Source organism: Tritonibacter litoralis, assembly GCF_009496005.1.
In the GTDB taxonomy this organism is placed as follows: domain Bacteria; phylum Pseudomonadota; class Alphaproteobacteria; order Rhodobacterales; family Rhodobacteraceae; genus Epibacterium; species Epibacterium litoralis.
The window spans coordinates 341,422-398,724 of record NZ_WIBF01000001.1; the positions used below are offsets into that span (position 1 = coordinate 341,422).

The 57,303-nt window shown below is 55.5% G+C and carries 54 protein-coding genes (2 of these 54 cut by a window edge); 31 read left to right on the forward strand and 23 right to left on the reverse strand.

The window, feature by feature from the left end; all coding sequences use genetic code 11:
* Positions 1-885, forward strand: the 3' portion of a protein-coding gene (locus tag GFB49_RS01625) for a glutamate-5-semialdehyde dehydrogenase (protein WP_153214054.1). The gene continues 381 nt to the left of window position 1, outside the view; only the last 885 of its 1,266 coding nucleotides appear in the window; its start codon lies off the left edge, out of view; its stop codon occupies positions 883-885.
* Positions 886-935: 50 nt separating this feature from the next.
* On the opposite strand, the gene GFB49_RS01630 is transcribed toward GFB49_RS01625, so the two are convergent.
* Positions 936-1,532 carry a histidine phosphotransferase family protein gene (locus GFB49_RS01630; RefSeq protein WP_153214055.1) on the reverse strand — a complete coding sequence of 199 codons (597 nt, stop codon included), beginning with the start codon at positions 1,530-1,532 and terminating at the stop codon, positions 936-938.
* Between the two features lie 27 nt (positions 1,533-1,559).
* On the opposite strand from GFB49_RS01630, the gene GFB49_RS01635 reads away from it, so the two are divergent.
* The 5 genes from GFB49_RS01635 to tsf all read left to right on the forward strand — a co-directional run bounded on the left by GFB49_RS01635 (position 1,560) and on the right by tsf (position 5,341).
* Positions 1,560-1,742 (forward strand): DUF3553 domain-containing protein, encoded by a 183-nt coding sequence (locus tag GFB49_RS01635; protein ID WP_153214056.1) that lies wholly within the window; start codon positions 1,560-1,562, stop codon positions 1,740-1,742.
* A gap of 107 nt (positions 1,743-1,849) precedes the next feature.
* A complete protein-coding gene (gene olsB / locus GFB49_RS01640) occupies positions 1,850-2,602 on the forward strand; it encodes an L-ornithine N(alpha)-acyltransferase (protein ID WP_153214057.1) in 753 nt (250 codons plus the stop codon).
* A 3-nt stretch (positions 2,603-2,605) separates the two neighbouring features.
* Complete coding sequence (gene olsA, locus GFB49_RS01645) at positions 2,606-3,430, forward strand: lyso-ornithine lipid O-acyltransferase (RefSeq protein ID WP_153214058.1); 825 nt, start codon at positions 2,606-2,608, stop codon at positions 3,428-3,430.
* Positions 3,431-3,613: 183 nt separating this feature from the next.
* On the forward strand, positions 3,614-4,381 hold the full coding sequence (gene rpsB / locus GFB49_RS01650; RefSeq protein WP_153214059.1) for a 30S ribosomal protein S2: 768 nt from the start codon (positions 3,614-3,616) through the stop codon (positions 4,379-4,381).
* 81 nt (positions 4,382-4,462) lie between these two features.
* Positions 4,463-5,341, forward strand: coding sequence for a translation elongation factor Ts (gene tsf, locus GFB49_RS01655; RefSeq protein WP_153214060.1), 879 nt, complete (start codon positions 4,463-4,465; stop codon positions 5,339-5,341).
* A 431-nt stretch (positions 5,342-5,772) separates the two neighbouring features.
* Here tsf and GFB49_RS01660 read toward each other — a convergent pair whose 3' ends face one another.
* A complete protein-coding gene (locus tag GFB49_RS01660; RefSeq protein WP_343032434.1) occupies positions 5,773-6,522 on the reverse strand; it encodes an autoinducer binding domain-containing protein in 750 nt (249 codons plus the stop codon).
* Positions 6,523-6,531: 9 nt separating this feature from the next.
* Positions 6,532-6,972: a type II 3-dehydroquinate dehydratase gene (gene aroQ, locus GFB49_RS01665; RefSeq protein ID WP_153214061.1), complete on the reverse strand. Its 441-nt coding sequence runs from the start codon at positions 6,970-6,972 to the stop codon at positions 6,532-6,534.
* 334 nt (positions 6,973-7,306) lie between these two features.
* Between aroQ and GFB49_RS01670 the strand changes: the two genes are divergently transcribed.
* Both GFB49_RS01670 and GFB49_RS01675 read left to right on the forward strand, forming a co-directional pair.
* On the forward strand, positions 7,307-7,969 hold the full coding sequence (locus GFB49_RS01670; RefSeq protein WP_194269241.1) for an enoyl-CoA hydratase/isomerase family protein: 663 nt from the start codon (positions 7,307-7,309) through the stop codon (positions 7,967-7,969).
* Positions 7,970-7,997: 28 nt separating this feature from the next.
* Entirely contained in the window at positions 7,998-9,209 is a 1,212-nt protein-coding gene (locus tag GFB49_RS01675; RefSeq protein ID WP_153214063.1) for a serine hydrolase domain-containing protein, read from the forward strand.
* 118 nt (positions 9,210-9,327) lie between these two features.
* On the opposite strand, the gene GFB49_RS01680 is transcribed toward GFB49_RS01675, so the two are convergent.
* Genes GFB49_RS01680 through GFB49_RS01690 form a run of 3 tightly spaced genes read right to left on the reverse strand, consistent with a single transcriptional unit; the run spans position 9,328 to position 11,658 of the window.
* Positions 9,328-10,401, reverse strand: coding sequence for a methyltetrahydrofolate cobalamin methyltransferase (locus GFB49_RS01680; RefSeq protein WP_153214064.1), 1,074 nt, complete (start codon positions 10,399-10,401; stop codon positions 9,328-9,330).
* A 10-nt stretch (positions 10,402-10,411) separates the two neighbouring features.
* Complete coding sequence (locus GFB49_RS01685) at positions 10,412-11,335, reverse strand: methylenetetrahydrofolate reductase (protein WP_153214065.1); 924 nt, start codon at positions 11,333-11,335, stop codon at positions 10,412-10,414.
* 26 nt (positions 11,336-11,361) lie between these two features.
* Positions 11,362-11,658 (reverse strand): virulence factor, encoded by a 297-nt coding sequence (locus GFB49_RS01690; protein ID WP_153214066.1) that lies wholly within the window; start codon positions 11,656-11,658, stop codon positions 11,362-11,364.
* 292 nt (positions 11,659-11,950) lie between these two features.
* On the opposite strand from GFB49_RS01690, the gene GFB49_RS01695 reads away from it, so the two are divergent.
* Both GFB49_RS01695 and GFB49_RS01700 read left to right on the forward strand, forming a co-directional pair.
* On the forward strand, positions 11,951-13,063 hold the full coding sequence (locus GFB49_RS01695; protein ID WP_153214067.1) for a Ppx/GppA phosphatase family protein: 1,113 nt from the start codon (positions 11,951-11,953) through the stop codon (positions 13,061-13,063).
* Between the two features lie 66 nt (positions 13,064-13,129).
* Positions 13,130-13,852 carry an RlmE family RNA methyltransferase gene (locus GFB49_RS01700; protein ID WP_153214068.1) on the forward strand — a complete coding sequence of 241 codons (723 nt, stop codon included), beginning with the start codon at positions 13,130-13,132 and terminating at the stop codon, positions 13,850-13,852.
* A gap of 28 nt (positions 13,853-13,880) precedes the next feature.
* On the opposite strand, the gene GFB49_RS01705 is transcribed toward GFB49_RS01700, so the two are convergent.
* Positions 13,881-14,048: a hypothetical protein gene (locus GFB49_RS01705; protein ID WP_153214069.1), complete on the reverse strand. Its 168-nt coding sequence runs from the start codon at positions 14,046-14,048 to the stop codon at positions 13,881-13,883.
* 117 nt (positions 14,049-14,165) lie between these two features.
* Complete coding sequence (locus GFB49_RS01710; protein WP_246149569.1) at positions 14,166-15,020, reverse strand: YihY/virulence factor BrkB family protein; 855 nt, start codon at positions 15,018-15,020, stop codon at positions 14,166-14,168.
* Between the two features lie 144 nt (positions 15,021-15,164).
* On the opposite strand from GFB49_RS01710, the gene GFB49_RS01715 reads away from it, so the two are divergent.
* The 4 genes from GFB49_RS01715 to GFB49_RS01730 all read left to right on the forward strand — a co-directional run bounded on the left by GFB49_RS01715 (position 15,165) and on the right by GFB49_RS01730 (position 19,676).
* Entirely contained in the window at positions 15,165-15,830 is a 666-nt protein-coding gene (locus GFB49_RS01715) for an ABC transporter ATP-binding protein (RefSeq protein ID WP_153214070.1), read from the forward strand.
* A complete protein-coding gene (locus GFB49_RS01720; RefSeq protein ID WP_153214071.1) occupies positions 15,827-18,211 on the forward strand; it encodes an FtsX-like permease family protein in 2,385 nt (794 codons plus the stop codon). The genes GFB49_RS01715 and GFB49_RS01720 overlap by 4 nt, the downstream gene beginning before the upstream one ends.
* Positions 18,201-19,256, forward strand: a complete 1,056-nt coding sequence (locus GFB49_RS01725) for a lipocalin-like domain-containing protein (protein WP_153214072.1) — start codon at positions 18,201-18,203, stop codon at positions 19,254-19,256. Before GFB49_RS01720 ends, GFB49_RS01725 begins: the two co-directional genes overlap by 11 nt.
* Positions 19,257-19,325: 69 nt before the next feature.
* Positions 19,326-19,676, forward strand: coding sequence for a DUF6614 family protein (locus GFB49_RS01730; protein ID WP_153214073.1), 351 nt, complete (start codon positions 19,326-19,328; stop codon positions 19,674-19,676).
* A gap of 39 nt (positions 19,677-19,715) precedes the next feature.
* Here the strand turns inward: GFB49_RS01730 and GFB49_RS01735 are convergent, their stop codons facing one another.
* The 3 genes from GFB49_RS01735 to GFB49_RS01745 are packed head-to-tail and all read right to left on the reverse strand — an operon-like array spanning position 19,716 to position 23,146.
* Positions 19,716-21,185: a carboxypeptidase M32 gene (locus tag GFB49_RS01735; RefSeq protein ID WP_153214074.1), complete on the reverse strand. Its 1,470-nt coding sequence runs from the start codon at positions 21,183-21,185 to the stop codon at positions 19,716-19,718.
* Positions 21,186-21,201: 16 nt separating this feature from the next.
* Entirely contained in the window at positions 21,202-22,347 is a 1,146-nt protein-coding gene (gene ctaA, locus GFB49_RS01740; protein ID WP_153214075.1) for a heme A synthase, read from the reverse strand.
* A gap of 52 nt (positions 22,348-22,399) precedes the next feature.
* Complete coding sequence (locus GFB49_RS01745; protein ID WP_153214076.1) at positions 22,400-23,146, reverse strand: RNA methyltransferase; 747 nt, start codon at positions 23,144-23,146, stop codon at positions 22,400-22,402.
* A 166-nt stretch (positions 23,147-23,312) separates the two neighbouring features.
* Between GFB49_RS01745 and GFB49_RS01750 the strand changes: the two genes are divergently transcribed.
* Entirely contained in the window at positions 23,313-23,945 is a 633-nt protein-coding gene (locus GFB49_RS01750; RefSeq protein ID WP_153214077.1) for a thiamine phosphate synthase, read from the forward strand.
* A 21-nt stretch (positions 23,946-23,966) separates the two neighbouring features.
* On the opposite strand, the gene GFB49_RS01755 is transcribed toward GFB49_RS01750, so the two are convergent.
* Positions 23,967-24,956 (reverse strand): hypothetical protein, encoded by a 990-nt coding sequence (locus GFB49_RS01755; RefSeq protein ID WP_153214078.1) that lies wholly within the window; start codon positions 24,954-24,956, stop codon positions 23,967-23,969.
* Between the two features lie 256 nt (positions 24,957-25,212).
* On the opposite strand from GFB49_RS01755, the gene GFB49_RS01760 reads away from it, so the two are divergent.
* The 3 genes from GFB49_RS01760 (at position 25,213) to GFB49_RS01770 (ending at position 27,774) form a co-directional block, all read left to right on the forward strand.
* Positions 25,213-26,103 (forward strand): PfkB family carbohydrate kinase, encoded by an 891-nt coding sequence (locus GFB49_RS01760; RefSeq protein WP_153214079.1) that lies wholly within the window; start codon positions 25,213-25,215, stop codon positions 26,101-26,103.
* Positions 26,100-27,005 carry a pseudouridine-5'-phosphate glycosidase gene (locus GFB49_RS01765; RefSeq protein WP_153214080.1) on the forward strand — a complete coding sequence of 302 codons (906 nt, stop codon included), beginning with the start codon at positions 26,100-26,102 and terminating at the stop codon, positions 27,003-27,005. Before GFB49_RS01760 ends, GFB49_RS01765 begins: the two co-directional genes overlap by 4 nt.
* A gap of 85 nt (positions 27,006-27,090) precedes the next feature.
* Positions 27,091-27,774: a DUF502 domain-containing protein gene (locus tag GFB49_RS01770; RefSeq protein ID WP_153214081.1), complete on the forward strand. Its 684-nt coding sequence runs from the start codon at positions 27,091-27,093 to the stop codon at positions 27,772-27,774.
* Between the two features lie 52 nt (positions 27,775-27,826).
* Here GFB49_RS01770 and GFB49_RS01775 read toward each other — a convergent pair whose 3' ends face one another.
* On the reverse strand, positions 27,827-28,600 hold the full coding sequence (locus GFB49_RS01775) for a 3-hydroxybutyrate dehydrogenase (protein WP_153214082.1): 774 nt from the start codon (positions 28,598-28,600) through the stop codon (positions 27,827-27,829).
* Positions 28,601-29,030: 430 nt separating this feature from the next.
* On the opposite strand from GFB49_RS01775, the gene GFB49_RS01780 reads away from it, so the two are divergent.
* From GFB49_RS01780 to GFB49_RS01795, 4 genes are all read left to right on the forward strand, one after another.
* On the forward strand, positions 29,031-30,746 hold the full coding sequence (locus GFB49_RS01780) for an ABC transporter substrate-binding protein (protein WP_153214083.1): 1,716 nt from the start codon (positions 29,031-29,033) through the stop codon (positions 30,744-30,746).
* Between the two features lie 95 nt (positions 30,747-30,841).
* Positions 30,842-31,675: an arsenate reductase/protein-tyrosine-phosphatase family protein gene (locus GFB49_RS01785; RefSeq protein WP_153214084.1), complete on the forward strand. Its 834-nt coding sequence runs from the start codon at positions 30,842-30,844 to the stop codon at positions 31,673-31,675.
* Positions 31,676-31,692: 17 nt separating this feature from the next.
* On the forward strand, positions 31,693-32,169 hold the full coding sequence (locus GFB49_RS01790; protein WP_153214085.1) for an arsenate reductase ArsC: 477 nt from the start codon (positions 31,693-31,695) through the stop codon (positions 32,167-32,169).
* On the forward strand, positions 32,166-32,822 hold the full coding sequence (locus GFB49_RS01795; RefSeq protein WP_153214086.1) for an aquaporin: 657 nt from the start codon (positions 32,166-32,168) through the stop codon (positions 32,820-32,822). The genes GFB49_RS01790 and GFB49_RS01795 overlap by 4 nt, the downstream gene beginning before the upstream one ends.
* Positions 32,823-32,837: 15 nt before the next feature.
* Here the strand turns inward: GFB49_RS01795 and GFB49_RS01800 are convergent, their stop codons facing one another.
* Entirely contained in the window at positions 32,838-33,461 is a 624-nt protein-coding gene (locus tag GFB49_RS01800) for a helix-turn-helix domain-containing protein (RefSeq protein ID WP_153214087.1), read from the reverse strand.
* Positions 33,462-33,525: 64 nt separating this feature from the next.
* Between GFB49_RS01800 and GFB49_RS01805 the strand changes: the two genes are divergently transcribed.
* The 3 genes from GFB49_RS01805 to GFB49_RS01815 all read left to right on the forward strand — a co-directional run bounded on the left by GFB49_RS01805 (position 33,526) and on the right by GFB49_RS01815 (position 37,044).
* A complete protein-coding gene (locus tag GFB49_RS01805; RefSeq protein WP_153214088.1) occupies positions 33,526-35,034 on the forward strand; it encodes a class I adenylate-forming enzyme family protein in 1,509 nt (502 codons plus the stop codon).
* Positions 35,035-35,040: 6 nt separating this feature from the next.
* Positions 35,041-35,697 (forward strand): DsbA family oxidoreductase, encoded by a 657-nt coding sequence (locus GFB49_RS01810; protein ID WP_153214089.1) that lies wholly within the window; start codon positions 35,041-35,043, stop codon positions 35,695-35,697.
* 123 nt (positions 35,698-35,820) lie between these two features.
* Positions 35,821-37,044 (forward strand): multidrug effflux MFS transporter, encoded by a 1,224-nt coding sequence (locus GFB49_RS01815; RefSeq protein ID WP_343032435.1) that lies wholly within the window; start codon positions 35,821-35,823, stop codon positions 37,042-37,044.
* 8 nt (positions 37,045-37,052) lie between these two features.
* On the opposite strand, the gene mfd is transcribed toward GFB49_RS01815, so the two are convergent.
* Complete coding sequence (mfd, locus tag GFB49_RS01820; protein ID WP_153214090.1) at positions 37,053-40,505, reverse strand: transcription-repair coupling factor; 3,453 nt, start codon at positions 40,503-40,505, stop codon at positions 37,053-37,055.
* A gap of 16 nt (positions 40,506-40,521) precedes the next feature.
* Complete coding sequence (locus tag GFB49_RS01825) at positions 40,522-41,043, reverse strand: component of SufBCD complex (protein ID WP_343032436.1); 522 nt, start codon at positions 41,041-41,043, stop codon at positions 40,522-40,524.
* Positions 41,044-41,208: 165 nt separating this feature from the next.
* Here GFB49_RS01825 and hemB point away from each other — a divergent pair, with 165 nt between their 5' ends.
* Positions 41,209-42,207 carry a porphobilinogen synthase gene (gene hemB / locus GFB49_RS01830; RefSeq protein WP_153214091.1) on the forward strand — a complete coding sequence of 333 codons (999 nt, stop codon included), beginning with the start codon at positions 41,209-41,211 and terminating at the stop codon, positions 42,205-42,207.
* Positions 42,208-42,332: 125 nt separating this feature from the next.
* Positions 42,333-42,908 carry a lipid-binding SYLF domain-containing protein gene (locus GFB49_RS01835; RefSeq protein ID WP_153214092.1) on the forward strand — a complete coding sequence of 192 codons (576 nt, stop codon included), beginning with the start codon at positions 42,333-42,335 and terminating at the stop codon, positions 42,906-42,908.
* A 49-nt stretch (positions 42,909-42,957) separates the two neighbouring features.
* Here GFB49_RS01835 and GFB49_RS01840 read toward each other — a convergent pair whose 3' ends face one another.
* Entirely contained in the window at positions 42,958-43,830 is an 873-nt protein-coding gene (locus GFB49_RS01840; RefSeq protein ID WP_153214093.1) for an NAD(P)-dependent oxidoreductase, read from the reverse strand.
* A gap of 112 nt (positions 43,831-43,942) precedes the next feature.
* On the opposite strand from GFB49_RS01840, the gene GFB49_RS01845 reads away from it, so the two are divergent.
* Positions 43,943-46,411 carry a penicillin acylase family protein gene (locus tag GFB49_RS01845; RefSeq protein ID WP_153214094.1) on the forward strand — a complete coding sequence of 823 codons (2,469 nt, stop codon included), beginning with the start codon at positions 43,943-43,945 and terminating at the stop codon, positions 46,409-46,411.
* Between the two features lie 66 nt (positions 46,412-46,477).
* Here GFB49_RS01845 and hflX read toward each other — a convergent pair whose 3' ends face one another.
* The 4 genes from hflX to trkA all read right to left on the reverse strand — a co-directional run bounded on the left by hflX (position 46,478) and on the right by trkA (position 51,031).
* Positions 46,478-47,749 (reverse strand): GTPase HflX, encoded by a 1,272-nt coding sequence (gene hflX, locus GFB49_RS01850; RefSeq protein WP_153214095.1) that lies wholly within the window; start codon positions 47,747-47,749, stop codon positions 46,478-46,480.
* On the reverse strand, positions 47,749-47,988 hold the full coding sequence (gene hfq / locus GFB49_RS01855) for an RNA chaperone Hfq (protein WP_008204623.1): 240 nt from the start codon (positions 47,986-47,988) through the stop codon (positions 47,749-47,751). Before hfq ends, hflX begins: the two co-directional genes overlap by 1 nt.
* 132 nt (positions 47,989-48,120) lie before the next feature.
* The gene (locus GFB49_RS01860; RefSeq protein WP_153214096.1) at positions 48,121-49,653 is read right to left on the reverse strand and encodes a TrkH family potassium uptake protein; all 1,533 of its coding nucleotides are present in this window, start codon (positions 49,651-49,653) and stop codon (positions 48,121-48,123) included.
* Position 49,654: 1 nt separating this feature from the next.
* Complete coding sequence (gene trkA, locus GFB49_RS01865) at positions 49,655-51,031, reverse strand: Trk system potassium transporter TrkA (RefSeq protein WP_153214097.1); 1,377 nt, start codon at positions 51,029-51,031, stop codon at positions 49,655-49,657.
* A gap of 109 nt (positions 51,032-51,140) precedes the next feature.
* Between trkA and GFB49_RS01870 the strand changes: the two genes are divergently transcribed.
* From GFB49_RS01870 to GFB49_RS01880, 3 genes are all read left to right on the forward strand, one after another.
* Entirely contained in the window at positions 51,141-51,611 is a 471-nt protein-coding gene (locus GFB49_RS01870; RefSeq protein ID WP_153214535.1) for a hypothetical protein, read from the forward strand.
* Between the two features lie 96 nt (positions 51,612-51,707).
* On the forward strand, positions 51,708-52,049 hold the full coding sequence (locus GFB49_RS20970) for a hypothetical protein (protein WP_194269242.1): 342 nt from the start codon (positions 51,708-51,710) through the stop codon (positions 52,047-52,049).
* The gene (locus GFB49_RS01880) at positions 52,049-54,367 is read left to right on the forward strand and encodes a caspase family protein (RefSeq protein ID WP_153214099.1); all 2,319 of its coding nucleotides are present in this window, start codon (positions 52,049-52,051) and stop codon (positions 54,365-54,367) included. The genes GFB49_RS20970 and GFB49_RS01880 overlap by 1 nt, the downstream gene beginning before the upstream one ends.
* Positions 54,368-54,369: 2 nt before the next feature.
* On the opposite strand, the gene ntrX is transcribed toward GFB49_RS01880, so the two are convergent.
* Complete coding sequence (ntrX, locus tag GFB49_RS01885) at positions 54,370-55,782, reverse strand: nitrogen assimilation response regulator NtrX (protein WP_153214100.1); 1,413 nt, start codon at positions 55,780-55,782, stop codon at positions 54,370-54,372.
* Positions 55,779-57,303: the 3' portion of a sensor histidine kinase NtrY-like gene (locus tag GFB49_RS01890; protein WP_343032437.1), read on the reverse strand. 755 nt of this gene lie beyond the right edge of the window; 1,525 of the gene's 2,280 nt are visible here — the last part of the coding sequence; its start codon lies beyond the right edge, outside the window; its stop codon occupies positions 55,779-55,781. The genes ntrX and GFB49_RS01890 overlap by 4 nt, the downstream gene beginning before the upstream one ends.

A 57,303-nucleotide genomic window follows, 5' to 3' on the forward strand; every position in this document is an offset into this window, starting at 1 on the left:
TATGAAAGCCGTCCGAATGTGACCGCAGATGCCGGCGCATTGTGCCTGAAATCCGGCAACGCGGTGATCCTGCGCGGCGGCTCGGAAAGCTTTCATTCGTCCCAGGCGATCCACGCCTGTCTCGTGGCGGGGCTGAAAGCCGCTGACCTGCCCGAAGATGCCATTCAGCTGATCCCCACCCGCGATCGTGCGGCGGTGCAGACCTTGCTGACCATGACAGATTACGTGGACGTAATTGTTCCCCGTGGCGGCAAAGGTCTGGTGGGTCTGGTCCAGCGCGAAGCGCGGGTGCCGGTTTTTGCTCATCTCGAAGGCGTGGTGCACATCTATGTCGACAAAGCCGCCGATCCGCAAAAGGCTTTGGACGTGGTGCTGAACGCCAAAACCCGGCGTACCGGCATTTGTGGCGCGGCGGAATGTCTTTTGATCCACCAGGACATCGCCGAGACCCTCGGTGCGGATATCCTGAACGCGCTGTCGGCGGCGGGTGTTGAAATCCACGCAGCCCCGGGTCTGGCAGGTCCTGCAGACATGGTTGCTGCCAATGATGAGGATTGGGGTAAAGAGTATCTGGATTCCATCATCGCGGCACGATCAGTGGCAAGCATCGATGAGGCGATTGCCTTTATTCGTGCCCATCACTCGCAGCACACCGATTGTATCCTGACCGAAGATGATGCCGCAGTTGCGCAGTTCTTCTCGGAGCTGGACAGCGCGATCCTGATGCACAATGCCTCAACCCAATTTGCCGATGGCGGTGAATTTGGCATGGGAGCCGAAATTGGCATTGCCACAGGCAAGATGCACGCCCGTGGACCTGTGGGAGCGGCGCAGTTGACCAGCTTCAAATATCTGGTGCGCGGCAACGGCACAACACGGACATAACAAAACGGACATATCAAAAAAGCGCCGGGACACCGGCGCTTTTCCTTTTGTCAGAAGCGGATGCTGACCCCGGTTTCACTTTGCGTATATGTCACCTTGCGGCTGACTTCGGACGCCAATGATGGCAAAAGTGCAAACTGAACCTGTGCGGGCGTGATACTGCTCACACCAGCGCCATCCGCCAGCCAAGCCCACAGCCCCTCATCCACGTTGACCTTGCGACCGGTTCCAGACACGCTCCAGCTGTCCCCGGTCTTTTGAATTTCAACGGTTCCGCCATAGGGCAGGGCGCTTTCCAGGCACAAGGCCGCCAGAAACACCAGTCGAACCTCTGCGCGGCTGACAGCGTCATTTGGCTGCCATTGATACTTCAGCCGGCCGCCTTTGCTCAGATCCTCCAGGACCGATACAATCTCGGCCCGGCCCAGGCCCTGGTCACCGGCCGCTCCAAAGGCAACCCGGAAGAAACGGATCCGGGCATTGGCATTGTTCACACTGTCTGCAATCAGCTCAAGCTCGGGACCATCCACAGCCCCGGCCATTCCCAACAGCTCCAACCCGTTGTTAATCGCTCCAACCGGGCTAATCAGGTCGTGACAAATGCGAGACCCTATCAAAGTGGCGAGATTGACGTTATCTACGGCCATGTTTTCCTCCGATGCGGGCCACCCCTTATGAATGACCTCAACTCTGTTCTTGCTCCCGGCATGTTTGTAAAACATCCAGACCACCCCGAATGGGGCATGGGACAAGTGCAATCCAACGCAGGTGGCAAAATCACCGTCAACTTCCCGGATCAGGGAAAATTGGTTTTTGACAGCGCGCGGATCGCGTTAATCCCTGTTTTTGATCTGTGAAAACGGTTGACGAACCGTTAACTCACTCCAGAAGATTTGACATAAACTTGCCCAATCTGTGCCTCATGAGGTAGGGAGGCGCAAGTCAGAACCGCCCCGGAAGATATATGCCTGAACCGAAACAAGACTTTACGGTGAAACTCGCAGAAACCGAAGAGGAACTGTGCGCGGCGCAGGCTCTGCGGTATGAGGTTTTTGTACAAGAGCTGGGCGGCGACGGCGCATTGGTTGATCATGACGCCGGGTTAGAGCGGGACCGGTTTGACCCTTACTTTGACCATATGTTGGCGATTGATAATTCCAACGGACAAGTTGTTGGTGTGTACCGACTGTTGCGTGGCGAGCAGGCGGAAAAAATCGGACAATTCTACTCTGACGATGAATATGATCTGACGGTTCTGCAGAACTCGGGTCGGCGCATTCTGGAGTTGGGCCGTTCCTGCCTGCACAAGGACTATCGCGGTGGCACGGCCATGTATCATCTGTGGAACGGATTGTCGCAATATGTGCTGTCCCACAAGATTGAGGTGTTGTTTGGCACGGCCAGTTTTCATGGAACAAACATCGATGCCCTGGCCGCACCTTTGTCGTTGTTGCACCACAATCACCTTGCCCCCGAAGATCTGCGGGTACGTGCCAAGGCTTATCAGTCAATGGATCTGATCCCAGCAGAGGATCTGGACCGCCGCGCGGCGATGTTGCAAATTCCGGCGCTAATCAAAGCCTATCTGCGTCTGGGTGGCTTTATCGGCGATGGGGCATTTGTCGATCATGCGTTTAACACCACCGACGTCTGTCTGATCCTGGACACGGCCCGGATGAATGAACGTCAACGCAAAATCTATGTCGGTGGGCGCTGATCCATGTCCATGAGCTGGCAAAGCGATACAGCACCCGACCCGGTGAAGATTTCTGCCCTGGGTTGGTTATTGATCGGGCTGCGCACCCCGGTGATTGGCCTTTTGGTCATTGGCTGCTTGTTGGTGTTGATCCTGTTTCGGGCCGTGGAACGGCCTATGTTTGGCTCCCGGCGGCCGGTCACCTCATATGTGCCGAAATACGTCAGCCGCGTGGTTCTTTGGGTCATGGGATTTCGCTATAAAGTGACTGGAGAGGGCATGCGCGCGCCCGGCGCAGTGGTGGCCAATCACGCAAGTTGGCTGGATATCTTCACGCTGAACGCCGCCAAACGTATTGTTTTTGTGTCCAAAGCCGAGGTTGCCAGCTGGCCTGGCATCGGATGGCTGGCCCGTGCCACCGGAACCGTGTTTATCGAGCGCAACCGCGCCAAGGCACGTGACCAGGCGCTGTTGTTTGAAGCAAAGTTGAAAGCGGGCCAGAAGCTTTTGTTCTTCCCGGAAGGGACATCCACAGACGGCTGCAGAGTTCTGCCTTTTAAAACCACGCTGTTTGCGCCTTTTGTCAGTGACGCGTTGCGCGATCATCTGGCCATTCAACCGGTCTCTGTCATCTATCATGCGCCAAAAGGGGCGCCCGCACGGTATTATGGCTGGTGGGCTGACATGGATTTTGGCGCAAATCTCCTCAAAATTCTGGCAACCCCGCGGCAGGGTGTGATTGAGGTGGTATTCCACACCCCGCTCCATGCGGCGGATTTCAAGGATCGCAAAACCCTTGCAGCGGCCTGTCAAACCGCCGTGCATGATGGGTTTTATACGCGAAAATGACATTTCTGCGCTGGCCCATTCAAGGGTGCTTGTCAAAGCCCGGGAACTGGATTATACGCGCGCCATTCGAACCCGCAGGCGGGGTTTGGTCTGTTCAGGGGAGACATCCCTGAAGGACCGCCGGTTGGACGCAGCAGCGTCTAAGACCCCCGCCGAGGACTGAAACCGGAAAAGGAAAATAGCATGGCTCTTCCCGAGTTCTCCATGCGTCAGCTGCTGGAAGCTGGCGTTCACTTTGGTCACCAGACACAGCGCTGGAACCCGCGCATGGCGCCTTATATCTATGGCGCGCGTAACGGCATCCACATCATGGACCTGACCCAGACTGTTCCAATGCTGGACCAGGCTCTGCAGGCCGTACGTGACACCGTTGCAAAAGGTGGCCGCGTTCTTTTTGTAGGCACCAAGCGTCAGGCGGCTGCACCGATTGCAGAAGCTGCTGAGAAATCCGCTCAGTACTACATGAACCACCGCTGGCTGGGTGGCACGCTGACCAACTGGAAAACCGTTTCCCAGTCGATCCAGCGCATGAAAGACATCGACGAGCGCATGGAGACCGGTGCCGAAGGCCTGACCAAGAAAGAGCGTCTGGGCATGGAGCGTGACCAAGAGAAGCTAACCGCGTCTTTGGGTGGTATCCGTGAAATGGGCGGCGTTCCTGACCTGCTGTTCGTTATCGACGTGAAAAAAGAAGCGCTGGCAATTGCCGAAGCCAACAAGCTGGGCATCCCAGTTGTGGCTGTTGTGGACACCAACTGCTCCCCTGATGGCGTTGACTATGTGATCCCAGGCAACGATGACGCATCGCGCGCAATCTCGCTGTACTGTGATCTGGCTGCACGCGCTGCGCTGGACGGTATGACCGCACAGCTGGGCGCAGCAGGCGTTGACCTCGGCGAATTCGAAGAGGCACCGGCAGAAGAAGCAGTGACTGAGGAAGTCGAAGCCTGATCTTCCGACATGTCACATGATTGACATATGGGGCAGGGTATGACCTGCCCCAAATCCCTTTTGAATTGAGGAGAGCCTAAGATGGCAATCACTGCAGCACTCGTGAAAGAACTGCGCGACAGCACCGGCGCCGGCATGATGGACGCCAAAAAAGCGCTGACCGAAAATGATGGCGACATGGAAGCGGCAATTGACTGGCTGCGCACCAAAGGTCTGGCCAAAGCGGCGAAGAAATCCGGCCGTACCGCAGCAGAGGGTCTGGTTGCTGTTGTTGTCGACGGCGGCAAAGGTGTTGCGGTTGAAGTGAACGCTGAAACCGACTTTGTTGCGAAAAACGCTGAATTCCAGGAAATGGTATCCAGCATCGCAACTGCGGCTCTGGGCGTTGCAGATGTTGACGCGCTGAACGCAGCAGAAATCGCTGGCAAGCCGGTTTCCGAGCTGATCACCGACAAAATCGCCACCATCGGCGAGAACATGAACCTGCGTCGCATGGCATCTGTCGAAGGCGAAACCGTTGTTGCATATGTCCACAACGCAGCCACCGCAGGCATGGGTAAAATCGGTGTACTGGTTGCCATGAACGGTGGTGATGAAACCATCGGCAAGCAGGTTGCAATGCACATCGCAGCTGTAAACCCTGCGGCTCTGTCCGAAGCTGAGCTGGACGCTTCCATCGTTGAGAAGGAAAAGCAAGTTCAGATGGACATCGCCCGTGAATCCGGCAAGCCGGAGCAGGTGATCGAGAAGATGATCATGGGCCGCATGAAGAAATTCGTCGCGGAATCCACACTGCTGAACCAAGCCTTTGTTGTGAACCCGGATCTGACCGTGGAAGCCGCAGCCAAAGAAGCAGGCGCAACCATCACTGGTTTTGTTCGTCTGGAAGTTGGCGAAGGCATCGAAGTCGAAAAAGAAGACTTCGCAGCAGAAGTTGCAAAGGCCGCTCAGGGCGCATAAACGCCCCGATACGTCCTAAACCAAAACGAGCGGAGCGCATTTTGCGCTCCGTTTTTTGTTTGTGATTCACGCCGTTGAAAAGTCATAGAACAGATCATCTGAGCCCGCACCCAATGGGCGCCTTCAGCTAACTGTGATGCTTTCTTAGGATAAAAAGAGGGGTCCCAATGATGGGGATATCTGGGACCCCTCATAAATTCTGGATAGGATACAGACCAATAAGCACCCACGACCAGACAAGCCATAGTGCCCTGATATCGCAGGGGTATAGCTCGAAGTTCCTTGGCCAAAGCCACCACTCACGGAACACGCATAGTATGTTACTATATCTCGTATTTCAGTAGTAGTGTTTTCCATACCATTAGCCGAAACATGCCAGTTATTTCCGCTTCTGAAATAAGTCATTAACTTCAGAAGCTTAGAAGTGACGGTCAAGCTTCAATCTGATAAATTTGATTGCTCAATGCGGCCTTCAGAACAGCCTGCGCTGTGGTGTCCACAGCCAAAGCCTCACGGGCGAGTCGGAGGTGCTTTTCAATTGTCGCGGTAGTAAGGCCCATAATTGTGGCAATATCCTGCGTTGTTTTCCCATCGCCAACCCATTGCAGAGCTTCCCTCTGGCGGTTCGTTAGACCGCGATTGGGGGGCACATAGGGCAGGGTGAGAATCTTGAGATGCACCACGTTGCTCATCAGCTCGATGTCTGCGCCGTCTTTCTCCCACATCTTGTCGATCTGATCTTGATCCAAACCGGGACCCGCAGCCAGCGATACAGCCCCTTTGAACCGCGGAGAAGGTGAGAAGAAACTGACCGTATATCCGGCCCTCATCTCCATCGTACGGTTAAATTCAAGCACTTCTGCCGCTTTGGGGCTGAGCGTACCTTCTGTGAGTTGCTTATGTGCCAGCCTCCAACTGCAGGATCCTTCGTTTTCCAGCGCCCAACGAACCATCGGCGCATGAAAGTACAACCCACTGTCGAGAAAACCTTTCATATAGGCCTGACCGTGATTGGACAGGATCAGAAAGTCATTCGGATCGCCAAGAGAATTTGCCACCTTGTGCCGGGTATAGCCGTAGATCACACGGTCAAACCCATAGTCAGCCATCTTTTCCTGATAGCCTTTCCAAAGCTGCTCCAGACTGCGGCATCCTGACACGAATTTTAAGAACTCAATCACGGTTGGGCCTCACTTCGATCCCAGATGTGCCACCATGGCATCCATTGCCATCACATAGCCAAATGACCCAAATCCACAGATCTGCCCAACAACGGCGCGGGAAATATAGGATTGGTGCCGAAAGGATTCGCGGGCATGGATATTGGACAGGTGGACTTCAATCGCGGGCAGTTCGACGGAAAACAGCGCGTCCATCAATGCCACAGAGGTATGTGTATAGGCCCCCGCATTCAGGATAATTCCATCCTGCGCCGTTTTTGCATTGTGGATCTGATCAATCAGATCGCCTTCGTGATTGGACTGATAGCAGTAAACCTCACATCCCTTAGACCGGCCATGATCCCTGCATTTTTCCTCAACCATTTGAAGAGTTTCACTGCCATAAACCTCCGGTTGACGGGTACCCAGAAGGTTGAGATTAGGACCGTTCAGGATCAGGAGTTTCGGCATCGATCTTTCCATTCTTTTTGTTTTACCTGCAGCTAAGTATCGCGGATAAACAATGTCCTGCGCCACCCGCTGCACGATCCATTCAACTTTACGCAGTTTGGGCAGCTTAGAAAAGCTCTAGGCTTAACGCAGTTGGACGGTTTATCTAACTTTGTTGTCTAACTGCCCCTTGGTTTTTTGAATGGGCTTGTTTTTGGCTTCACAAGAGCCAGCCGTAAGAGTTTACACATCTTCGGCTGTCATAACGCAACTACAGCGTGGTTTTACGTATCGCAAAAGCCTCGACCAGATGGCTTGGACCGCGCTACATGAAACACAGAGCGGAGCACAGGCGATGACGCAAGACTGGTTAAATCGCAGAGAGCATGGGGCAGGGATCGTCGAGCTACAGCTGGGCAACGGTCCATCAAACGCACTGTCGCCGGGTTTGTTACAGGACTTTGCACAGCAAATTGCAGAGCTTGACGCCTCAGAAGCGGTTGAGGTCATCCTGATCGGCAGCCCCTTCAAAGCCTTCTCAGTTGGCACAGACAGTTCCCAGAATTCTGACGCCTTCAAGACGGCCCTCGACACTGCACTGATTACACTGTTTTCCTGTCAGACACCCACAATTGCTGTTGTGAACGGCGACATACACGGACCCGGGCTCAGCTTGATTTTGACCTGTGATGACCGCATTGGGGTCACCAAATCGGGGTACAGTTATGACGGCGTCCATTCCGGACTTGAGATGAGCGCGGTTGAAACCGTGCTGGTCAATCAGATGCTGGACCAAAATGTTCTGCGTCGCCTCGCACTGACCGGCCAAACAATTGGTCCTGTGGCGGCGCGCAACTATGGGATCATCGATATTGTTGCTGAAGACCAGGAAGACCTGTGGATGTATGCGCTGCGCGAAGCAAAGGCGTATGCAGCTCTGGCGCCGGATCGGTTTTCCAAGACCAAGACCTGCATTCGCGCCCATACATTGAATTTGATGCGATCTGCTGCTGGCTGATCGCTGCTTCACCCAAGGGAAAAGTCATTTGGATCATTCCGCGCTTGAACAGATCGCGCATTGGCAAACAGCCTATGTTCAGGCGGGGAAATACGCGGGCAGCTCCGTGTTGATCCATCAAAACGGGCAAGAGCGTTTCTTCTCGGCCGTAGGGCAACGTGATCTCCAGCGCGCAACCGCCTTTGACCGCGACACGGTTGTGCGGCTCTATTCGATGACCAAACCGGTGACATCGCTTGCTGTTCTGATCTTGATTGAACGCGGCGCGCTTCGGCTTGATACACCGCTTGATGCAATCTTACCGGAGTTCCGGGATTTGCAGGCTTTGGTCGTGGATGCGACCTCTGCGGAGCAAACGGCGGCGGCCCAGATCCCAACCATATTGCAGCTTTTGACCCATCAGTCCGGGTTTTCATATGCGTTCAACACAGGGCTGGTGCCAGAGTTGATGGCTGCAAACGACATTTCCTTTGGGCCAGACCAAGGCAGCCTGGAACAACAGGTCAGCGCGCTGGCGCGGCTTCCCTTGGCCTTTCAGCCTGGAGAGAAATGGGAATACTCCGTTTCAATTGATGTACTGGGCCGCGTGATCGAAGTGGTCAGCGGTCAAAGCCTGGACACATTTTTGCGCGCAGAAATTTTGGATCCAATGTCCATGCTGGACACAGGCTTTTGCGTGCGCCCCGATCAAATCGACCAGTTTGCGGTTCTGTATTCACAGACCACGGGCGGGCAGTTTGACGTCAATACGGTCACCGCACCGTCAGGGCCGCTCCAGGATGTGGATGATGCCGGTCGGTCACCGTTTTTGGACACCACATTGTTTTCCGGCGGCGGTGGCCTGGTGGGAACCATTGATGATTATGCGAAGTTTGCCAACATGTTGCTGCACAACGGGAATGTCGGCGGTCATCAGCTGGTGTCGCCGAAAACGGCGCAGATTATGCGTCGCAATCATTTGCCATCGGAAATTGCAGACATGGGACCAACCAGCTTTGCGGAACAGCCAATGCGTGGCATGGGCTTTGGCCTCGGCGGGTCTGTTTTGTTGGATCAAAAACGCGCGCAAACCTCTGGATCTGTTGGGGATTTCAGCTGGGGTGGGATTGCCTCCACTTATTTCTGGATCGACCCCAAGCGGCAATTGTCCATCGTGTTTTTCACGCAGCTGTTGCCGTCCAGCGCATATCCATCGCGGGGCGAGCTTAAAACGCTGGTAGATCAGGCTGTGTCACCGTAAATGGCAAGTCTGGCATCCATTTATTTAACATAATTCTCATTACACAACATTTGCAGATCGAAAAAAAGGCCGGACCCGTGTTGGATCCAGCCCCGCCATACGTCAACAATTACCCAGGTTAACCACGGCGACGACGACCGCCGCCGCGACGTCCACGCGCGCCTTCGGCACCATCGTCTTTCTTATTGAACTTGATCCACTCAGCGCCGCCTTCGTCGTTATTGGTCAGGAAGTTCGCCGCACGGATTGCTTCCATCTCTTTTCCAGCGCGCGGCTTGGTGGACCCCATGCCAAACAGTTTGACAAAGGCTTCATCCTCCATGCCCTCAGGCAGAATGATACCAGCGGCTTCGACCTCCGCCTTCTTCTCGGCAATCTTTTTGGGACCAATGGGCAGCGCCACCGGGTTCATGATTGCAGAGGTCATGCCTGTGGCCATTGCCATCGGCAAAAATGCGTTGTTGATGCCATGGCGGTTTGGCAAACCAAACGAGATGTTGGAAGCGCCACAGGTGGTGTTCACACCCAGCTCGTTGCGCAAACGGCGATTAAGCTCAAAGACTTGCAAGCCAGCGGTTCCCATTGCGCCAATGGGCATCACCAGCGGGTCCACAACAATATCATGTGCCGGAATGCCAAAATCTGCGGCACGTTCGACGATCTTTTTCGCAACGGCGAAACGCACCTCGGGATCTTCGGAAATCCCGGTGTCATCATTGGAAATCGCAACAACCGGCACGTTGTATTTTTTGACCAGCGGCAGAACGATTTCCAGCCGCTCTTCCTCACCGGTGACCGAGTTCAGCAACGGACGCCCTTCGGCGGCCTCCAGACCGGCCTCCAACGCGCCAGGAACCGAGGAGTCGATACACAGCGGTGTATCTGTAACCGCTTGGACCGTTTTGACCAATTGGCGCATCAGGTCCGGCTCAACAAAGTTATTGTCGGCATACCGCGGATCTTCGGCCATTTTGTTTGAGAACACCGCGCCCGAGTTAATGTCGAGCACAGTTGCCCCCGCGGCCACCTGCGCCAGAGCATCAGATTCCACACGTGAGAAATCACCGCGTTCCAACTCTTCGTTCAGGATTTTCCGACCGGTCGGGTTGATGCGTTCGCCAATGACTGTGAACGGCTGATCGAAACCCATGATTGTGGTTTTCGATTTAGATTCAATAATAGTACGGGTCATACTTGATCCTTCAGGAGTTCACAGGTTTTGCGGCATCACCGCCATTATCAATGGCCCACGTTGCATTTGTTTTGATCCCACCAAGCGGGAAGAAATGCACATTGGTGATGTTGAAGTCCGGGTTTGCGGCCTTGTGCGCAGCAAGCTCAGTCAGCACATCTGTCGGCTCATAGGGCAACAACAGCTTACTGACATCCATCGCACGTTTCTGCAGCACCTTCAGCGATGGCCCTACCCCACATGCAATGGCGAATTTGATCAGGGTCTGCAGTTTGGCCGGGCCTGCGATACCGATATGGACAGGAATATCAACGCCCGCTTCTTTGATAGCGTCGGCCCATTCAATAATGGGTTTTGCATCAAAGCAGAACTGGGTCGCCAGAGCCATTTGAGCATCTGTCGTTTCAGAGAATTTCTGTTTCCATTGAAGCGCTTCGTCAACATTCTTCATGCTGCCATCGGGATCAATATCTTTGTTCCCTTCAGGATGTCCGGCCACATGGAGATTGGTAAACCCGGCCTTGTCAAACAAGCCGGTCTCCAACAGCTGCATCGAGCAATGAAATTCACCCTGCGGCTGGTTCACACCACCGGCCAAAAGCAGCGCCTGTTTGACATCTGCTTCGCCCTGATAACGCGCGATCCAATCGGCGAGTGTGGCCGCGTCCTTGATAATGCGCGCCGGGAAATGCGGCATGACCGGAAAGCCCTCGGCATTGATGCGTTTGGCGGTCTCAACCATCTCTTCGACCGGCGTGCCATCGATATGGGCAATGTAAACCCGAGTGCCCGCTGGCAGAAGATCGCGAAAGCTTTCAACCTTGGCCGCTGTGCGCGGCATCACTTCGATCGAATATCCGTTCAGGAAGGCTTCGACTTCAGGATTTACAGGCCGCGCGCCGCTGTCACGTTTCTTAAAGTTCAACAAAGCCATCGCGGCCTCCCATAAAGCTTCCAGGCTTACGCCCATCCGTCATTGGCGATCAAGGCCTTCAGGCGTTCTTGATCGTATTCCTGTTCCAGACGTTGAACTTCGGCGTCCGCGATCTCGGCCGCTTCGCCTTCGATAGAGATGGGATCCGCCTTGCGCCATTCTGCCAGATAAGCATCTGCATCCTTGGCACCAACCTTCATGGCTGCGCGGTCGATCGCTTGCTCGAACCGTTCATCCAAAATCTTTTTGGTCCCACGGCGGCCTTTGCCAACGATAACTTGGGCTGGAATATCCCGCCAGTATACGATTGTGACCTCAGCCATGGACCTGATCCCCCTCATTCGTCTGGGTATTCTTGGAAACCTACGATCAGCACCGCAGCAGTGTTCGTCGGTTTTCGACAACACATGCGTTTAGAGCGACGTTTTGTGTGAGGATGAGATACGCTGGTGGCGCCCAAAAATCCACATCAAACGAAACTCATATTCTTCACACTCATTATGAATCACACCACAGTTTTTTCCAGCAAATGCTCAAGAAATGGACTGCGCTGCTTGCGCCGTCGGAATGCCCGACATATTCTGTTGTTAACACGATAATCGGAGGGCGTGAATCATGGCGCCCAGGCGTTCCAAAGGTGCGCGTGCGTTTCCCCGCGCGGTTGAGACCACGGCACCTGCCCGCCCAGACCCAGATGCGCTTTATGCGGCTTTGGATTTGGGAACAAACAGTTGCAGGATGCTCATTGCCCAACCCAAGGGCAGCGGGTTTCATGTGGTCGACAGTTTTTCAAAGTCTGTGCAATTGGGCGCAGGCTTGGAGAAATCCGAGCGCCTGTCGCGTGGATCGATGGCGCGCACCATTCAAGCCCTGCGAATCTGCCAGAAAAAGCTGAAACGGCACCGCGTGCGCAATATGCGACTGGTGGCCACCGAAGCCTGCAGACGCGCCAAAAACGCGCGGGATTTCATTCACCAGGTGCGTCGGGAAACCGGGCTGAAGCTTGAGATTATCAAACCCGAAGAGGAAGCCCGGCTGGCGGTTATTTCATGCGCCCCTCTGGTGTCGACCAAGACGGATCAGCTGTTGGTAGTCGACATTGGCGGTGGCTCGACCGAGCTGGTGTGGATTGACCTATCGTCTGTTCCCCGCCGCGACCGACCCACGGCAATTATGCGGCTGCAATCGGGGTTCCATTCCGGCGACTCACCCTTCCCTGCAGCCAAGGTTGTGGATTGGATCAGTGTTCCTTTGGGTGTTGCCACGCTCAGGGATCAGTTCAACGACGTGGAAGATGATTCCGGTCGCTTTGCGTTGATGAGCTGGTTTTTTGAAGAAAGCCTGGCGGATTTTGCCCCCTATAAGGATGAGCAAGCCCGCGAAGGCTTTCAAATCGTTGGAACTTCTGGAACCGTGACGACGGTTGCCGCCTCTCATCTGGGGCTGAAACGATATGACCGGACCAAGGTCGACGGATTGCGGATGACGTCAGATCAGATTGACAAGGTCATACGCGGCTATCTAGACCTCGGCCCCAACGGACGCCGCCATGACCCGCGCATTGGCGATGACCGTCAGGCATTGATCATGTCCGGCTCAGCCATTTTGCAGACATTGCTGCGGTGCTGGCCAACAGATCGGCTGACGGTTGCGGATCGGGGCCTGCGCGAGGGGCTCTTGTATGCCCAGATGAGCGCGGATGGTGTTTTGGAAGATGGGCCATTCTGACCCAAATCCGGCAAAGACAAAGATGTGGTAAAGTGGCCCGAGCGCCGCTTTCGATATGGTGATGATATGGCGAAGACGCCGACAGGAAAAAACACGTCCGGTCGTGGACAACGCGATCTGAAGGTCAAGGTGAAATCCGCCCGTGGCCGCAAGCTCAGCTCGACCCGATGGCTGCAGCGGCAATTGAACGACCCTTATGTGCGGCGTGCACAACAAGAAGGCTATCGCGGGCGTGCCGCCTATAAGATCATGGAGCTGGACGATAAATACCGGTTTCTGGTGCCGGGTGCACGTGTGGTGGACCTGGGCTGTGCGCCGGGCGGGTGGAGCCAAGTTGCGGTCAAACGGATCAATGCGCTGGGTGAAAAATCCGGAAAATCCATCGGCCGCATTGTTGGCGTCGACCTCCAAGAAGTGGAACCTTTGGCAGGCGCTGAATTCCACCAGCTGGATTTTATGGACGACGGAGCCGATGACAAGGTCAAGGACTGGCTTGGCGGCACAGCAGATGTGGTGATGTCAGATATGGCTGCAGCCAGCTCAGGCCACAAACAGACGGATCACCTGCGTATCATTTCGCTGTGCGAGACGGCGGCCTATTTCGCCTTTGACGTTTTGGAAGACGGCGGGACATTTGTAGCCAAAGTTCTGGCAGGCGGCGCCGAAGGTGAACTGCAGAAGCTGCTGAAGCTGAAGTTCGACAAGGTCATGAATGTGAAACCGCCCTCCTCCCGGTCCGACAGTTCCGAGAAGTTCGTGGTGGCAATGGGCTTTCGCGGCAGGGATTGACGTCACCTGCCCCAAAGACCCGTATCCATTACAGATGCGATGGCGCTTGTAGGGATTTCTTGGCAATTTCGCGCTGAAGCTTTTGCAGTTCTGCGTCATCCTCGGTCAGCTGCCACAGGCGGACGGGCGCTGTTTTTCCCTTTTCAAGACCGTTCGAAAAGGTGATGGCCTTCAAGGTTTTTGACAGAAGAGACATGGAACCGCTCCAAATTGATGTGATCGCTTTGGATTATGGTTAATCACCGACTGTGGGCCCAAAATGGCGCAATTGTGTCACGGCTGCCTTATTGTTTCACTTTCGGCAACAATGTGGTCAATCCGCCGTAGATTTGATGTTTCGATCCATCAAAGCACCATTCAATTCCGCACCCAAAATCAAAATCGCTGCGTTCAGATACAGGAAAACAAGCGCCACCATCGCACCGGCCAGCCCCGCATAGGTCGCCGAATACTGGGCAAAGCTAGCGATATAATAGGCAAAGCCAATCCCAGCGCCCCACCACAGGATAACCGTGAACAAAGCCCCTGCCCCAATTTCGCGCAGACTGTGCAACCGGTCCGGCAAGGCAAAATGGCAGACAAAGACCGAAATCACAGGCACGCAAAGGACAAGCATCCCGTTTGAGCCATTTGCCCATGTGGACACAAATTCGGCGCTCATACCTGGGAGGTGATCCGCGAGGTAGTAGATCACCAACGGTAAGACAACCTCAAACACGGCGGCGATCAACAGCCCTGCCGCACCTATGATCACCAGCGCGACGCAGATGGCGCGCGCTATCCAAAAGGGTCGCGTGTCATCCTCATGATAGGCAGACACCATCGCCAAACGCACCGCGTCCACGCCATTTGACGCAAAATAAATGGTCAAAACCCCGCTAAAGGTCACCAGCTTCAGCCCGGATGTCTCAAGAACGGCCATGACCTCATGCTTGATCGGCGACGCCACCGCATCTGGCCAACTGCCAAACAACAGCTCCATAACGTGTTCAATATCAATAGACTGCGCGGAAACCTCTGCAATAGCCCCAGCCAAGGAGACCGTGAACAACGCAAAAGGAAACAAAGCCAACATCATGGACATCGCGATATGGCTGCTGAGCACCCAACCGTTTTTGTGATTGAACTGCACAGCCGCAGCAAGCAAAGCGGTAACAAAACGTCGCAAACCTGTGGTCCCTATGATACTGAAACATCTGCACAATACCAAGTGAACACGGAATTGGCGCTTTTATTTTTTGATCTTTGAACTATCCCTTAAACAGTGGGTTCAACGAGAGCCTGCGACGCATATCAATCTCAATTTAAAAGGATGCCCATTTTGACCCTGAAGTTTGACAATGTGCACAAATCCTTTGTGTCACAAGGTCAGCGGCGCAGCATCCTGAATGGGGTATCCCTTTCGCTGGCAGCCGGTGAGACCATGGCGCTGACGGGTGAAAGCGGATCTGGAAAAAGCACTTTGTTGCATCTGGCCGCAGGCTTGGATCAGGGCGACGGAGGTAATATTTCCGTTTGTGGTCAAAATATTACGGGACTGTCCGAAACTGGACTTGCAGAGCTGCGCAAGAACAAAATTGCCGTTGTTTTTCAACAATTCAACCTGATCCCGTCCCTCACAGCGTGGCAGAACATTGGGTTTCACGCCCGGCTGGCAGGTCGGTTTGATCAGGAGTGGTCAGATGCTCTGTGCGAAGTCCTGGGACTTGACGATCTGCGCAATCACACGCCGGACCAGCTGTCCGGTGGTCAACAACAGCGGGTGGCGATCGCTCGCGCGATGGCGGTGCGGCCTGCGCTGCTGTTGGCGGATGAACCCACTGGCAGTCTGGACGAAACTTCAGGCCACAAGGTTCTGGATTTGCTATTAAATCTTGTTTCCCAAGAACAAACAGCGCTTTTATTGGTGACGCATTCCACTGCGATTGCGGAACGGCTGGCACGTCGTGTTCACCTAAGCCACGGGCAGCTCACATGATCCGCTGGGGCATGCTGGCCCTGCTGTCGCATTGGCGTCGGGCACCGGTACAGTTTCTGGCAATTGTTCTTGGGCTCGCACTGTCGACCGCCTTGTGGTCAGCGGTACAGGCCATTAATGCAACCGCGCGCGCAAGCTATGGTGAGGCGCAAACGCGATTGGCGCTTTTTGGCGCCGATCGGTTGATGGCGACCGATCGACCGTTGCTGGTAGACGATTATGCCACGCTGCGGCGTGCGGGATGGCTGGTTTCCCCTGTTTGGGAGGGCACAGTCGATCTGGGCAATGGACCTATTCAGCTGATGGCGATTGACCTCTTGTCCCATCCGATGGTGCCCCAACTGCAAGGCGCCGACCAGCCTGTCTCCAACGGCACTGCGCCTTTGCTCGTGGAAACCCCGATCTTTGCCCATCCGGATACCTTGGCTGATTTGGGCCCTATCACCTACCCACAGCAGAGCGCGCCCATTTTGCCGCGGGGATTGGTGATTGCAGATCTTGCGGTTGCTGAGGTCTTGACAGAAGGCGTAAGAAACCTGTCGCATCTTGTTGTTTTAGAAGCAAACAATCAGACCGCCTTCCCCCAAGACTTGCCCTTGGAATGGGTTAAAGGGCCAAACACATCCCCGGGTGAGCTGACGGAGAGTTTCCACCTGAACCTCACAGCATTTGGCCTTCTGGCCTTTGTCGTGGGGCTGTTCATTGTCCAAAGCACGATCAAACTGGCCGTGGAACAGCGGCGCGGCATGATGCGGACCTTGCGGTGTTTGGGCATGCCTTTATCGACGCTGGTGACACTCTGCGCGGCGGAATTGCTCACCCTGGCGGTATTGGCCGGAGCGATTGGTCTGTGCCTTGGCTATTTTATCGCTGGTTTCCTGTTGCCGGGCGTGAACGCAACGCTTTCAGGGCTTTATGGCGCAAAGGTGCCGGGACAATTGAACATGGATCCGTCCTGGGCGGCGACCGGATTGGCGATGACGCTTGTTGGCACCACAATTGCAGGAAGCAGTTCGATGATACAAGTCTATCGCTTACCAATCCTTCAAAGCACAGCCGCCTCTGCGCGCAGCCTTGTGACGCATAGAGTCAATCGCCGTAACCTGTTCATAAGCCTGTTGTTGCTCGCAATTGCGCTGATCCTGTTGTTTATTCCCCACCTTTTGGCGGGTTTCGCGCTGATGGGCGCGTTGATGTTGGGCTTTGTCTTGCTGCTCCCTATTGGCGCAGCGCTTGTAATGCGCTTTTTCGAAACCCGTGTACGGCCAGGTATGGCCCAATGGATCTGGGCGGACATGCGCGCGCAGCTTGGGGTGATGAGCGTCCCGCTGATGGCACTGGCCTTGGCCGTCGCCACCAATATTGGTGTTGAAACAATGACATCCAGCTTTCGCCTCACCTTTGTCAACTGGATCAATCAACGGTTCTCCGCTGACCTTTATGTGTCCGTTGGGACGGCGGATCAGGCACAGCCGCTGCTGGCTTATCTGGATCAAAACAGCGCGGAAACACGGCCCCTGTGGGTCAGCGATTTGGAAAGCGCCGCGCATCCCACGCGGTTATGGGGCGTGGTTGACACACCCTATTACGCAGAACGCTGGCCAATGTTGTCTGAAACTCCTGACGGTTGGGCGAAACTTCACCAGGGTGAGGGCGTGATGGTCAACGAACAGCTGTCGCGTGCCAGAAACCTTTGGGCGGGGGACAGCATCTCCCTTCCCAAACTGGGCGACGCTATGATCTTGGGGACCTACCCGGATTATGGCAACCCTAACCACCAGATCATTATGTCACGTGATGCCCTGTTCCAAATCGTTCCTGACGCGGTTTTGCGCAATGTCGCTGTTGTTATGGGGGCGAACCAAGAACTTCAAACGGAGCTCAGGCAGGTGTTTGATTTGCCGGGAACGGCAATTCTGGATCAAAATCAGCTGCGTGCGCAGTCGTTGCAGGTTTTCGACCAGACTTTTACCGTTACAGCCACGTTAAATGTTCTGACTCTTGGGGTATCGGGCTTCGCCTTGCTGACAAGTTTCACCGCCTTGTGGGGGCAGCGCTTGCCGCAATTGGCTCCGGTTTGGGCTATGGGTCTTGCGACCCGGCAGCTTGCTGTGTTGGAGGTGCTGCGCAGCCTTGGCCTGGCGCTTTTGACCGCGCTTTTGGCGGTTCCCTTGGGACTGCTGCTTGCCTGGGTGCTTTTATCGGTGACAAATACCCTGGCCTTTGGCTGGAAACTGCCGATGTTTCTCTTTCCGGACAGCTGGTTACGCACCGTTCTTCTTGCATCCCTGGCGGCTGTGATTGCCTGCGCGCCGACAGCCTGGCGCCTTTATCGGATCTCGCCCGCGGCGCTTTTGAAGGTTTTTTCCAATGAGCGTTAGACTGTTGTTTGCAATGTTGCTGGCACTCCTGCCCGGTTCTGGTTTTGCGCAAGGTTACGCGGGGCTTGGACAAAAGGCCGGCGATGGGTTTCAAAACCCAGATCCAACCCTAGCCCCAGCATTCCCACAAGATCACGGTCCCCATCCCGATTTTCGCATCGAATGGTGGTATGTAACGGCCAACTTGCAGGACGCAGATGGTCAGGACTATGGGATACAATGGACCCTGTTCCGCTCGGCCGTGCGACCATATGAGACCGACGGATGGGACAGCCCGCAATATTGGCTGGCGCATGCAGCCTTGACGACGCCCGAAACACACCAGGTGGCAGAGAAGCTCTCCCGTGGGGGAATTGGGCAGGCGGGCGTCTCGGTTGATCCATTTGCCGCGTGGATAGACGACTGGCACATGCACGGCGCGGACGCCTCCTTGGACGCGCTGCAATTGTCTGCAAATGGCGATGATTTCTCTTATGATCTGCAGCTCACAGCGACGGGGCCTTTGGTCCTGCAAGGGGAAAACGGGTATTCCGTAAAATCCCAAAGCGGTCAGGCCAGTTACTACTATTCCCAACCGCATTTTGAGGTCACGGGCGTTGTCTCCCCTGACGGCTCTGCCATTCCGGTCACCGGGCAGGCCTGGCTGGATCGGGAATGGTCTAGCCAACCCTTGGACGAGGGGCAAAGCGGATGGGACTGGTTTTCCTTGCGTTTTGAGGATGGCACCAAGCTGATGGGCTTCCTGCTGCGCGGCACATCGGGGGTGTATTCTTCGGGCACCTGGATCGACCAAACCGGCCAAGCCTTTCCCCTGCCCGTCGGTGCCTTTGCCGCCAAGCCCTTGCGGTTTGAAAGCGCCGTATCTGATGACATCCCAACGACTTGGCACGTAAAACTGCCCGATCGAGGTGTCGATATCCAAGTCACGGCGATCAATCCAAACGCCTGGATGGCAACCTCCTTTTCCTATTGGGAAGGCCCGGTGCAGGTAACCGGCAGCCATTCCGGCAAAGGGTATCTGGAAATGACAGGCTATGGCCCGTGATGCGGTTAACCTGACGCTAAGCCAGGCCCGCTATGATTGATCAGTTTCATTCAAGGGGAGGAGAACCCGATGAACCTGTATCACTGTTCCATCGATCTGGTGCATGAGGCCAAGGCGCTGGCCTTTGCCAATGCGGTTGATCAATGGATGGCTTATTTGCAAGAGCGTGGCACTGTACGTGATTGGCGGTTGCTGCGGCGCAAACTGCATCTGGCCAATGATGCCTGCCGTGACTTCCTGCTGGAAGTCGAGTTTGACGATATGATCCAGCTGGACAGCGCGTTCCGGGTTCTTGGTGAAAAGGACGAGGAGGTCGAGCGTTTGTATGAAGGCGTTTCAAACCTGATCGCGCATGTGGATGTTGGCCTGTACCGGCCCTTCCCTGACCCCGAACGCGCGGAGCGTATGGCCCTGATCTAACAAAAAGCCGGGCTGATTGCCCGGCTTTTTCAGTCCGTGTTACAGATCATAAAGATCTGCGAATTTGGTCTTGAGATAGCTAATCAGCGCCGAATGGTTGGGCGCATGGCCGCAGGCATGTTCAATGGTCGCAAGCGGCGTGCGCAACGCTCCGTGTTGCTGAAGATTGTCACCCAACCACGTGGTGGCCGCGGATGTATCACCCTGGGCCAGTTGCGTATCCAGATCCGGAACGGCAGCGCGCAGCGCCTCATAAAGGCAGCCCGCATAGACATTGCCCAGCGAATAGGTTGGAAAATAGCCAAACAACCCCACGGACCAGTGTACGTCCTGCAAACAGCCGTTTGACGGCTTGTCCACCGCATATCCAAAATCGCTGGCAAAGCGTGCGTTCCAGGCCTCTTCCAGGTCCCGAACATCCAGCGCACCGCTCATGAGGTCGCGTTCCAGATCAAAGCGCAGCATGACATGCAGGTTGTACTGTAACTCATCCGCTTCGGTCCGTATGTAGCCATTGTGGACGCTGTTGACGGCCGCATAAAACGCCTCTGCATCTGGGACACCAAAATCCCCAAACACATCCCGCATTTGACCATAAAGCCATCCGGTAAATGCACGGCTGCGGCCCAGCTGGTTTTCATAAATCCGGCTTTGACTTTCATGAACGCCCATCGAGACGCCATTACCCAATGGAGTCAACAGATAGTCGCGAGCAATATTCTGCTCGTAACAGGCGTGGCCAACCTCATGAATTGTTGAATAAAAACAGTTGAACGGGTCGGTTTCACTGGTGCGCGTGGTGATCCGCACATCCAACCCGCTGCCGGATGAGAAGGGATGTACCGCTTTGTCCAGACGTCCGTGGGCCATGGTATAGCCAAAAGCCTCGGCCAAAGTCTGTGCCAGCTGCATCTGCTTTCCGGCATCAAAACGCCCGTCCAAGCCTTTTGGGGCTGGCTGGTCCAACACGGCGGCGCGCAGATCAACCAGCTCGGGGCGCATCGCATCAAAAATCGCGCTGATCTCAGCCGCGGTTGTGCCCGGCTCATAATCCTGGATCATCGCATCATAGACATCGCCGCCTTCGGCCAGTGCCTGGCCTTCCTGGCGCTTCAGAGCGACAACTTCTTCGAGGACGGGTACAAAGGCCGCCACGTCTTCATTGGCACGCGCATCGGCCCATTTTCCCTGCGCTTCGGATGTGACACGGGCCAATGTCTTGGCTAGATCCGCTGGAACTTTTACCGCGCGATCATAGCCGCGTTTGATTTCCCGCAGCTGCGCCTGGCCAACCTCATCGGCGGGCGCTGCCGCAGCCAGCCACTCGGCCACACGCGGGTCGGACCGGCGCGCATGCAAGACGGCTTCCATTGCTGCCATCTCTTCACCGCGCTGTGGAGCCGCACCGCGCGGCATCATGGTTTCCTGATCCCACCCCAAACGGCCTGCTACCTGTGCCAGCGCTTGTGTTTCACGCTGGAACGTCATCAGTTCATCAAATGCCGTCATGTCTTCGAAATCCTTATCAATGATCTTTGATCGAAATGCTTATAGGATAGGCCGACAGGAACCGCGCCCGAAGGATCAAAACCCAGACCAACACGGCCACCAACTGGTGTGCAATTGCTGTTTGCCACGGAGCGGCCTGCACAACGGTCACAATGCCCAAAAGGATTTGGAATGTCACGGCCACCATCACCGCGTTAAAGGCAAAACGGGTGTTTGCATGGGCACTTGCCCGTCCTTTGAGCCAGACAACAACAGTAAAGACCAACAACAGATACCCGCTGACGCGGTGAATAAACTGAACCAGCCCGGGGTTTTCATAAAAGTTCCGCCACATTGGTTCCAAGCCAAAGGCTTCGGGTGGGAAGACCTGCCCCCCCATCAACGGCCAATCGGTATAGGAGCGACCCGCATCAATGCCCGCCACCAATGCGCCCAGCAGGATCTGCAGCATGGCAAAATGCATCAAACCAGTGGCAAGGCTGAATGGTTTTGCCTCTTTTGCGCGACGCGCTTGCATTAAATCCTGTTCGCTGCGTCCCAGCCCCATCATCGCCCAGGCCAGAAGGCCCAGAATAGCAAACGCCAGACCAAGGTGGATCGCAAGCCGGTAAGAGGCGACCGTGGTCACACCTTCACCCTGGGTCACGCCGGAATGTACCATCCACCAGCCAACGCCCCCTTGGACCGCGCCCAGAAGGCCTGGGAGCACCAGACGACCGGCCCAACCGGTTGGGATCTTACGTGCCACGGCAAAGCCCAGAAACCCAACCGCCCAAACCAGACCAATCACGCGTCCCAGCTGGCGATGGCCCCACTCCCACCAATAGATCTGTTTAAAATCAGAGAGTTCCATCCATTTATTCTGGATGGCCCATTGATCGATCTGCTTGTATTTGTCGAATTCCGCTTGCCAGTCCGCCGCATTCATTGGCGGGATGGCCCCCGTGATGGGCCGCCATTCGGTGATGGACAGACCGCTGTCTGTCAGCCGCGTGAGCCCTCCAACCGTGATCATTGCCACGACCAGAACAAACAACATGCCCAACCACATGCGGATCCATTTGCGGGCACCGTCGTGACCGCGATCCAACAATCCGGGCGTGGGCGCGGCTTGTTTTTCCTTGGCGCCACCTACGTCTTCGAAAATACTGCGATTGCTCATCTTTGCCTCTGTGTCCTTCAGCTGATCCAGGCGATGTATGATATAGCCTTTATCAGTCGCGATTGTCCCGCCAACGGACCATCTGTCGCATGATGCCGTGCAGCATCTGCACATCCGCCCGGGTCAGGCGCATCCGGCTCCAGAGATTGCGGAATACAACTTTCATCCCCGGCGCTTTTTCCGGCGGATAGAAATAGCCCGCCTCCTCCAGCCGGTCCTCATAGTGTTTGACCAATGCCTCAACCTCAACACCGGTGGCCCAATCGGATTTGCCGATATCAAACACTTCATGCTCGATCGTTTCGGCTTGGCGGCGCCATTCATAGGCCGCCAGCAACACACATTGCCCCAGGTTCAGCGACGCAAACTCTGGGTTCACGGGCACGGTAATGATCGCATTGGCCTTGGCGATGTCCTCGTTTTCCAGCCCGGCGCGTTCGGGGCCGAACATCACGGCGACTTTCTCACCGGCTTTGATCTTATCCGCGGCCAGTTTCATCGCCGCTTCGGGGCTGTAAACCGGTTTGGTCAGCTCCCGTGGACGGGCGGTTGTGGCAAAGACATAGGTGCAATCTTCAAGCGCACCGGCCAGATCGCCCGCCAGCTGCGCCTCATCCAACAGTCTCCCTGCGCCCGACGCCATCGCAACAGCCTTTTGGTTTGGCCAGCCATCGCGCGGGGCAACAATCCGCATCCGATCCAGCCCAAAGTTCCACATCGCCCGCGCGGCTGCGCCAATGTTTTCGCCCATCTGAGGGCGTACCAAGACAAATGAAGGCTGAGGGGTCGGGCCGGGCATCGCATTCTCCGTTAAATCCGCCTTGCTCTAATGGGCATCTGACATGGGGGCAAGGTGTGTGTTGGCCCTGCCGCTGCATCAAACCTATCTTTTCCATAGGACAAATCCTTGCGTCCGTCAGCATTTCCGGTAAATACCTGTCAATCGTCAAACAGGAGCCCGCGGAATGGAAAACCAGGCCCAAGCCCCCGAGCAGCCGCAGATCTATCTCATTACCCCTCCCACGTTCGAGCTTGCCCGCTTTAGCGAACAGCTAGCACGTGTGTTGGACGCCCAAGACATCGCCTGCGTGCGTTTGGATCTGGCCAGCCGTGATGAGGATACGCTGAGCCGGGCCAGCGACGCCCTGCGCGAGGTCACCATTGCGCGCGACGTGGCCTTGGTGATTTCCGACCACATCGTTCTGGCCGAACGTCTGGGTCTGGACGGTGTGCATCTGACCGATGCCACGAAATCGGTTCGCAATGCCCGCAAAACTCTGGGCACGGACGCCATTGTGGGCAGCTTTTGTGGCACGTCCCGCCATGATGGGATGACTGCTGGCGAAGCAGGCGTGGATTATGTGTCTTTTGGCCCCATCGGCGCGTCGGGCCTTGGCGACGGCGAACAGGCCACACCGGACTTGTTTGAGTGGTGGTCCCAGATGATCGAGGTGCCGGTTGTGGCCGAAGGCGGGTTGACCGAGGACGCGATCCAAAAGGTCGCGCCATTTACAGATTTCTTTGGCGTCGGTGATGAGATCTGGCGCACCGAGGACCCGCTGGCGACGCTACATCGGTTCCAAGCCGTGATGAGCTGAGCACCGGCGGCCAGTCTGCAATCACAAAAAGATCTGATACATCAGAAAACCGATCACCGTCAGGCTCGTGGGCATTATAACCCGCCCGCGGTACTTTGAGCTGCGACCAAGCCACAGACCGATCACCGCGTAAGCCACGCAAACCCATGTCAACAAGGCAATAAAGTTCCCCGCCCCGAACCCTGCTGAAGCGGGCAAGAGATGCGTGATAGGCAGGCCCGCGTTCTCTATCGATGTGGCAAACACAGATATTTGCAAAGCGCCGAACCCAAATAACAACACCCCCCGCCAAATCTGCAAATTACGGAACAGAATATTATCTAAAGCCAGGACCGCAGTCAGCACAGGCAGCGCCCAATCGACAAGCCTCTGATCTGGGGACCAGTGAACATAAGGCAAAGCAACCGCCGCGAGGCTGAAGCCAAGTCCCAAACACGCCAATTGTGCCGCCATTGGACCAATACTGCCGCGCTTTAGGAAGATCACCAAAGCCAAAAGGATCATGCCGACGTCTCGCGGCCAGGCTTTCATGAACCCAAGTTGCAGGTTTTGAAACGCAATCTCTTCGACACTTCTGGCGCTACCACCTCTGATCAGGATCGGCTCGCTGTGACGTCCGCGCAGAAAAATCCCGCTAAAAGGTTCAGAAACGTCAAGCTGCTGCAGCACAACCGGACCCAGCATTTGTGGCCAATAAAATTGTACCGTCAACGCATCCGGTGGGATCTCCACCTCCAGCGCAATATGTGTCGCAGAGTCCGTTTGGCGGATGCCACGGATATCAGTCTGCGCGAAGGTTCCGCCAAACGAGACAATTCCATCCGTAATCTGTGCAAACACCTGGGTCGCACCTGCAGTGTCAGCCCAGCTAGCCGTATCATGATCGTTGAAGACAATGTCCAGAAACAAACGTGTTTCATCCGCTCGAAAGCGCACCTGAGTTGGCTTTTCCGTCTGCGCAAAAGCGGTCACACCGCACAGCAGCCAGCAAACCATCGCACCGGCAATCACATAAACACTTTTGCGCAACAGGACCCGCAGCACGCTCTCCCACGGTTAATTGCTTGAAGTTTTCTATTGATTTCAGTCTAACCACCTCTGTCACGCTGTGGCTAGCGTCAAATAAGCGAGAATGGTCGCCCGACGGGAAACAAAAGCAAACCTGCGGAAACCGGACCCTTCGCCCCTTTGCGCGCCATCCCCAAGCCGCTTGCGATGCGACAAAAAGATTGCCATAGCAACACGAACAGCAAAGGAAGTTTCGCATATGCCAGCTCAGGTCATCTGTATTGGATCAGTGCTGTGGGACATCGTTGGGCGCACACCACGCAATATGGCCTTATCCAATGACGTCCCTGGTCGCATTTTACGGCTGCCGGGCGGTGTTGCCCTCAACATCGCGCAAGCGCTCGCCAAATATGACCTGTCTCCTGTCGCGCTGACGGCAATCGGTCAAGACACCGAAGGTGATGACCTTATGAAGGCCAGCGCCGATCTGGGTCTCGACATGCAATTTGTTCACCGCCCAGACGATTTACCCACAGACTGCTATATGGCCATCGAAGGTGCCAATGGTTTGATTGCCGCAATCGCCGACGCGCATTCCCTCGAGGCGGCCGGCGACGCAATCCTTGCTCCTTTAACGGATGGGCGATTGGGCAGCGAAACATCTCCATTTTCCGGAGTTATTGCGTTGGATGGCAATCTGACCCTGGCATTGCTGCAAGAGATTGCCCAAAATCCGCTGTTCTCCAATGCAGATTTGCGGATCGCGCCGGCTTCACCTGGCAAAGCAGAGCGCTTGCGGCCATTTCTGACCCACAGCCGTGGGACGCTTTATGTTAACCTCGAAGAAGCAGGCATTCTGGTGGATCGTTTGTTTGACAGCAGTCAGGACGCTGTGCGTGCCCTGTTGGACGCAGGAGCGGCGCGGGTGATGGTCACCCACGGCGGGCGCGATGCAACATTTGGCACCCCAGATCTCATCACTTCTCAAACCCCGCCAAAAGTGAATGTCACACGTATCACCGGCGCGGGAGATACGTTTATGGCGGCCCATATCGCTGCTGAAATTCAGGGCGCATCCCCGTCGGATGCCCTTAATGCGGCTCTTGCTGCCGCGGCCTCTTATGTTTCCGGAGACACTATACTATCATGAATATCCAATTTTCCTCCGAAGTTGCAGCCGCCCAGGCCCAAGCACGCCCCATTGTTGCACTGGAAAGCACCATTATCACGCATGGCATGCCCTACCCGCGCAATGTTGAAACCGCCAAATTGGTGGAGCAAGACATCCGCGACGCAGGTGCAACGCCCGCGACGATCGCAGTATTGGAAGGTCAGCTGCATATCGGCCTTGAGCCCGAACAGCTTGAGGCACTGGGACAGGCCAAAGATGTCGCCAAGGTGTCGCGCGCAGATATCGCGGCCTGCATGGCCACCGGCGGAACCGGCGCAACCACGGTTGCGGCCACAATGATCGCAGCCCATCTGGCGGGCCTGTCCGTATTTGCAACTGGCGGCATTGGCGGCGTGCACAAGGGCGCAGAAACAAGCTTTGACATCTCAGCTGATCTGCCCGAGCTGGCCAGCACCCCTGTCAATGTGGTCGCCGCCGGAGCCAAGGCGATCCTGGACATCCCGAAAACCCTGGAATTCCTGGAAACAAATGGTGTTCCGGTGATTGCCTTTGGTCAGGATGCCTTCCCGGCTTTCTGGTCGGCGCAATCCGATCTCCCTGCCCCGCTGCGCATGGACACCGCCGCTGACATTGCCCGTGCCTTTGTCACACGTCGGTCGATGGGGCTGCCGGGTGGGCAGCTGATTGCCAATCCGATCCCAAAAGACGCGGAAATCCCAGCCGAGGTTCTGGCGCCAATTATCGCACAGGCCCAAAGCGAAGCGGATGCGCAAGGCATCACGGCCAAAGCGGTCACGCCCTTTCTGTTGCAGCGGATCTTTGAGTTGACCGAAGGACGCTCATTGGAGGCAAACATTGCCTTGGTCCGAAACAACGCAAAGCTCGCGGCGCAAATCGCCCAAGAACTGATCGCTCAGTGAGCTTTGTGGAAATTGCTTCAATCAACCCATTGTCGGATCACCGGTCGCCCCCTAAGTTGCAGGCATCTAACGGAATTGACGAATAATGACGACGCCATTTGACGAAGAGCCGCACCGGCAACCGGGCCTGTTCTCGAAACTACGATCCTCGTTCCTGACTGGGATCGTTGTGATTGCGCCAGTTGGTCTGACCATCTGGCTTTTGTGGACGGCAATGGGATGGATCGACGGCGTCGTGCTGCCGCTGGTTCCTGATACTTTCCTGCCAGAGCAATATATTGGCATCAACCTGCGTGGCGTCGGGTTGATCATCTTCTTGCTATTCACAATTGTGGTCGGCTGGATTGCAAAAGGCATTCTGGGCCGGTCGCTGATCAGCTTTGCCGAGGGTCTCGTGGACCGCATGCCGGTTGTGCGCTCGATTTATTCTGGGATCAAACAGATCTCGGAAACGGTTTTTGCCCAATCCGAACGGAGCTTTGAGCGCGCCTGTTTAATCCAATACCCGCGCAAAGGTATTTGGGCCATTGGCTTTATCTCAACACCGGCCAAAGGCGAAGTGTCCGAGAAGGCCGAAACGGGTGGTAAATTGCTGAGCGTTTTTGTCCCGACGACGCCAAACCCAACATCGGGCTTCTTGCTGTATTTCCCGGAAGAAGACGTCATTGAGCTCGACATGAATGTTGAAGACGCTGCGAAACTGGTGATCTCGGCCGGGTTGGTCTACCCTAATTCCAAGGACGATCCGGACATTAAAAAAGACAAGTAACCGATTAAAAAGGCGCCGTAATTGGCGCCTTTCGTTTTCCAAGTTAACGCCATTAAAGCGCCGTCCAGCCGCCATCGACGCTGATGGTTGTGCCCGTGATCTGCGCGGCAGCATCGGACGCCAAAAACACCGTTGTGCCACCCAGCTGCTCGACAGTTGCGAACTCACGCGAGGGCTGGCGTTCCAGCATCACCTTTTTGATCACCTCTTCCCGACCCATATTGTATTTCTCCATGGTGTCTGGGATCTGCGCCTCAACCAGGGGGGTCAAAACATATCCTGGGCAAATTGCGTTACAGGTGATCGGCTCCTCAGCTGTTTCAAGCGCAACCGTTTTTGTCATCCCCACCACGCCGTGTTTGGCGGCGACATAGGCTGATTTAAACGGCGATGCTGTAAGCCCATGGGCAGAGGCGATATTAATGACGCGCCCCCAGCCGGCAGTGCGCATTTTTGGCAGTGCCGCTGCCGTTGTGTGGAACACGGAATTTAGGTTAATCGCAATGATGGCATTCCACTTGTCCATTGGGAATTCATCAATAGGCGCCACATGCTGGATACCAGCATTGTTGACCAAAACATCGCAATCGCCCGCTTTTTCAATCAGGGCGCGACATTGTTCCCCGTCTGACATATCGGCCTGAATATACCGGGCCTCTACGCCAAACTCCTTGGCGATCTCGGCTGCCAGCGCGTGATCTTCCTCGCGGTCCGTAAAGGAGTTCAACACCACATTCGCCCCGGCCCGCGCAATCTCTCGTGCGACTCCCAAACCAATGCCTGAATTTGATCCGGTCACAACCGCAGTTTTGCCGTTTAATACCATGGCCTCTTCCCTCCAAATGAGCTATCTCGACGGTCCGCGCACTTTGGCATGCTGCAGATGCAAAAGAAACGGTGTTGGCACAGATTTGAAGTCCGAAAAATACGGATAAGCCCCAAGACAGATGCAATGATTTTGCACAAAAAAACGCCCGCGCGAAGCGGGCGTTGAGTTATTGAGGCAGGTTTCATACAGGCAAGAAACCTATCGAGCAGTGATCCCTTTATAAGCAATTTCCGGCCTTGGTCCAAGCTAAAAGTTTGATTTGAACCACATGAGCCGATAGCGTCCCCACCTATGAAAATAAGGCCTCATCAGGATTGTTGCGAAATTGGCACCGAAATTTTTCTCTCGCCCTTTCGGCCATTGGGCCGGAATCATCACACTGTTCTGCGCGATTCAGGCACAAGCAGAATCGACTCACGCCATTTCTATGTATGGAGACCCTGCACTACCACCGGATTTTGTGTCCCTCCCCTATGTGAACCCAGACGCACCAAAGGGCGGCAAAATCACGTTTGGCGCCACTGGCGGCTTTGACACACTGAACCCATTTGTGCGCAAGGGCAGCACCCCGTGGCACTACAGATTTTGGGCTGCCGAAAGCCTGATGACCCGCAGCCTGGATGAACCCTTCACACTCTATGGTGTTTTGGCCGAATCGATAGAGGTCCCTGACGACAGATCATGGGTCGAGTTTACCCTGAACCCCGCCGCCAAATTCTCGGACGGTAGTCCGGTCACAGTTGAGGATGTGATCTGGTCTTATGAGACGCTGGGCACATCCGGACATTCCCGCTACAGGAGTTTTTGGAACAGTGTTTCCAAAATTGAAACAACCGGTCCGGGAAAAGTCCGACTCAGTTTTTCGTCAGACAACCGTGAACTGGCCCTGATCGCAGGCCTGCGTCCCATTCTGAAAAAAGCGCAGTGGGACGGGAAGTCCTTTGCCGACTCTGGCCTGAGCGAAGCGCCGATTTCTTCGTCTGCCTACGTGGTAAGCGATTTTGAGCCCAATCGCTTCCTGGAAATGAAACGGAACCCGGATTACTGGGGCCAGGATCTGCCCATCCGAAAAGGAACGCAAAACGCGGACACCTTGAGGGTTGAACTGTTTGGTGATGGCACCGTTATGTTTGAAGCCTTCAAGGCGGGCGAGCTGAGCACCTATCGCGAATACAACGCGAACCTGTGGCACAGCGCCTACAACTTCCCGCGTGTTCAAAATGGCAAGGTAATTCAGTCCGAGATCGTGCATCAAAAACCGACGGGCATGACCGGTCTGGCACTCAACACACGCCGCGCGCCGTTGAATGACTGGCGCGTGCGCGATGCGCTGACGCTGGCCTTCAATTTTGAATACATCAATGAGACGATTACCGGTGGGCAGCAGAAACGCATCCAATCCTATTTTTCGGGCTCCACATTGGGGCATTTGCCTGGTCCGGCCTCTGGCGAAACCGCCACTCTGTTGGAGCCTTTTGCGGATCACCTCATCCCAGGCACGCTGGAAGGTTACGCTCAGCCCATTTCGGACGGCAGCCTGCGCAATCGCAAGAACCTGCGCAAGGCTGTCAAACAGCTGAACGCGGCGGGCTGTTCGGTCAGCGATGGCGCATTGCGATGCCAAAACAGCGATCCCGTGACGCTCACCATGTTGATCCGGCAATCGGATCAGGACAACAAATCCATCGCTGATATCTATGGCCAAGCTCTTGAACGCCTTGGCATCCAATTGCAGATCGATGTGGTCGACAACGCGCAATATGTTGAGCGGGAAAGCAACTTTGATTTTGATATCATTCCAATCCGGCGATCAGCGTCTTTGAGCCCCGGGAATGAGCAATATCTGTACTGGGGACAGTCTGGCGCAACCCAACCCGGGTCGCGCAACTTGGCTGGCATCACCGATCCGGCGGTGGATAAAATGATTGACGCGATGCTTGCTGCACGCAGCAGCGAAGCGTTCCAGGCGGCAGCCCGCGCCCTGGATCGCCTTCTGGCCGCTGGGCGCTATGTGATCCCGATCTGGCAATATGACGCGGCATTTATCGCCCATGTCCAAGAGCTGAAGTACCCTGACCACATTCCGATTTACGGCGATCGCGCCACGTATTTTCTGCCTGAAGTATGGTGGATTGAACCGTAACCAACGGAACACGCATACACAGCGTTAAAAACCGCACCGCTCAAACGGTGCGGTTTTTTCTTGCATTTACAGCATATTTCTATATTTCATGAATTATGGAAATAAACGTCATAGATAAGCTCTCTGCCCTGGCGCATGAAAACCGGCTCGCCCTGTTTCGGCTGTTGGTCCGGCGTTACCCAGATGCGGTGCCCGCAGGTGAGGTGGCGCAGGCGTTGGGGTTCAAGGCCAACACCACATCCACCTATTTATCGGCATTACGTAACGCCGGTTTGATCGATCAACGCCGCATGGGCACATCCTTGTGCTACGTTGCGCGGCTGGATGGATTGCAGGGCATGTTTGATACATTGCTCTCAGAGTGCTGCCAAAACCGACCGGATGTTTGCAGTATTCCCGCGCATAGGCCGATCCCCCAACCCAGCTTGGACCGACCGCTCAAGGTTCTGTTTGTCTGCTCCGGAAACTCGGCCCGTTCCCTGTTGGCAGAGGCCCTGTTGAACGGCGAAGGTCAGGGCAAATTCATCGCCTATTCCGCGGGCACCACTCCGTCCGAAGCGCCAAACGCTGAGGCGCTCTCAACCCTTGCGGCGCGGGGATATGATGTCTCGCGCCTCTCCTCCAAAGGGCTTTCACCGTTTCAGGCCGACGATGCGCCGACCATGGATCTGGTTGTGACCGTCTGTAATCAAGCCGCAAACGGAGAGCTACCGCACCTGCCCGGCCGCCCGCTTCATGCCCACTGGGGCGTCGCAAACCCGCTGCATGACGGCACACAAACCAAGGTGGCAATGCGGTCGGCTTTTGAAATTCTGAAACACCGCATCCAGGCTTTTACCTGGCTGCCGTTTGACCGGCTCGATCCCTACGCCCTGCAGCATCGGATCGATGAAATCGGACATCTCACCCCAACACACAGCACGTCTTAACAAGGGACATACAAGCAATGAACATTCTGGTTTTGTGTACAGGAAACTCAGCCCGATCGATCCTGCTGGAGTCGATCTTCAACACATTGGGCAAAGATCGCGTCACGGCGTTTTCGGCCGGATCGCAGCCCGCAGGGAAAGTGCACCCGCAGTCGATCAAGCTGCTGACCGAGCTTGGACACGACGTATCCGGCGCACGATCCAAATCCTGGGATGAGTTCGGCGGCCCGGACGCGCCACGGATGGATATTGTCATCACCGTTTGCGCATCGGCTGCCGGCGAAACATGCCCCGTTTGGGCAGGCGCGCCGGTGCGGTGCCATTGGGGTGTCGAAGACCCTGCTGCAGCGGAAGAACCAGAATGGGATGAAGCCTTCAAAACCGCTTATACTATCTTGAAAAAACGGGCAGAAGCTCTGTTGGAGGTCAAATTCGAAAACCTGGAACTGCCCGCCCTGACAGCTGAGCTCAAGCGTATTGGAGAGCTGGTATGAACGCGCAGAAACTTCTGGCAGAAGGGCTGGGGACAGCCTTTCTTCTGATCAGCGTCATCGGGTCCGGCATCATGGCGGAAACACTGGCGCAGGGGAACGTGGCCTTGGCCCTTTTGGCAAACGCCATTGCCACAGGCTGTATGCTGTTTGCCATTATCACCACATTGGGCCCGATTTCCGGCGCGCATTTCAATCCAGCTGTGTCTCTGGCCTTTGCGCTGCGCGGCGACCTGCCGTGGAAAGATTTTGGCCCTTATGTTCTGATCCAGATCATCGGCGGGATCCTCGGCGTTTGGGCCTGTCATTGGATGTTTGACCAATCGATCCTGCAGACCTCTGCCACAATGCACAGAACCGGCGTATCGCAATGGTTCTCGGAAATCGTGGCGACCTTTGGTCTGTTGTTTGTGATCTTTGGCGGATTGCGCAGCAAGCCCGAAGCGATCCCAACTCTGGTCGCGCTCTATATCACGGGTGCCTACTGGTACACATCGTCAACCAGCTTTGCGAACCCGGCTGTCACCATTGCACGTGGCTTTTCGGATACTTTCGCCGGTATCTACCCCGGCCACATCGTGATGTTCATCGTTATGCAGTTGATCGCTGTTGGCATCGGACATGTGGTTCTGCGCATTCTGTTTGCAGAAGAATAACGCAAATCCAATGCGTTACGCCAAGGACGTCACCCACAAAATGGTGGCGTCCTCATCACTGACAGAGACAACGTTATGCCCCATCGTCGCGTCATAATAGGCACTGTCGCCGCGGCGCATTTCGATGGGTTCATAGAACTCGGTGAACAGCTTGATCACGCCTGTGAGGACATACAGAAACTCCTCTCCGTCGTGACGCACCCAGCCATCAAATTCATCCATGGACCGCGCCCGCACTCGCGCCCGATAAGGCAGCATCTGCTTGCGCGACAGACCATCCGCCAGTAGCTCATGCTCATAGGTGGCGGTGGCGTGCGCCGCGCCCTGTCCTGACTTGGTCACCGTAAAGCGGCCATTGACCTGTTCCCGCTTCGGCGGTGTAAACAACTGAGGAATCGAAATCTCCAACCCTTCGGCCAGTTTCTTCAACGCCTCATAGGTCGGTGACATCTGCCCGTTTTCAATTTTGGACAAGGTGGATCGCGCCAAACCGGCCTGGTTTGCGGCGTGTTCCAACGTCCAATCGCGTGCCTTGCGCAGCTCCCGCACCCGCGCCCCAAGGTCAAGCGCCTCGGGTTCGGTTGTGTTGCCACTCTCACGAGCAATTGAAATCAGGGATTTGGGATCTTTATCGGTCATGGGCCTTCTATAAGATGCACGCACAAGCCTTGCAACGTGTCCTAACGCAGGTTAGCCCAAAGTTATGTTGTCCATTTTCGACCAAGGTCGCCCACACCCCTGCCCGCCTGACTTTAACCTCAGCGCATATGTTCTGCGCATGGCTCAGGATTTCCCAACGAAGACGGCGTTGGAAATCGTATCCGCGTCAGATCACCAGCACATGGATTATGCGACGTTAGAGCAGCGCGTTCGGGCTGTTGGCACTGGTCTTTTGGAAACAGGGCTGCAACCGGGCGACATTGTGCTGCTGCGGCTGGGCAATACAATTGATTTTCCCATCGCCTTTCTGGGCGCGATCGCGGCTGGACTTGTCCCTGTCCCGACCTCATCGCAATTGACGAAGCGTGAGGTTGCCTCCATCATCGCGACCCTTTCCCCGCGCGCGGTCTTGCATGACCCAAGCGTGTCCACTGCACCGCATGCCAGAACGATTGATCGGAACACGCTACGTGCCATGTGGGAACTACCGGCCTGTGTTTACGATCTGGGTGATCCGGACCGGTTAGCCTATGTGGTTTACACCTCTGGCACAAGCGGTCAGGCGCGGCCCGTGGCGCATGCGCACCGTGCGATCTGGGCGCGCAAAATGATGATCCGGGATTGGTATGGGCTGTCCTCACAGGATCGTTTGATGCATGCCGGTGCGTTTAACTGGACCTTTACATTGGGTACAGGGCTTATGGATCCATGGTCCATGGGGGCCACTGCAGTGATCCCAGATGCGGATGTCAGCCATGATCAGCTGCCCACCCTTCTTGAACAGAACGACGTTACAATTTTTGCAGCAGTGCCAGGCGTGTACCGAAAGATTTTGAAGCACTCTGACGCACTGTCTTTCCCAAATCTCCGGCACTGTCTCAGTGCTGGAGAGAAACTGTCACCTACGATACGAACCAAATGGCAGACAGCAACCCAAACCCAGATTTACGAGGCTTTTGGGATGTCGGAATGCTCTACCTTTATCTCACACGGGCCTGGTCGAACTGCCGCCCCAGACAGCCTTGGGCGGCCGCAATCCGGGCGGCGGATTGCGATCCTGAACGATGCTGGGCCTGTTCCTTTGGGAGACACCGGCGTCATCGCCGTCCATGCCTCTGATCCAGGTCTGATGAAAGGTTATATCGGCGCCCCGGATGAGACCCGTGCAAGATTTCAGGGCGAGTGGTTTTTGACCGGTGACCACGGCAGAATGACCGAGGACGGCAGCATTTTCTATGACGGCCGCCACGACGACATGATGAACGCCGGTGGGTTTCGGGTTTCCCCGATTGAAGTTGAGCAAGCGCTTGGCCGCTGCCCCGGGCTGACGCAGATCGCGGTCACCGCCGTATCGCCCAAACCAGATGTCGAGATCATCGCAGCTTTCTATGTAGCTTCACCGGAACTTGATCCAGAAACTCTTTCACAGTTTGCTGAGACATGTTTGGCTGAGTATAAGCGCCCGAAAACATATCAGCGCATGGATGCGCTGCCGACCAACCCGAATGGAAAGCTGAACCGCCGCGCCCTTCGGAACAGCTTTGAAGGATAAACCATTATGGTTACAGTGAAACTTGACGTTCTGTCCGATCCGATCTGCCCCTGGTGCTATATTGGCAAGGCAAATCTGGACAAGGCTTTGGCAGAGCTGGGTGAGCATCCGTTTGTCATTGAATGGCATCCTTTCCAGCTGAACCCGGACATGCCGATCGACGGGATGGATCGACGCGCCTATTTAGAAGGCAAGTTCGGCGGTAAAGACGGGGCTGTGCGTGCCTATGCACCGGTTGTCGACCACGCGGAAAAGGCTGGGTTGACCATCAACCTGGACAAGATCGCGCGCACGCCCAATACGCTGAACGCGCATCGGATGATCCACTGGGCCGGTGTAGAAGGCAAGCAGACAGGTGTAGTCGACGCCCTGTTCCAAGCCTATTTTGTGGACGGCAAAGACATTGGATCCATCGACACGCTGGTTGAAATTGGCACATCCGTGGGCCTTGAGGCGGACGTCATTCGCAAGCTGCTAGAAGGTGAAAATGATCTGGAGGATATCCGCCAGCGCGACGCGCATTCGCGTAAAATGGGGGTGAGCTCGGTTCCGACCTTCATCATTGCCAATCAGCATGCGGTTCCCGGCGCACAACCGCCCGAGTTGTGGAAGCAGGTCATCGCCGACATCACCGAACAGCTGCAACAGGCCGAATCTGAATAGTCTGCCTGAACTAAGCGCTTGAAATTTAACACAGGAATTTTCTGGCCGCATTAGTTAACATGTTGTACAAGTAAACAAGCAAGCGGCGGTCATTGCCGTTTGCTTTGTTCAAAGAGACCCCCTGTGCCCCAATCAAAACACTCCATCGGCAAGACCGAGCTGACCGCTATGGTCGCTTTGAGTTTTGCGCTCATCGCCTTCTCTATCGACGCGATGCTTCCCGCTTTGCCTCAGATCGCGACCGAGCTGTCGTCGCAAGATCCAAACAAAGCCCAGCTGGTATTGTCGACATTCCTTTTAGGCATGGGGATCGGATTCTTCTTTGTCGGTCCGATTTCCGACGCGGTTGGCCGACGCCCAGTCTTAATCGGCGGCGCTCTTCTCTACGCAGTGGCGGCCTTGTTGGCCGCGTTAAGCAACTCTCTGGAAGTCCTTCTGTTGTCACGATTTTTCATGGGTGTCTGCGCTGCTGGTCCGCGGATTGTGGGTCTGGCTGTGGTTCGTGACCTGTTCAAAGGGCGCGATATGGCTCAGGTTGTCTCCTATGCCGTAATGATATTCACTCTTGCCCCAGCCGTTGCGCCGGCCGTAGGCGCCGCAATTTTGTTGTTTTCTGGATGGCGAAGCATCTTTGTGGCGTTTTTCATATTTGCAGTTGTCCTGTTGGCCTGGGTTGGCGGTCGCCTGCCAGAAACACTAACACGGGAAAAGCGGGCGCCAATGCGACTGTCCTCGCTCATTTCAGCCTCACAAGAGGTATTCTCTAATCCAGTTGCGCGCACGTCGATGGTTCTCCAATCGCTGATAATCGGCATGCTCTTTGCCATGCTGACCTCCGTGCAGCAGATCTACGGTGAGATTTTTGGCCGTGCTGAGAGCTTTCCATATTGGTTTGCGATAGTCGCTTTGGTCAGCGGCGTGGGCAGTATGGCCAACGCTAAGTTAGTGACACGCCTAGGGATGCGGGTGATTATTTCCTTTGGGCTTGCCGTACAAACCTGTGTCAGCCTGTTGGTTCTGACCCTCAGCTTGGCAGTGGCGCCTGAACAGATGCCATTTGCACTGTTTGTTATCTGGCAATGTACCGTCTTTTTGATGATAGCAACATCAATGGGCAATCTAAATGCAATGGCAATGGAACCTTTGGGTCATATCGCGGGTCTTGCCGCCTCATTGATGTCTGCGATTTCAACGGTTTGCGGAGTGGTCATTGCGACACCGATTGGACAAATGTTCGACGGCACCCTGCGACCAATTTCCGGCGCGCTGTTTGTCATGGCTTTGGTGTCATGGCTGGTTATGCGCGGGCTCAACCGAAACGAAGCAACCACAGCCGCGGCGGAGTAATCCGCCGCTCAGGCTTTGGCTTTCTTCTTCTCGGCAATCAGCTTTTCCGCCAAATCACGGGCAATAGCAAAGGCGCCTTTGATCTTGTCCGCATCTGATCTCCAGTCGCGGCGCACCACAATCTTGTTGTCTTTGACTTTTGCCAGACCATTTTGCCCCTGGATAAAGTCAACCAACCCTTGCGGAGAGGCAAATTTGTCATTGTGGAACTGAATGGTCGCCCCTTTGGGCCCGCCATCAAGCTTGGCGATGCCTGCCCGTTTGCACATGGCTTTGATGCGAACAACCAGCATCAAGGTGTTGACCTCTTTGGGTAATTTTCCAAACCGGTCAATCAGCTCTGCAGCAAACCCTTCCAGCTCGACCTTGGTCGACAGCGATGACAGTCGACGATAGAGCCCCAAGCGCACATCCAGATCCGGCACATAATCGTCCGGGATCAGAACCGGAACGCCCAGATTGATCTGCGGCGCCCATTGTTCGTCGTGATCACTCAACCCTTCGGCCTCGCCCGACTTGATCTTGGAAATCGCCTCTTCCAGCATGGATTGATAGAGCTCATAGCCCACGTCGCGCATCTGCCCGGACTGCTCTTCGCCAAGGAGGTTGCCGGCCCCACGGATATCAAGGTCTTGCGAGGCAAGCGTAAACCCAGCCCCAAGCGTATCAAGGGAACCCAGAACCCGAAGCCGCTTTTCCGCTGTATCCGTCAGACGCTGTCGTGGTTTTGTCGTCAAATAGGCATAGGCGCGGGTTTTTGATCGTCCCACACGTCCCCGGATTTGATAAAGCTGCGCCAGACCAAACATATCCGCGCGATGTACAATCATTGTATTGGCTGTTGGAATATCAAGTCCGGATTCCACAATCGTTGTGGCCAGCAACACATTGAATTTGCCATCATAAAAGGCATTCATCCGCTCGTCCAGCTCACCAGCGGCAAGCTGACCATGGGCGACAACATAGTTCAACTCCGGCAGCTGCTCTTTCAAGAACGCTTCAACTTCAGCCAGATCTGAAATCCGCGGCACCACATAAAAGCTCTGCCCGCCGCGATAATGTTCCCGCAACAAGGCCTCGCGGATGGTAACCGCGTCAAATTCGCTGACATAGGTGCGAATAGCCAAACGGTCGACCGGCGGAGTTCCAATGATCGACAAGTCCCGCACACCCGTGAGGCTCAATTGCAGTGTCCGTGGGATCGGCGTCGCCGTCAGCGTCAGCACATGGATGTCGCTGCGCAGCTGTTTCAGCCGTTCCTTGTGCGCGACGCCGAAGTGCTGTTCTTCGTCAATGATCAACAGGCCCAGGTTCTGAAACCGGATATTCTTGGCCAACAAAGCATGCGTGCCAACCACAATATCCACAGTCCCACGGCTCAAGCCTTCACGGGTTTTGTTTGCCTCACCTGATGAAACAAACCGCGACAACTGCCTGACTTCCAAAGGAAACCCTCGGAACCGTTCGGCAAATCCCGCCGCGTGTTGACGCGCCAGCAAGGTTGTCGGAGCCACAATTGCGACCTGCATGCCAGACATGGCCGCCACAAAGGCCGCGCGCATCGCAACCTCGGTCTTGCCAAAGCCTACATCCCCACAGACCAGACGATCCATCGGTGCGCCTGATTGCAGATCCTCCATCACATCCGTGATCGCACGCAGCTGATCCTCTGTCTCCTGATATGGGAAACGTGCCGAGAACTCTTCCCAAGCATGGGGCGGCGGGTCCATCACTGGTGCCTTGCGCAAGGCCCGCTCTGCCGCGATCCGGATCAGGCGGTCTGCCATTTCGCGGATGCGTTCCTTGAGCTTGGCCTTTTTCGCCTGCCACGCACCACCGCCAAGACGGTCCAAGAGCCCTTCGTCGTGACCATATTTGCTGAGCAGTTCGATGTTCTCGACCGGCAGATACAGCTTTGACGCTTCAGCATATTCCAAGAGAAGACACTCATGCGCGGCGCCTGCGGCGGTGACCACTTCCAGCCCTTTGTAGCGCCCGATCCCATGGTCTACATGGACCACCAAATCACCAGGTGTCAGCGATTGGGTTTCTGTCAGGAAGTTTTCTGCCTTGCGCCGTTTTTTGGGCGCGCGGATCAGCCGGTCACCCAACACATCCTGTTCAGAAATTACGGTCATATCCGGCGCTTGGAAGCCGTGTTCCAGGGCCCAGACGGCCAAATGCAGGCCGGACTTGCCAATCCTGGTGCCGTCCCGGATCGGGATTACCTCGGCCAGGCCCTCATCCTCGATCAAACCGGTCAGTCGTTCCCGCGCGCCCTCGGAGTAAGATGCGATCACAACCGGACCATCAGCCAGACGCGATTTAATATGATCCGCTAAGGCACTAAAAAGACTGATACTTTCCTGTTGACGTTCCGGCGCAAAATTGCGCCCAATTCGCGCGCCTGCATCCAAAACACCCGGGCCCGAGGCCTGCGCCAATGGATGAAAGGCAACGACACGATGCGCAGCAACCGCCGTCATCCAATCGGCGTCATTGAGATACAACAGCTCGGGCGGCGTGGGCTTATAGATCGAATCCAATCGCCCCTTTTGCGCCATGGCAATTTTGCGGGTCTCATATTGGTCGGCAATCGTCTCCCACCGCGCAAGACGCGCAGGGGTCACCTGATCATCCAATGTAACCGTGGCCCCCGGCACATAGTCAAACAGCGTTTCCAAGGTTTCATGGAAGAAGGGCAGCCAATGTTCCATGCCCTGATGTTTCCGCCCGGCGCTGACCGCTTCGTACAGCGGATCATCACTGCCTGCGGCCCCAAATTCAATTCGGTAGTTCTGCCGGAACCGGGTGATGGCCGCCTCATCCAGAATCACCTCGGACACAGGCGCAAGTTCAATTGCGCTCAGCTTTTCGGTGGTGCGTTGCGACACCGGATCAAACCGGCGCGCGCTGTCGAGCACATCCCCAAAAAGATCCAACCGCACCGGGCCGCTTTCACCGGGTGGGAAAATATCAATAATGCCGCCGCGCACTGCATAATCGCCGGGTTCCATCACCGTTGGGCTTTGGGAAAACCCCATACGCACCAGAAACTTACGCAGCGCATCTTCGTCGATGCGATGATCAACCTGCCCATAGAAAACGGCTTCTTTCAACACAGATCGCGCGGGCAATCGCTGTGTCGCGGCGTTAAGCGATGTCAAAAGGACAAATTGTTTTGGCGCTTGGTGCAACAAAATCGCCAGCGTCGCCATGCGCGCGGCAGAGACGTCGGGGTTCGGCGACACCCGGTCATAGGGCAGGCAATCCCATCCCGGAAAGACAAACACAGGCGTGTCCGGCGCAAAAAACGCCAGGGCCGCGCGGGTGGCTTCCAGCCGTTTGTCGTCGCGGGCGACATGCACCACCGGGCGACCTGATGTTTCAAGCTCGTGAAGGATCTGGCGTGCGTCGAACCCTTCGGGGACGCCGCCCATTTTGACCTGTTGTCCAGCCATTGCCCAAGCCCTCGCGCTATAAAACGCCGATTTGAATGTTTTGGAACATGCCCCACAAGGACGTCACAAAAATCGAAACCACGCCGACCATCTGAGTGATCAGGCGACATTGGCCAAGCCGACGCAACAGCGCCTCGCCCGTCAGCGTATCGGTATGTATCACAAACGCAGCCCGCAGTGACACCAAGGACACAACCGTCATGGGAAAGGCGATCAGAAAGACGGCCTGGGCAAATTCAATCGAAAACCAGAACCCCAACACAGCCAAAGTGCTGAGGGCAAAGCAGACACAGGCCACCAGCCACAGTCCGGCCACATCCATCACGTGCAACCGCCGTGCGACGTTGATGCGCACCAAAGTCTCCAAATCCTGGTAGTGCTGCCCGCCCTTTTTGCGGGCGCGGTTCACGTGATCAAATGGCACACCAAGGATCCAATGGCTGGCTGTGGACCAGGCAATTGCCAGCACAATCCAATACCACAAATTCGAAAATGACCGCATATCAATCATTTCCGCCAACAAGTGAAAGAGATCCACGCCCAGGTCCTTCTTTGGTCTTTTGGTCCAGCGCCGCGGCGCACGTCCCTATATCTACTGTCCAGCGACCAGACACAAGCCTGAGCACCCTGCGGCAACCTGCGCACCTTGTTTTTGTGGGCTTTCCGTGCAAACCAAGGGGAAAGCCACAATAAGAGCCATGTGATGAAACCCACAGTCGCCCCCTTTCCCACTGCCCGTCTCCGCCGAACCCGCGCCACCCAGGCCCTGCGCAATCTGGTGCGTGAGAATACGCTGAGCGTGGATGATCTGATCTGGCCGGTTTTCTTGCGTGACGGAAAAGACGTGATGGAGCCCGTAAGCTCGATGCCAGGCGTAATGCGGCAGTCGTTGGACAATGTGGTAAAATCCGCCAAAGAAGCCCAGGCCCTTGGGATTCCAGCGATTTGCCTCTTCCCTTATACGGATCCCGCGCTCAAGACCGAAGATTGTGCCGAGGCGTGGAACCCCGACAATCTGACCAACCGGGCCATTCGCGAGATCAAGGATGCGGCTCCGGACATCGCAGTTATGACGGATGTGGCGCTGGATCCCTATAATATCAACGGCCACGATGGTTTTGTTGAAAACGGTGAAATCGTGAATGACCGCACCGTTGATGCGCTTGTGAAAATGACCCTGGCGCAGGCCCGGTCGGGTGCGGACATTATTGGCCCTTCGGATATGATGGACGGTCGGATCAAGGGCATGCGCAGCGCGTTGGAAAGCGAAGGCTATGCAAATGTGTCGATTTTGTCTTACTCGGCCAAATACGCCTCGGGCTATTACGGGCCATTCCGCGACGCCGTAGGCGCGTCGGGTGCGTTAAAGGGCGACAAGAAAACATATCAAATGGACCCCGGCAACAGCGACGAAGCGCTGCGACTGGTTGAACGGGATCTGCAAGAAGGCGCGGATATGGTAATGGTGAAACCCGGCATCGCTTACTTGGATATTTGCCACCGCGTAAAAACAACTTTTGGCGTGCCAACCTTTGCCTATCAGGTGTCTGGTGAATACGCGATGATCATGGCCGCCGCCCAAAACGGGTGGATCAACGAAGACCAAGTCATGATGGAAAGCCTTTTGGCCTTCAAGAGAGCAGGTTGCGACGGGATTCTAACCTATTTCGCGCCACGGGTGGCACAGCTGTTGAACAGCTAAGCCGTCCCTTCACAATTGGCAGATTGTTGCTATTTCCAGCGCCCTGCGGATGACAATGGGCAAAGTTGAGCTTATAAATCCTGTTAGAACGGCAAAAAGCCGAGCTTGAAAACAGGACAGGCAAAATGAGCAGTAATCAGAATTCGAAATTCACGCGACGTGGATTTACTTTGGGTGCCATGGCCGGTTTGGGTGTCACCGCCGCCTGTGGCAATGGTGTTGGCACCAGCAATGCCGCCAAAATTGACGCGCGCGTTGACGCAACGCTGGACCAGATGTTCAGCCTGTATCCCAACACACGTGACCTCGCGAACAAGGCGACTGGCCTGTTGGTGATGCCACTGGTGACCGAGGCTGGCTTTGTCTTTGGCGGCGCATTTGGGCGCGGCGCGCTGCGGATCAATGATGTGACGGTTGACTATTATTCCACAGTCAAAGGCAACGCAGGCCTGCAAATCGGCGCACAGCAATATGCACATGTGTTGTTCTTCATGACCCAGGATGCGCTGTCAAACTTCCGCCGATCGTCTGGCTGGGCCGCTGGTGCGGATCTGGAATATGTCATTCAGAACGAAGGCAACGCATTGGCTGCGGATACAAACACGCTGACGTCCCCCATTTTAGCGGCAATTTTTGGTCAGGCCGGATTGCGAATTGGCGCAACCTTGGAAGGCACCAAATACACGCGTATTATCCCCTAAGCCTAACCGCAAACGGGAATGCCCCGGTCTGATGGACCGGGGCAAGCACTTAACCAAGTTTACGCAAGCGTTTGATAAGGCTGGAGGTATCCCAACGCCCCCCGCCCATTTTCTGAACGTCTTTGTAATATTGATCAACCAGTGCGGTGACGGGAAGGCTTGCGCCATTTTCATCCGCTGCATCCAAACAGATGCCCAGATCCTTGCGCATCCAATCCACGGCAAATCCATGCTCAAACTCATCCGCCAGCATGGTTTCATAGCGGTTCGCCATCTGCCAGCTGCCAGCCGCCCCTTGCGAGATCACCTCAACCACGGATTTGCCATCAAGGCCCGATTTTTCAGCAAAATGCAGCGCTTCCGACAGGCCTTGAACAACACCGGCAATGGCAATTTGGTTGCACATCTTGGTCATCTGGCCCGCGCCGCTCTCTCCGATACGGCGGCAGATACGCGCATAGGCTTGCATCACTGGCTCGGCTTTGGCATAGGCATCGCTATCTCCGCCACACATCACCGACAGAACACCATTTTCGGCCCCGGCTTGCCCGCCCGACACGGGCGCGTCCACAAAAGACACGCCAATTTGTTGCGCCGCTTCATAAAGCGCCTGGGTGACTTTGGCCGAGACTGTTGTGTGATCAACAAAAACGCTGTCTGCGGCCATTCCGGCAAAGGCACCGTCGTCGCCCAAACAGACCGAGCGCAGATCATCATCATTGCCCACACAGCTCATGACAAAGGCGGCGCCCTGAACCGCCTCGCGCGGAGTCTTTGCAAAAGTACCGCCATACTCGGCAACCCAGCCTTCTGCCTTTGCGGTTGTGCGATTGTAAACCGTCACCTCATGTCCTGCCTTTTGCAGATGGCCGGCCATCGGATATCCCATCACACCCAGGCCCAGAAACGCTATTTTCGCCATGTGCTTTCCCCTCTAAATAACTTGCCTTATGGTCGCACTGACCCTAGCAGCCCGTCGCGTCAGCGCAAGCAACGCAGCAGTATAAGATTTGAACGTCGAGAAAGATCACCACATGGCGCGATTGATAAATTTTCTTTTGAAAGCAGCTGCCTTTGGCGTTCTGTTGACGCTGGTTGCGGTGATTGCGGTTTACTTTCTCGCCTCTCAATCTCTGCCCACATATGACAAAGAAGTGGCGCTGCCTGGTGTCACTGCTCCGGTTGAGATCGTGCGCGACAATGCCAATGTCCCGCATATCTTTGGCAGCTTTGGGGCCAGTGACGAAGATGTGTATTTTGGGCTGGGATATGCCCATGCGCAAGACCGCTTGTGGCAGATGACCGTGCTGCGGCGCACCGCGCAGGGTCGATTGTCCGAAGTCTTTGGCGCGCGCACTTTGGAAAGCGACAATCTGATGCGCCGTCTCGATATCTACCGGCTTGCACAACAATCCGTCGCGGTTCAATCCGCTGGAACTCAGGCCGCGCTTCGTGCCTATTCTGCGGGCGTAAACGCGCGGTTGCTTGAGATCAATGAACACGCGCTTGGCCGCGGCGCGCCAGAGATGTTCCTGTTTCCGGCCCCTGTTGCGCCCTGGCAACCGGCCGACAGTCTTGCCTTGTTGAAACTTCTGGCTGTTCAGTCATCAACGCAAATGCAGAATGAAATCCTGCGCACCCGCACCTCTTTGGCATTGCAAGACCCCGACAGGCTGCGCGATATTCTGCCGGATGCGCCTGGGAACGGCATCTCCGTGCTGCCGGAATACAGCGATCTTTTTCCCAGTCTAAAACAGTTCTCTAACGCCGCATCCCCTCAACCATCCACATGGCCGCTTCCGGAACGTGGGTTTTCCAGCGCGTCCAATGCGTGGGCCGCAGCGCCAAAACGATCCGCAACGGGTGGCACGCTTCTGGCCAATGATCCGCACAATACGCTCACCGCGCCGTCGGCCTGGTATTTGGCGCGCCTCGAATTGGCCACCGGCGGCGTCATCGGTGCCACCCTTCCCGGCATTCCGGCCGTTCTCTCTGGTCGATCGGATGAACTGGGATGGGGGATCACCGCCTCATATCTGGATGATCAGGATCTCTATATCGAAGAGCTGAACCCAGAAAATACCGAAGAATATAAGACACCCATCGGGTTTGCGAGTTTTCGAACACGGCGTGCGATCATCAACGTCAAAGATGCAACGCCCGTCACCTCCACCCTACGCTGGACCGAAAACGGCCCCGTTTTGCCCGGTGGCATGTTCAACCTGTCCAGCATCACCCCGCCGGGCCATGTGGTCAGCCTTGCCTGGACGGCGCTGACGCCCAAGGATACCTCGATGACCGCTGCAATCGATCTGATGCGCAGTCAGAACGTAAACCAAGCCATCACCGCCGCCGAAGCGTTTGTTGCCCCCTCTTTCAATCTTGTACTGGCGGATCAGACGCAGATTGCAATGAAAACAATCGGGGCGGTTCCGCAACGCTCCAGCCGCCATCAAAGCAAAGGGCGTCTGCCCACCCCCGGTTGGCGGCGCGAAAACCGTTGGCAGGGGCGCGCACCCTATGCCGCGAACCCCATTTTCCGTAATCCCCGCGGTGGGATCCTTGGCAATACCAACAACAAATTGGTCGAGCGTCCGTTCCCGAACCATATTTCCTATGACTGGGGCGATTCCCAGCGCATCCACCGGTGGCAGCGTTTGATGCAGACGCGCGAGGTTCACACCCGCGACAGTTTCATCGAGGCACAACAAGACACCGTTTCTTTTGCGGCGCGGACTCTGTTGCCCTTGATCGGTGCAGATCTATGGTTCACCGGCGAGGCCGCCCCGCAAGGCACCCCCGAGCGCAAGCGCCAGACCGCGCTGAACCTCTTGGCGCAATGGAATGGAGAGATGAACGAGCATTTGCCCGAACCTCTGATCTATGCCGCATGGGTGCGTGCTTTGCAAAACCGCCTGATCGAAGATGACATCGGACCTTTGTCCAATGCATTCGCTCACGTTGACCCCCTGTTCATAGAACGTGTGTTTCGCGACATTGATGGAGCCTCCGCCTGGTGTGACATCCGTCAAAGCGCTCTGATCGAAAGCTGCTCCGACATTTCCCGACTGGCGTTGGATGATGCGATCCTTTGGATTGATGAGACCTATGGCGGGACCCTGGAGTCGCTGCGCTGGGGGGACGCGCATCAGGCCAACCATATTCACGAAGCCATGGGGCGTATCCCGGTCCTTCGGTATTTCGTCAATATTCGTCAGTCCACCAGTGGCGGTGACAACACCTTGCAACGCGGATTAACGTCCGGTCGTGGCTCTGCGCCGTTCACAAATACCCACGCCTCTGGCTACCGCGGCGTTTATGATTTTGCAGATCCCGACGGTTCGGTCTTTGTCACGTCAACCGGTCAATCCGGTCATTTTCTGTCCCGCTACTATGACGATCTATCACAACTGTGGCGGCGCGGCGAATATATTCCCATGTCGTTGGATGAGAACCTCGCGCGCGCGGCCTCGGTTGGGGTCACCCGAATTCTCCCACGATAGCTGCGCGACAAACAAAAGGGGCGGCCTGACACAGGCGCCCCTTTTTAATGGCCAGAAATCTTCCGCTTACAGTTTTTTGAACCGCGCTTTCTGCTTGTCCGTCCACAGAACAGTCAGGGCAAAGCCATTGTCTGTCTGCTCTTCGCTTTGCACAACGTCCTGCTCAAACAGCCAGGCACGTTGTTTGCCTTGCGCAAAAGTCAGATCCAGGTCCTCTTCGAACCGTTTTCCCTGCAACAGCTGTGCGATCGTTTCCAAAAGGTCAGACAGACCTTCACCGGTCAGCGCGGAAATCGCATGAAGCGCATCGTCGCGCGCTGCACGGTCACGCCGGGCGTCCGCTTCTTCTTCGCCCAGCTGGTCCAGCTTGTTCCAAACTTCAATCATGGGCCGGTTTTCATCCACGCCAAGCGAGGACAAGATCGCCTCGACATCTTCTGCTTGGGTTTGGGTTTCCGCATGGCTGATGTCGCGCACATGCAGGATCACATCCGCCGCCAAGACCTCTTCCAATGTCGCGCGGAAAGCCGCGACCAACTCGGTCGGGAGGTCCGAGATGAAGCCTACGGTGTCGGATAAGATCACTTCAGGGCCATCCGGCAACTGCACCCGCCGCATGGTCGGGTCCAAAGTCGCAAAGAGCATGTCTTTGGCCATCACGTCCGCACCGGTCAAGCGATTGAACAACGTGGATTTTCCCGCGTTGGTATATCCCACAAGGGCAACAATTGGATAAGGGATTTTCGCCCGTGCCGCCCGGTGCAGAGTTCGTGTCTTGACAACTTTTTCCAATTGGCGACGCAGACGCACCAATTGTTCGTCAATCGCACGACGGTCCGCTTCGATTTGGGTTTCACCGGGGCCACCCACAAAGCCAAGCCCACCCCGTTGGCGCTCCAAGTGGGTCCAGGCCCGCACCAAACGGGTGCGCTGATAGCTGAGCGCTGCCATTTCAACCTGCAACACACCTTCGCGGGTACGCGCGCGGTCCGAGAAGATTTCAAGGATCAGCCCGGTCCGGTCAAGGATTTTGACCTTCCAAGCCTTCTCCAGATTTCGCTGCTGAACCGGCGACACCGGTCCGTCAATCAGCACCAGCTCCACGTCTTCAGCTTTGAGCCTTTGCGCCAGTTCTTCAATTTTGCCAGACCCGAACAGATATCCGGGCTGCGCTTTGGGCAAACGCACGACATCGTTGCCGATCACATCCAGATCGGGCAACGCAACGGCAAGCGACACAGCCTCTTCCAGCGCCGCCGCTGGTTCACGGCGGGACTGTTCAGATTTGATATCCGGATGCAGCACCCACGCTCGGGTGCGCTTCCTGTCGTGTTCCATCAAGAGGCGTCTTCACCTTCATAAAGGCTGATCGGCTGGGCCGGCATGATCGTCGAAATTGCATGTTTATAAACAAGCTGGGATTGACCATCGCGACGCAGCAGGACGCAAAAGTTATCAAACCAGGTGATCACTCCCTGAAGTTTCACACCGTTGATAAGGAAGATTGTAACAGGAACTTTGGTTTTGCGAACATGGTTCAGGAACGCATCCTGAAGATTCTGTCTGTCCGAAGCCATTTTTATTATCTCGCTTTTTTTCTTGTGCCACGCGCTGCGGACCAACGCGCATGTTTTTTGCTAGTATGAACGCAGAGTAAATAAGTTTCCACCCGAAAAATCCACACTTGCCACATGGTTAAACGTGATCGATCAACTGCGCCAGAGGTTTGGAGACAGAAGTGCGATGAAAGCCAAAGTTTCCAAGCGTCCAAGAACCATAGCAACACATAGGATCAATTTTGCAGGGCTCGACAAAAATTCCAATGCAATCGGCCCACTGCCGGCGATTTCCGTCAATGGACCCGTGGTTGACAGCATTGCAACCGACAGAATCAAAGCGTCCTCAAAACTCGCCCCAACTGCGGACAGCATTGTGCTGATCACCGCCAACGAGAGTGCAAACAGCATAAAAAACACCCATGCCACATAGGCACCGTTGCGCTGCAAACGCTTGGTCATTTTTCCGCCGCCAGAAACAGAGGAAGGATGAACAAGACGTTCCATCTCCCCTAGCCCATTCAAATAAAGCGCATAAACCCGCAAAAGTTTTACGCCGCCTGCCGTAGTGGCCACACCGCCACCAATCATCGCCATGCCCATCAAAATCATCCCAGGTGTTTCAAGCCCTGACCAGGCCTGGGCTGATTGCCATTGCGCGCTTTCAAACCCGGTAGTGCTTAGGAAAGACATCACAGTGAACATCGCCCCCCAAAGGGCTGACAACGCAAGCCAAAATCCGTCTCCTGCGCTGATTTCTAGAGCTGCAAACCAATGGCGTATGAACAGCATCAAGGGTACTGAAATTGCAAGTAAAAGCCCCAAGCGGAATTCGGGGTCACGATCGAGGCGACGGCTTTCCGATCCAAGGGTATCGGACGAGAATGTCAGGCGCGACAGCGAGAAGAACATGAACAAGAACATGATCATCTCGCCGCCCAAGCCGCTGGTGGCATTTTCGACACCTCCGACACCTGAAATTCCAGATGTCGACATTACGGACATGGCATGGATCAAAGCGGGGGTGAACGACCCTCCCGTCGAAAGCAACAACAGCCAAAGTGCCAGTGTTAGACCCACATATATGGGTGCGAGGGCGCGAAAGACGATCACCAATTGCTGGCGGGCCTCGCTCTTTTCCATGTGGGGCGCTGCCACCACACCGCCGGGTTCTCCGCGCGCTGTGACTTCAAACCCGCCCAAGGACAAAGGCGCTAAAACGGCAGATGCGGCAAGCAACATCAAAAAACCACCAAGCCAGGCAACAAGTCCTCGCCATAAGTGAATACTGCTGGGCAAGCGGTCGCCGTCGCCGAAGATGGCTGCTCCGGTCGTCGTGATTGAACTGACCATGTCAAAATATGCGTTCAAAAACCGAGTATTACCCAAAGCATCCGAAACTGGCACCGCAAGGAAAAGAGGCAAAACCACAAAGGTCGCCAGTAACGACAAAAGCTGCCCGGGCATCCCATACTGTGGAACCTTGTTTCCCATAGACAAGCCAATCAAAATAACCAGCATCAGGCCAAGGATACCGGAATAGAAAAAGCTTTGCGACGTTGGGTGATCGTCCAAAATCAGTGCATGAATCGCCGGTATCCACATCGCGAAAGACGCCACGCCCCCAATCAAAAGGAACAGTGGCAACCGCAGAACACTGTGCGTTTTCTGTCGCTTACGAGCCATTTTAAAAGTAGTCGATGGAGACTTGCAGAAGCCGCTCCACCTCAGGGACATCGCTTGAAACCGCAAACAAAGCGATTACGTCGCCTTCCTCGATGCGCAAGTCACCCGCAGGTCGAAGCATTTCGCCGTTTTTCAGGATACCACCAACCAATGCGCCTTCGGGAAAGTCGATTTCCTTGATGGTTTTTCCTGCAATTGGAGACGTTGAGAGAACCTGAGCCTCAATCACTTCTGCTTCTGCATCTCCCAACGAGTAAACCTGCCGAACCCGACCATATCGAATATGTCGCAAAATGGAGCTCACTGTGGTGGCCCGCGGATTGATGTAAGCATCAATCCCGAGATGGGTCGTCAAAGGCACCAAAGTCGGGTCATTGATAAGCGCAATTGCAAACGGACACCCCTGGGCCTTTGCCCGCACGGCCGCCAGAAGATTGGTTTTATCGTCATCTGTAACGGCTAACATTGCGTCAGCCCGTTCAATACCTGCTTCGGTCATGAGCGTCCGGTCCAACCCATCACCGTTTAGCACAATCGTGCGCTCCAGAGCCTCGGCCGCACGCTCCGCCGATTTACGGTTCTTTTCAATCACCTTCACGCGTGTACGCGCTTGGCGCGTTTCCAGGGCTTTCGCGACCTCAAGCCCCACATTGCCACCGCCCACCAGCACAACGCGATCTTGGCGTTGTTCTTTCTTTCCAAAGACTTCAATTGTACGGCTCACGTCGTTTGAATGACAGAACACATAACAACTGTCACCGACAAAAAGCTGATCGCCGGGATTTGGAGCAAACAGGGTACCATCTCGACGCACCCCCACCACAATCGCCCGTAAGGTCGAAAACAGATCTGTCAATTGTCGCAACGGTGTATTGACGATGGGGCAATCCTCATCAACGCGGATCCCCAACAACTGCGCTTCACCTTCCATGAAGGTTTCAATATCAAAGGCCGCAGGTGCAGACAGTCGTAACATAGCCGCGGCAGCGACCTCCCGTTCGGGGCTGATGACCACATCAATGGGCAAATGATCACGACGATACAGGTCTGAATAAATCGCGTGCAAATAGCTCTTGGCCCTCAAACGCGCAATCTTGCGCTGCACGCCAAACACGGAATGCGCCACCTGACAAACGACCATATTGACTTCGTCAGAATGGGTCGCCGCAATTACCATGTCCGCGTCGCGCGCGCCTGCCCGTTCGAGCACATCCGGATATGAAGCAAAGCCCGTAATACCCTGAACATCCAAGGTATCAGTCGCCAAGCGCACAAGTTCGGGATTGTTATCCACGATCGTTACATCGTTGAATTCACCTGACAGTTGCCGCGCAATCTGCCACCCAACCTGACCTGCGCCACAGATGATTACCTTCATGTTTTAAACCCCTTGGCGCAAATTTGCCCTGTTTGAATGACAGAAGCAAATTAGCCGGTCAATGCAATTGTAAACGATCCGGCAATACGTCACTATCTGTGGCATGAGCATGTTCAGATCCGTCGCACTTCTGGGTGTTTTGTCAGGCCTCCTCGTAGGATGTGGCCCGGCTGAGGTTTATTATAAAGACGCAACGAGCTTTGCATCGCTTGAGCAGGACCTTCTTGCCTGCGATGTCCAAGCGCTGAAGGAAGCGCCCGTTGCAAATGAGATCCGCCAGGACCCTCCGATCTTTTATCCCGGTCGCCGCATTTGCAGAGATGGATCCTGTTATCATACCGGTGGCTACTGGCGCGAAGGCCGCATCTACACCGTAGACACCAACGCCGCATTGCGCAGTCGCATCGCCCAAAGCTGCATGCAGCAAAAGAACTATAGCTTGATCGAAGCGCAGCGCTGTCCACCGGGAACGGTGCGGCCGCCAAAAGACGCGCTGCGCCAATTGCTGCCGCCTGGACCTCAAAACTGTGCAATCTCGGTCAAAGGCGGACCCGTCGTCCTGCGCCCCACACCCGAATAAAAAGCGCAAAAGGCACTGAACCGTTGTCAGAAGACTAAGACCGCTCTACCTTATCACAGACAGTTTACCGAGTTTTTTAAGTTGAAAGGTGCAGCCATGCCTGTGCAGGCCAAAACCGTCGTATCGACGATCGCAATTTCCGTGCTAACCCTTGGCCTTGGGGGGTGTATTACGGTGCCTCCAGAAGAGCCCGAGGCTGAAACCACTCCCGAGCCGTCCTATTCGACAAGCGGCACATCACCCACATCGAGTGCCTCAGCGGGCGATCATGGCGACAGAGACAGTAGCGGAAGCGGCTCCGATAGCGGCGGTGGTGATAGCGGTGGCGGCGATAGTGGCGGTGGTGACAGCGGCGGCGGCGACAGCGGTGGCGGCGATAGCGGCGGTGGTGACAGCGGCGGCGGCGGTGGAGATGATGGCGGCGGAAGCTGGGGCTGATGTCGAAACACCGGCAAATCCTTTTGGCTGGCGCAACGCATCTTGCGCCGGTCATCGGCCTATGGCTCACGGCAGGCGCTGCTGCGGCATTGACGCTGGTCGAAGTGCAGGAAAAATCCGCACCCCAAAATGTTGCCGTAGTCATCGGCATACAAGAATACGACCACATCGAAAGCTTGAACAACACACGCCAGGATGCTGAATCTGTTGCGACAATGTTGCGTGAGTTTGGCTACAGTGTGTTTGACGGTTATGACTTGGATAAACGCGGCGTTGAACAATTGTTGCGCGCCGCAGCGCTGAATATTCGCTCCCAGGATCAGCTGTTTTTCTACTACGCAGGTCACGGTGTGCAAATGGGGCGGCGCAACTACCTGCTGACGCGGGATGCAGCCTTGCGGGATATTCATGATCTACCGTTTCAATCGATTACATTGGATCAGGTCTCGGCAATTTTGGGCGGCAAAGCGGCGCAACAAATCCTGATGCTGGATTCCTGCCGTGAGAACCCGGTTCCCACCGCCAAAGTAACAGCGGAACTTGGCGCGGAATTGTACGAGGCGCGCCAAGGCTTTGACGTGTTTCGCCCGCCTCTGAACACGCTTGTGGCCTTTTCGACCTCACCCGGTGATACGGCTCTGGATGGGGAACCTGGCGAAAACAGCCCCTATACGGCCGCCGTTCTGCGCCAGTTTTCGCAAGCCACCTCCGACGATGCCATGTCCGTCCTCTCTCGCATTCGCCAGGATGTGCTGACTGCGACCGAACAACGACAGCTGCCTTGGGAAAGCTCAACACTAACGAACAAAGCGTATGTTCGCCCTATCGCATCCGTCGCCCCAGTAAGCGTGCCACAAACCCAACCAAAGGCCTTGCCGGAACGGTTGTCGATCAATGCGCCTTTGGGCCGCGCTTTGGAACTGGCGTCCGAACTGGAGCCGTACATCGACGGGCAGATCGACGCGACATTGGTCAGCGCGCCCCAAAACGGGCATTCCACTGTAAATGTGGCCTCCGATGGTGCGTTGAGCCTGATTTACCGCCCCAATCTTCAGGATCAAAGCGCGACATTGGGCGCAACTCCGTTAACCGATGAATTCACGATCAGACTGGCACAAGCGGGCACCCCGCAGGATGTCACCGTTGATCTGAAGCTGACGCCCGCGGATTGCGATATGTTGGCGGGGGATCTTCTGGATTTGCAAGGTGTCGGGTTTCATCGCTTCCCGAATGAGATTGACCTGCCCGCCGCTGAACAGGCCTGCATGGCTGCGTCTGAGGCGCAGCCAAAAATTGGCCGTTTTCAATATCAATTGGGCCGCGTGTATCAGGGACAGGGGCGGCTGGAGGACGCGTATAACGCCTTTGATGATGCACAAAAGCTGGGACATATCCGGGCCAACAATGCATTGGCCTACCTTCATATTGCCCCAAACATTGACCGCAATGCTGTGCCCATCCCGATGGACGAAGACCGCGCCACAAGCTATTGGGAACAAGGAATTAAGGCAGGCGACCCCTTCGCGATGCATGCTTTGGGGAAACGTTTGTTGCGTGATGAAGATGTCGTGAAAAAACGGCGTGGATTTGATCTGTTAAGCCGCGCACTGGAATTGGGGCACACCTATTCCATGAACGAATTGGGGGTGTATTACCTTTGGTCCAAAACTGACGCTCAACCGGAACGGGGCCTGTCGTATTTGAACGCCTCTGCGGAACGCGGGGATATCTTTGGCGTTGCCAACCTCGCCTATGCCCATCGTGACGGTCTTGCGGGCCTGACGGCTGATGCCGAACACGCTTATGATCTGTTTGCCCAAGCCAGCGCGGGCGGGCATCCTTTTGCGCCATCCGCGATTGGGCGGCTTATCATGGCCAAAAAACTCGACGGGCAAAGCCCGGCGGATGCCTTGCACTGGTACGACATTGGCCTGACCCGCGGTGATGGTTGGGGCGGCGCCAATGGTGCCTGGATTGCGCTCAACCCATTGTCCGGCAGCATCCCCCGCGCCGAAGGCATCACCCGCGCCGCCAAAGCGCTGGTTCTGTCTAACTCAGGTGCACAAGAAGCCGCTTTGAAACTGATCAAGGCGCAGTCTTCCACCGACATCGATGCGGCCACTCAGTTTATTCTCAAAGGTTTGGGCGCCGATATTCAAGTTGACGGGCAATTTGGTCCAGCCTCCCGCAGAGCTTTCGACCAGATCGCAGAACAGGCTGGCCTCGCAACTGCTGCGCCCTCTGACAAGATCGACCGGCTTCGGGAAGCAGCGCGACTGCACTTCGCGCTGAACCCGGTCCGCCAAGACCTGTTTTAGGATCAGGCCGGGTTTTCCTCGGCCTCTTCCACATGGGCTATCCGCGCGCCCGACTTGTTCGATGTCACCACACCCAGTGATTTCAGCTTGCGGTGAAGAGCCGAACGCTCCATCCCCACAAACGACGCAGTGCGGCTGATATTGCCGCCAAAACGGTTGATCTGTGTCAGAAGATACTCTCGCTCAAACGCTTCACGCGCCTCCCGCAGAGGCAATGTCGCCAGACCACCAGACAAGACAGCACGCCCATCCTGGCCTGCTTTCTCTTCCTCTTGCGGCAACTCCTTGGCATCAATCTTACCGCTGTTTTCCCCCAGGATCAGCACCCGCTCCATCATGTTTTTCAGCTGACGCACATTTCCGGGCCACACCATCGTTTGCAGCAGAGCTTCTGCGTCTTCCGACAGCTCACGCAAAGGAAGACCCTGCGAGGTATTGAAATGTTTGAGGAAATGTTCCGCCAGAACCGGAATATCCTCGCGTCGCTCCGCCAAGGGAGGCACAGCAATCGGCACCACATTCAGACGGTGATACAGCTCTTGCCGGAATCGCTCCTCTGCGATCTCCTGTTCCAAATTGCGGTTGGTCGAAGAAATCACACGTAGATCAACCTCAACCAATTCCGTTCCGCCGACCCGCTGGAACTTCTGGTCGACCAGAACACGCAAGATCTTGGATTGGGTGCCCAGCGGCATATCCGCGACTTCGTCAAAGAACACCACACCGCCATCGGCCTGCTCCAAAAGACCAGGTTCAACCCCGCGTTCATGGGTTTCACGGCCAAACAGCACCGCCTCCATGCGGTTCGGGTCGATATTGGCGCAGTTCACGGTAACAAACGGCGCAGAGGATCGGTTCGAATGGGCGTGAATATACCGGGCGGCGATCTCTTTTCCGCTGCCTGCAGGGCCTGACAACATGACACGCCCGTTGGACTTTGTAACCTTCTCCAACTGTGCAACCAAGGTTCGAAACGCCGAGGATGTGCCGATCATATCGCTGGCCCCGGACTCACGTCGTTTCAGCGTCGAGTTCTCGCGCCGCAGACGTGATGTTTCCATCGCGCGGCGAATAACGACCATCAACTGATCGATATTAAACGGTTTTTCGATAAAGTCATAAGCGCCTTGTTTGATGGCAGCGACCGCAATCTCGATATTGCCATGGCCCGAAATAATGACCACCGGTACCTCTGGCGTGTCGCGCTTGACTGTTTTGAGGATGTCGATGCCATCCATATTGCTGTCTTTGAGCCAGATATCGAGGATCAAGAGGGACGGCAACTCTTCCCCCAACAGCGCCATACACTCGTCCGAGTTTCCGGCCTTTCGCGTCGCAAACCCTTCGTCTTCAAGGATATCCGAGATTAGTTCGCGAATGTCACGTTCGTCATCGACGATCAGAATGTCACTCATGTCAGACCTGTCATTACTATGTTTTTATGCCTCTGCGCAAAATCCATGGCAAGCGGCAAACGAATAACGGCCATGGCGCCAAAATGGGTATGTCCTTCAAACACCGGCGCGTCCTCAAGGTTGAGCGTGCCACCGTGTTCTTCGATGATTTTTTTAACAATCGGAAGCCCCAGCCCAGTGCCTTCATCACGGGTGGTGACATAGGGTTCAAAAAGCCGGGCCCGGTCTTCCGGCAACCCGATCCCATTGTCGGCAATGGTCACTTCCAAGGTTTCTTCGTCCTGATGCAGCCGCACACGAATTTCCGGCTTCATCGTCTTACCTAATTCTGTTTTTTGAGCGGTTTCAATAGCTTCACCCGCATTTTTGATCAAGTTCGTAAACGCTTGTCCGATCATGGTCGCATCCAGATCCGCCATCAAAGGCTCCGCTGGAATGTCCGGTCGGATTTTAAGGTCTGGCTGCCCCGCCTGCTGCAATAATACAGCCCCACGTAGCAATTCGCCCAGGTCTTCGGGGCGCCGTTTTGGTTCCGGCATGCGTGCAAACTTGGAAAACTCATCAACAATGCGCCGCAGATCATTGGTCTGGCGCACAATAACATCCGTCATACTTTGCAGAACATCACTATTCTCTTCTCCCAGTTTGGGAGCAAACTTTCGTTTGATCCGTTCCGCGCTCAATTGAATAGGCGTCAGCGGGTTCTTGATCTCATGCGCGATCCGGCGGGCTACATCCCCCCAGGCCGCCATACGCTGGGCACTGACAAGATCAGTAACATCATCAAAGGCCACAACATAGCCTTCCAAATCACCATCATCCGATTTCCGCGGTGACATCCGCACCAACAGGTTCTCAAGCCGACCCTGACGGGTCACTTTGATTTCCTCCTGCAGCACATCTGCAGTTCCATCGACCAATTGGCCAAACAGGGGACCAAATTCAGGAACCGCCACCGCAATCGCCACGGATTTTTGATTGTCTTGCCAGCCCAGCAAGCGTTCGGCGGAGCGATTCACAAATGTAATGCGCCCCTCAGAATCCAATCCAACGACTCCCGACGTGACCGAGGAGAGCACGGAATCAAACAGCCTGCGCCGGGTTTCAATCTGACGCGTATTGGACAACAGTTCTTCGCGCTGTTCTTTAAGGCGGCCAGTCATCTGGTTGAAATATTGGCCCAATTGGGCGATCTCATCGCCGCCATCTTCGGCCAGAACCTTGGCATCCAAATCGCCCGCGCCAACGCGTTGGGCGGCCACGGTCAGACGTCCGACAGGACGAGACAGACGCTCTGCAAACCACATCCCCAACCACATAGCCGCCAGAACGAGGATCAGAACAAACCCCAGATACAGCAGCCCAAATTCAAACAGAACACGGCCTCGGTCACTTTCCAGCTGATGATACAGATCTGCGGTTTTCTGCGTTTCATCCAAAAGGTTCAGCAGATCCCCTTCTACATCGCGGCTGACGTATAAAAACCGGTCAACAAAATTACCAAGCGGAACCAGGGCGCGC

Bases quoted from the DNA above. Each gene is read 5' to 3' on its own strand.
- GFB49_RS01745 (WP_153214076.1), bottom strand. From the start codon at position 23,146: ATGCCCGGCCCGACCCCTCAGCCTTCATTTGTCTTGGTACGCCCTCAG.
- GFB49_RS01735 (WP_153214074.1), bottom strand. From the start codon at position 21,185: ATGACGGCATTTGATGAACTGATGACGTTCCAGCGTGAAACACAAGCG.
- GFB49_RS01635 (WP_153214056.1), top strand. From the start codon at position 1,560: ATGAATGACCTCAACTCTGTTCTTGCTCCCGGCATGTTTGTAAAACAT.
- GFB49_RS01780 (WP_153214083.1), top strand. From the start codon at position 29,031: ATGTATGGAGACCCTGCACTACCACCGGATTTTGTGTCCCTCCCCTAT.
- GFB49_RS01750 (WP_153214077.1), top strand. From the start codon at position 23,313: ATGGAAAACCAGGCCCAAGCCCCCGAGCAGCCGCAGATCTATCTCATT.
- GFB49_RS01725 (WP_153214072.1), top strand. From the start codon at position 18,201: ATGAGCGTTAGACTGTTGTTTGCAATGTTGCTGGCACTCCTGCCCGGT.
- ctaA (WP_153214075.1), bottom strand. From the start codon at position 22,347: ATGAGCAATCGCAGTATTTTCGAAGACGTAGGTGGCGCCAAGGAAAAA.
- GFB49_RS01805 (WP_153214088.1), top strand. From the start codon at position 33,526: ATGTTGTCCATTTTCGACCAAGGTCGCCCACACCCCTGCCCGCCTGAC.
- GFB49_RS01685 (WP_153214065.1), bottom strand. From the start codon at position 11,335: ATGGCTTTGTTGAACTTTAAGAAACGTGACAGCGGCGCGCGGCCTGTA.
- GFB49_RS01870 (WP_153214535.1), top strand. From the start codon at position 51,141: ATGTTCAGATCCGTCGCACTTCTGGGTGTTTTGTCAGGCCTCCTCGTA.
- GFB49_RS01810 (WP_153214089.1), top strand. From the start codon at position 35,041: ATGGTTACAGTGAAACTTGACGTTCTGTCCGATCCGATCTGCCCCTGG.
- trkA (WP_153214097.1), bottom strand. From the start codon at position 51,031: ATGAAGGTAATCATCTGTGGCGCAGGTCAGGTTGGGTGGCAGATTGCG.
- GFB49_RS01785 (WP_153214084.1), top strand. From the start codon at position 30,842: ATGGAAATAAACGTCATAGATAAGCTCTCTGCCCTGGCGCATGAAAAC.
- ntrX (WP_153214100.1), bottom strand. From the start codon at position 55,782: ATGAGTGACATTCTGATCGTCGATGACGAACGTGACATTCGCGAACTA.
- GFB49_RS01720 (WP_153214071.1), top strand. From the start codon at position 15,827: ATGATCCGCTGGGGCATGCTGGCCCTGCTGTCGCATTGGCGTCGGGCA.
- hemB (WP_153214091.1), top strand. From the start codon at position 41,209: ATGAAACCCACAGTCGCCCCCTTTCCCACTGCCCGTCTCCGCCGAACC.
- GFB49_RS01730 (WP_153214073.1), top strand. From the start codon at position 19,326: ATGAACCTGTATCACTGTTCCATCGATCTGGTGCATGAGGCCAAGGCG.
- hflX (WP_153214095.1), bottom strand. From the start codon at position 47,749: ATGGAACACGACAGGAAGCGCACCCGAGCGTGGGTGCTGCATCCGGAT.
- GFB49_RS01770 (WP_153214081.1), top strand. From the start codon at position 27,091: ATGACGACGCCATTTGACGAAGAGCCGCACCGGCAACCGGGCCTGTTC.
- GFB49_RS01775 (WP_153214082.1), bottom strand. From the start codon at position 28,600: ATGGTATTAAACGGCAAAACTGCGGTTGTGACCGGATCAAATTCAGGC.
- GFB49_RS01680 (WP_153214064.1), bottom strand. From the start codon at position 10,401: ATGACCCGTACTATTATTGAATCTAAATCGAAAACCACAATCATGGGT.
- aroQ (WP_153214061.1), bottom strand. From the start codon at position 6,972: ATGCCGAAACTCCTGATCCTGAACGGTCCTAATCTCAACCTTCTGGGT.
- GFB49_RS01800 (WP_153214087.1), bottom strand. From the start codon at position 33,461: ATGACCGATAAAGATCCCAAATCCCTGATTTCAATTGCTCGTGAGAGT.
- GFB49_RS01835 (WP_153214092.1), top strand. From the start codon at position 42,333: ATGAGCAGTAATCAGAATTCGAAATTCACGCGACGTGGATTTACTTTG.
- GFB49_RS01840 (WP_153214093.1), bottom strand. From the start codon at position 43,830: ATGGCGAAAATAGCGTTTCTGGGCCTGGGTGTGATGGGATATCCGATG.
- GFB49_RS01880 (WP_153214099.1), top strand. From the start codon at position 52,049: ATGTCGAAACACCGGCAAATCCTTTTGGCTGGCGCAACGCATCTTGCG.
- GFB49_RS01670 (WP_194269241.1), top strand. From the start codon at position 7,307: ATGACGCAAGACTGGTTAAATCGCAGAGAGCATGGGGCAGGGATCGTC.
- GFB49_RS01860 (WP_153214096.1), bottom strand. From the start codon at position 49,653: ATGGCTCGTAAGCGACAGAAAACGCACAGTGTTCTGCGGTTGCCACTG.
- GFB49_RS01715 (WP_153214070.1), top strand. From the start codon at position 15,165: ATGCCCATTTTGACCCTGAAGTTTGACAATGTGCACAAATCCTTTGTG.
- olsB (WP_153214057.1), top strand. From the start codon at position 1,850: ATGCCTGAACCGAAACAAGACTTTACGGTGAAACTCGCAGAAACCGAA.
- olsA (WP_153214058.1), top strand. From the start codon at position 2,606: ATGTCCATGAGCTGGCAAAGCGATACAGCACCCGACCCGGTGAAGATT.
- GFB49_RS01705 (WP_153214069.1), bottom strand. From the start codon at position 14,048: ATGTCTCTTCTGTCAAAAACCTTGAAGGCCATCACCTTTTCGAACGGT.
- GFB49_RS01630 (WP_153214055.1), bottom strand. From the start codon at position 1,532: ATGGCCGTAGATAACGTCAATCTCGCCACTTTGATAGGGTCTCGCATT.
- GFB49_RS01695 (WP_153214067.1), top strand. From the start codon at position 11,951: ATGGCGCCCAGGCGTTCCAAAGGTGCGCGTGCGTTTCCCCGCGCGGTT.
- GFB49_RS01845 (WP_153214094.1), top strand. From the start codon at position 43,943: ATGGCGCGATTGATAAATTTTCTTTTGAAAGCAGCTGCCTTTGGCGTT.
- tsf (WP_153214060.1), top strand. From the start codon at position 4,463: ATGGCAATCACTGCAGCACTCGTGAAAGAACTGCGCGACAGCACCGGC.
- GFB49_RS01690 (WP_153214066.1), bottom strand. From the start codon at position 11,658: ATGGCTGAGGTCACAATCGTATACTGGCGGGATATTCCAGCCCAAGTT.
- rpsB (WP_153214059.1), top strand. From the start codon at position 3,614: ATGGCTCTTCCCGAGTTCTCCATGCGTCAGCTGCTGGAAGCTGGCGTT.
- GFB49_RS01760 (WP_153214079.1), top strand. From the start codon at position 25,213: ATGCCAGCTCAGGTCATCTGTATTGGATCAGTGCTGTGGGACATCGTT.
- GFB49_RS01790 (WP_153214085.1), top strand. From the start codon at position 31,693: ATGAACATTCTGGTTTTGTGTACAGGAAACTCAGCCCGATCGATCCTG.
- hfq (WP_008204623.1), bottom strand. From the start codon at position 47,988: ATGGCTTCGGACAGACAGAATCTTCAGGATGCGTTCCTGAACCATGTT.
- GFB49_RS01795 (WP_153214086.1), top strand. From the start codon at position 32,166: ATGAACGCGCAGAAACTTCTGGCAGAAGGGCTGGGGACAGCCTTTCTT.
- GFB49_RS01765 (WP_153214080.1), top strand. From the start codon at position 26,100: ATGAATATCCAATTTTCCTCCGAAGTTGCAGCCGCCCAGGCCCAAGCA.
- mfd (WP_153214090.1), bottom strand. From the start codon at position 40,505: ATGGCTGGACAACAGGTCAAAATGGGCGGCGTCCCCGAAGGGTTCGAC.
- GFB49_RS20970 (WP_194269242.1), top strand. From the start codon at position 51,708: ATGCCTGTGCAGGCCAAAACCGTCGTATCGACGATCGCAATTTCCGTG.
- GFB49_RS01700 (WP_153214068.1), top strand. From the start codon at position 13,130: ATGGCGAAGACGCCGACAGGAAAAAACACGTCCGGTCGTGGACAACGC.